The sequence below is a fragment of the Acutalibacter caecimuris genome (genome assembly GCF_034335085.1).
Classification (GTDB): Bacteria; Bacillota; Clostridia; order Oscillospirales; family Acutalibacteraceae; genus Acutalibacter; species Acutalibacter caecimuris.
Map to the genome: position 1 here is coordinate 1 of NZ_JAWXXJ010000002.1, position 57,671 is coordinate 57,671.

Consider the following 57,671-nt stretch of genomic DNA (forward strand, 5'->3'; position numbering starts at 1 on the left):
CCCGCCCTCCCCAACCCACGCCCCACGGTCCCACCGCCCATCCCACCATTTCCCTCCCCCAGCGATTCATCCTCCCCTCTTCCCTTGTGCCAGCACCCGTCCCTTTCCTTTTTCCCCCAACGCACCGTCCATCCCCCAAAAATACCTGCCCATTACCCCCTTGCTATCCCCCTAATACCCGCCCAATACCAGCCCACTATCCCGCCAATACCCCCGCACGATCTACCCCTAAACGCCCCTAAAAACGCACAAATAGCCCCCCGCACACAGCCGGAGGGCTATCATTCTTTTCAAAAAAAGTAGCTTGCCTGCCTACAGGGCACACCCATAAAGCGCTGGGGAAGGTGCCCAAAGTTGGCCAGGGCCACCGCCTGTAAGATCTCCTCCCGGCGGCTTTCCGCATCCGGCAGGTCACAGACCACGTCGTTTAGGTCATAGGGCCCGTTGCGGAAATGCCCCACCACCGCCCCGTGGAACACCCCGTCGATCAGCAGGTACTGTAAGGGCTCGTGGTCGTAGGGCAGCCCCTGGGTCAAAGAGGCGGCCAAGGCCTTCAGGGCAGGTTCTTGGGTTTTATACAATATATCGTTGCGATGCATAGCAAAAACACAAGGTGTGGTGTCTGGCAGAGGGCCGGCCAATAGGGGCTCGTCGCTTTTCAGCACATAGCCCGTGCCGTAGGGGGCCAGTATCCCCTTGCCGGCCAGCGTGCCCAGGGCAAGCTTAATATCCTTGCCGGGCAGCCTGAAGAAGGACTTGGCCATCGCCCCGTCAAACCATACCATACGGTAGGCAAACCGCTGCAAGACCGTTTCCAGGGCCTGCTCCCGACACAACTGCCCCCAATCTATCTGCGGAAACATCTCCTCAAACACATACCAGCCCCGGTCCCACTGGCCGTCATACTGGTCCTCGTAGACCAAAAAGGCCTCCTGTAGCCGGTGCAGGGCCGGGGTAATCTCCTTGACCAGTAGCCCGGTTTCCTCTTTTATGCGCTGAATCGTCACCGGCCCTTCCCGGCGGATAAAGGCCAGCAGGGCCTGCTGGATGTCCGTGGGCACGGTTAGGGGCTTGCGGTAAAGGGCCGCAAATAGGCCCAATTCCTCCTGCATAACCCAGCCCAGATTGCCCCCCGCAAACCGGCCTTTCACCAGTTGCCGGGCCATTTGCCGGTCACGGTTAAACGCCAGGTCGTCGAAATTTGCCCGGAAACTTAGGGTGGGCGGGCAGCCAAAACCATTCCAGTAGACGTTTTGGCCGGGCTGGGTGTCCCGGTAGAGGAGGAGGTACTCCTCCGGGGTGGCGGGACAGGTGAGATGCTGGCGCTGCATACGTAGCGTGATAATGGCTTTGTCCATACAAATACCTCCTGTTGTCTATATAATGATAGGGGAAGCGGGGGAAAGGACGCTTGGGATGGGGCGCGGCGGCATTTAAAATTCGATGCCTTTCCGGGCGGGAACGCCTTGCCGGTAGGGGTGGCGCAAGGCGGTGATCTCGCTGATGTAATCGGCGGCCTGAAGGAACACCTGGTCCGGGGCCCGGCCGGTGAGGGCCAGTTCCAGGGCGGGGGGGCGTTGCAGAATCAGTTGCCGGGCCAGAGGGCGGTCCAGCAGGCCGTGGGCGTAGGCGGGGTTTAACTCGTCCAGAACCAGTAAGCCCAGTTGGCCGGTTTCTGCCAGGGCGAGGGCATCGGCCAGCAGGCGGTTGTGGCACGCGGTGATGGCTTGCCGTTCGGCCGGGCCCATGGCCCGCACAAAGCCGTAGTCCCGGTCGCAGCGGGCCAGCGTTACGCCGGGAATCTGCCTGAGGACGGCCAATTCCCCGGTGTCCCGGCCCTTCATCAGTTGCACCAGATGCACCCGCATCCCCCGGCCGGCCGCCCGCATTAAAAGCCCTAGCGCCGCGCTGGTCTTGCCCTTCCCATCCCCGCAGTAAATATGCAGTAGCCCCTTGCGCTCCATTTTGATCTCCTCCCAGTAAGTTTGCGTTTTCGCCCAGCTTGAGCACCAAAAAAAGAAAAAGAAAAAAGGAAAGAAAAGGAAAAAAGGAATGCCCCCGCCCACTGAAGGATAGACCGGCACCCCACTCAAAAAGCACAAAAGGGGCTACATGGGGGTCAAGGGGGCCCGTGGCCCCCTTGGGTCAACCAAGTAAATACTCTACAACCCCCTGCCCAGTGAGGGATAGACCGGCCCGCCACTCAAAAAGCATAAAAAGGGGCCACATGGGGGTCAAGGGGGCCTGTGGCCCCCTTGGTCCAACCAAGCAAACACTCTACAGCCCCCCGCCCAGTGAGGGATAGACCGACACCCCCTCTCAGAAAAGCATAAAAGGGGCTACATGGGGGTCAAGGGGGCCCGTGGCCCCCTTGGTCTAACCAAACGGATATAACCAACGCTAGCAGGCAAAAAGCCAGAAGAGGGCGCGGGCGGCGAGGGCGAGGACGAGCATGAGCAAGGAGGCGGTGTACATCAGGCGGTTGGCCCGGCGGATATCCTGGGGCTGTATGGGGCGGGTGTTGTCGCCAATAGTGGGCTTTTGGTGGAGTTGGCCGAAGTACCAGGCGTCGCCGGCCAGCATAAGGCCCAGGGCCCCGGCACAGGCGGCCTCGGTTTGGGCGGAATTGGGGCTGGCATGGTTGCGCCGGTCCCGCCGCCAGATGCGAAAGGCCCCCTTGGCATCCAGCCCCAGCAGGAAAGCGGCGGGAACCATCAGCAGGGCGGTGAGCCGGGAGGGCAGGTAGTTCAGCAGGTCATCCAGCCGGGCGGCGAACCGGCCAAAGTGCCGGTATTTCTCGTTTTTGTACCCCAGCATGGAGTCCATGGTGTTGGCAGCCTTGTAGAAAAAGCCGCCTATGGCTCCGCCCAGGGCCATGTAGAACAGGGGGGCCGTGACCCCGTCGCTGGTGTTTTCCGCCACAGTTTCCACCGCGGCCCGGATGATGCCGGGGCCGTCCAGGGGCTGGGTGTCCCGGCCGACGATCATGGACACGGCCTGGCGGGCGGCTTCTACGTCCCCCTGCTCCATGGCGCGGCAGACTTTCATGCTCTCTTTTTGCAGGCAGCGGGCGGCCAACATATAGTAGCACAAGATGGACTCGACCACAATACCAAGCCATAGATGGAGGCGGTAGGCCACCAGTAGCAGGGCGGCGGGAAGGGCCGTGGAGAGCAGCAGCACACACAGGGCCAGTAGGGTGCCGGCCAGCCCCTCCCGGCCGGGGAGGCGGGGGCGCAGGAACTTTTCCAGCCGGGCGATGGCAGCGCCCATCAGCCTTACCGGGTGGGGCAGGGTATAGGGGTCGCCTAGGAGGGCGTCCAGCAGGAAACCGCCCAGCAGGGGCAGGAATAGGGGAAGGGGGTTCATGGGAGCACCTCCGGGTGGGTGAGGGTGTGGCCGTCCCATTGGACGGCGTAGCCGCCGGCGTTTTTTACCTGAAAATCGTAAAAGCCGGCCGGGGGCTGGGAAAGGGTGGACATCACCGCCATAATGGTGCCGCCGTGCACCACGAAAGCGGCGGTATCCCCGGTAAAACCTGCCAGCGCGCCTACAAAGGCGGTTACGCTCCGGCGGATGAAGGCCGTCCGCGACTCGCCGCCGGGGAAGGGGAGGACGCCGTTGCTGTCGATCCAGCGCTGGTAGTCAGGGTCGCCGTTGAGGTCGCGATAGCTTTTGCCCTCAAAGGCGCCGAAATCACACTCTTCCAGCCCGGAAACCGGGGTGGCGGGAAGATGGGGGTAGAGGAGGGCGGCGGTTTCCCGGCAGCGGCGCAGGGGGCTACAGAAAACCCCGTCAGCCGCCGGATAGGCCCGGACGGTCAGTTCTTCGGCGCCCTGGGGGCAGAGGGGCTCGTCGGTTTTGCCGATGTACCGGCCCAGAAGGTTGCCGGCGGTTTTGCCGTGGCGGATCAGCAGGACTGTCATACCCGTTCACCCTTTCAGTTTGATGGGTAGGCCGCAGGCTACCCGTTCTACCGACTGGGCCTGCCGGGCCAGAACGCACCCGGCCCGGCCCACGTCCTCCCGCCACAGGCGCTCGTCCTGCTGGATGGGCACGACGCCGCAGCCGGTTTCGTCCATGATCACTACCAGCTTTGTGGCGCCCAGGGCTTGGGCGTAAGCGGCGGGGTCCTGCCCGGCCTGGCGCAGCCGCCGCACCAGCAGGTGGAAGTTGTACACACAGCGCAGGGCAGGCACCTTTGCGGGGTCTGCCAGGGCGCCGTCTGCCATCTCTTCGGTGGGGATGTGGTAGGTTTCCGCGGCGTAGGCACGCTTGCCCGCGTGGGTACCGCCGATGATCAAACGCATGGGTCATCTCTCCTTTTGGAATGGATCTGCCCCCGCCCTACAGGCAGACGAGGAAGGCGCCGGCTACAGCACCGGCGGGGACGGCCAACTCGCACAGGCAGAGGAAGTAGCCGGCCAAATCACCGGTGATACCGCCGAACCGCCTGTAGGCCAGGCGCCGGTAGCGGAGGAAGGCCAGCCCCCCGCACAGCCCCCCGCACAGCCCCGGCAGGGGGCAAAGGGCCACCATAGCCCCCAGGCTGGCTGCCAGGAACAGGGCCGTAACGGCTACGGTGGCCTGCCGGTGGGCCGGGTGGGCAAAACTTTGCAGGGTACCGCCGGTTTTGGCGGCTTTCAGGGTGACGGCCCCCAGGCCGCTCAGGGACCGGGACTGGACAAAGCCCAAAGCGCACACGGCCATGAGCCGGGGGCTGGAGAACCGGGCAGCCTCGGCGTACAGGCCCGCCAGTAGCAGCAGGTAGGCCCCCAGCCGGATAGCCGCAAAGGAGCCGATGTGGGGGTCTGCCAGAATGGACAGCAGCTTTTCCCGGCTGCCCCAACTGGCTTGGGCGTCATGAACATCGCAAAAGCCGTCCAGATGGATGCCGCCGGTGACCAGCAGGGGGAGGGCCACTGCCAGTACGGCAAACAACAGCTCCCCCATGCCCAGCCGCTGGCCCAGCCAGAACAGGGCCATGAGCAGCGTGCCGGTTACCAGGCCGATCAGCGGGAAAAAGCACAGGGCATACCGGCGGTTTTCCTCCTTCCACTCCACCTGGGGCATGGGGATGCGGGAGTACATGAGGAAGGCCGAGCAGAAGGATTTGGCCAACTGGGCCAGTAGGGAGGTCAACGTTGGGCGAGGCATGGCGGCAACACTCCTTTCAGCATAAGGGGGAGGCCGCAAACAGCCTCGATGACCCGGTCTGCCTGCCGGGCCAACTGGCAGGCCAGTGTGCCCATATGGCGGACGTAGGCCTGGGTTTCCGGCGGGTAGGCGATACCGTCGCCGTCTACCTGATTGCCCACCAGCACTAGCAGGCCGGTTTGCGCCCGCAGGGCGGCTATGCCGGCGCAAATCTTCCCCACAGGGTCCTGCGCCCGGGCGGAAAAGGTTTCGTTGGCCAGCAGGTTGCCCAGATCCTCTACCAGGGCGGCACAGCCGGGGGGTAGGCGGAGGTCTTGCAGGTCTGTGGGCTGCTGGCAGGTGGTAAAGCCCTTGCCCGCCCGCTGGGCCCGGTGCCGGGCGATGGCCGCGTGGGCCTCGGCCCCGAAAGGCTGCATGGTGGCAATATAGTAGAGGGGCGGGCCAAAGTCCACGGCCAGGGCCTCGGCCAGGGCAGACTTGCCGCTTTTGCTGCCGCCGGTGAGCAGGATCAGTTCTCCCATTCCTGATACCTCTCCATGCCAAGGCCCTCAAAACGGTGGGCGTTGTGGTAGACCGCCAGAGCGGCATCCAGCAGGGGCAGCAGCAACAGGCCCCCGGAGCCCTCCCCCAGACAGAGGCGGGCGTCGATGAGCGGGGTAAGGCCCAGGCGCGCCAGAAGGGCCGGGCCGGCGGGCTCTTTGGACACATGGGAACAGAGCATATACCCCCGGCACAGAGGGGCCAGCTTTACGGCCAGCAGGGCCGCGGCAGCGGAGATCACCCCGTCGATGACCACGGGCACCCGGTACACGGCCCCGCCTAAAAACAGGCCCACCATGCCGGCGATCTCGTAGCAGCCCAGCTTGGACAGCAGTTCCAGAGGCCGGGAGGGGTCGGGACGGTTTACCTGAATGGCCCGGCGGACGGCCTCTACCTTGCGGGCCAGGCCGGCCCGGCTGAGCCCCGCCCCCCGGCCGGTGGCCTGATGGGGGGGGATGCCCAGCAGCACCGAGGCCAGGGCCGCGGTGGGGGTGGTGTTGCCGATGCCCATCTCCCCGGTGAAAAGGATCTGGCAGCCCTGCTCCCGGCTCTCCCGCACCAGGTCCATGCCCGCGCAGACGGCGGCGGTGGCCTGGGAGAGGCGCATGGCGGGGCCTCTGGCAATGTTGCCGGTGCCGGGGGCGATCCGCCGGGAGAGCACCTTGCCCCCTAGCGGGGGGCCGGAGATGCCCAAATCAACCGCCACTACAACGGCCCCCAGCGCATCGGCCATTACATTGATGTTAGAGGTGCCCCCGGCCACCGCGGCGGCCACTTTGGCGGTAACGGAGCTGTCCGTTTGGGTGACGCCTTCGGCGACCACGCCGTTGTCGCCACAGAGGACAATGACCTGCCGGTGATCCAGGCGCACGTCCTCGTTGCCGGTAATGCCGGCGATCTGGATGACGGCCTCTTCCAGCAGGCCCAGACTGTGCAGGGGCTTGGCGACTTGCTCCCAACAGGCCTGGGCCCGCTCCATTGCCTGGGCATCCAGGGGGCTGATCTGTTTGATCCTGTCCATTTGGTAACACTCCTTCTATACGTTGCGGGCGCTGTGCCCGGCTGGGGCGAAAAAGGGGGCCCCTTGCAGGGGTATCAGAAAAAAGAAAAACGTGGAGAATGCCCCAAGGGGGGTGCGGGCTTTGCCTATTATAGGCAACGTGGTGGGGGAGAGGAGGCCCGCCTGGCATCAAAAAACAAAAACGCAATAAATAGCCCCAAGAGGGTGGGTGCAGAACTTGTCCTTCTCAGACGGCATAGCGGGGAGCCCGGTGGGCCGGGTCCAGGGACGGCCTTAGTCCCTGGCAGGGTGTGGGGCAGCGCCCCACGACCTTAGCCAGCCTGCCGCCCAAAAGAAAACAGGGACGGCCTTATCCCAGCCTTGCGGCGCAGGCGGAAACGAAACGGGCGGCTGCGGCGGGGGAGGCGCAGAGGTTGAGGTGGGGGAAACCGGCGTAGAGGGTGGGGGAGGCCCAGGCACAGGGGGCGCACTGGCCGGAACTGACCTTTTGGGCGGTGAAACCCTGACCGGGGGCGGTGCTGTCCCAATAGTGGAACTCGTGGGCCTTGAGGGTTTCGCCGGCGTTGCAGAGCAGGTTGTTTTGGCGGGCGGTGAGCAGGGTGTAGCCAAAGCGTTGCAGGCGGCCGGTACGGAACCCGGCGCCGGGAATGACGCCTACCATATCGTGGGGAATGCCGGTGTCATCCTCTAATGTGTTGTGGAGGTAGAGAAAACCGCCGCACTCGGCAAGGGTGGGCAGGCCACCGGTTACCGCCTGCCGGATGGCCTGCCGCATTGGGCGGTTGGCGGCCAGGGCAGCGGCGTGAAGTTCCGGGTAGCCGCCCCCCAGCAGCAGGCCCACGCAGCCGCCGGGCAGCGCCTGATCTTTGAGAGGAGAGAAGGGCACCAGCCGGCAGCCTAGGTGCCGCAACAGGGCTAGATCGTCCGCATAATAGAAACAGAAAGCCTGGTCATAGGCCCACGCCACGGGCACAGGCGGGCTTTGGACGGGCGGGGGGAAAGGCACGTCCCCGGCGGGCAGGGCCGGGGCGGAGACTGCCAAGGCCAGCAGGGCGTCCAGATCCAGATGCCGACGGGCCAACTCTGCAAGGCGGCGGGCGCGTTCCTTTAAATCTTCCACCTCCGCCGCGGTGACAAGGCCCAGGTGGCGGCTTGGGAAACCGCATTCCGGACAGGGGGGGAAATACCCAAGATAGGCCACGCCCAGAGCCTGGCACATCTGCCGGGCGGTGGGGACCAGCCGGGGGGACAGGCGGTTGAAGATGAACCCGGCGATCTGGCTGGGGTGGCGGAAACGGAGGAAACCTTCCATCACCGCGCCTACGGATTGGCCCATGCCCTTGCAGTCCAGCACCAGAACGGCGGGGGTGCCGGTGGCACAGGCGGCCTGCCAGGAGGAGCCCAGATCGCCGGCGCCGTCGTAGTAGCCCATAGCGCCCTCCAGGAGGGAAACCTCCCCGGCGTTTTCCCGTAGCAGGTACCGCATGACCGCCGGGTTGTGAAAGAAGGGGTCAAGATTCCTGCATTTTGCCCCGGTGATCCGGCTGTGGAACATGGGGTCGATGTAGTCGGGGCCGCATTTGAAGGCGGCAACATCCAGCCCCCGGTCTACCAGGGCTTGCAAGAGGGCACAGGTAAGGGTGGTTTTCCCGCAGCCGCTGGAGGTCCCGGCGACCATCACGCGGTTCGCGGGCCTCATGGGCGCTGCCCCCGCAGGAGAAAGATGGGGTTTTCCGCTGTTAGCATGGTGTGGGAGCCTGCCTTTTTGGTGCGGGTGACGGCCAGTTGGGTGATCTCCGGCTCTACCCCCAGCGCGCCCAGGACGGACTGGGCCTGCTGGAGGGTTTCCAGAGAAACGGCGGTCAGGGCCAGGCGCAGGCGGGGATTTTTGGCAAAGGCCCCTTGCAGGATGGGCGCCAGCGCCCCGCCGGAGCCCCCCAGAAACAGGCAGTCCGGCGGGGGGAGTGCGGAAAGGGTTTCCTGGGCCCGGCCGGGCACGGGGAGGATGTTATCGCAGCAGAACCGGCGGCGGTTGGCATCCAGCAGGGCGAGGGCCAAGGGGTCCCGCTCCAGTGCATAGACCCGGCCCCGTGGGCAGCGCATGGCCAGCTCAACGGAAACGGAGCCGGTGCCGGCCCCCACGTCCCAGCAGATATCCCCCGCCCCAACGGACAGGGAGGCCACGCTGACGCAGCGTACCTCGGCTTTGGTCATGGGAACCTTGCCCCGGATGAAACGGCTATCGGGAATGCAACTGGGGATGTGGGGCTGGTAATGGGGGTTTTCTACCAGCAGGACGCTGAGGGGGGAAAAGGTGTGGGCGGCTACCTCCTTGGCTGGGGCACGGGTGATGGTTTCGTCCGGGCAGCCGAGGTTTTCGCCTACGGCTACGGAGAGATCGCCCAGGCCAAACTCGGCCAGCCGGGCACAGACTGTGGCCGGGGTGGAACCGCCGCCTAAAAGGAAGAAAGTCCTTTCGTGGGTACAAACAGGACGGAGGATACTGCCTCCGGTACCGTGGAGGCTGACAAAGTGCAGGTCCTGCCAGGGGATCAGCAGCTTGGAGCAGAGATAGGCGGGGGAGGAGATACCACAGAAAACCTGTACCTTGCAGCCTTGCAGCAGGGGGATAAGCCCCCGGGCGCCGCTGTAAAAGCCGCAGTCGCCGGATAGGAGCACGGCCATGTTCCGGTAGGGGCTTTGGGCGATCTGCGCGGCCAGTGCCTGGCTGTCATAGGAAAGGAATACCGGCTTGCCGCCGGTGGCAAAGGGCTCTACCACCCGCCGGGCCCCCAGCAGAAACTGGGCCTGCTCTACCGCCTGCCGGCCCTCCTGGGTCATGCCTGTCCCGTTCATCCCGGTGCCTACGATGCTGATCTGCTTTTGCATGAACGTGATCCCTCCTTGATTAGGATGTGGGGGTTGGTTGGCCATCGCCCGCCAAGTTGCTCTAAAAAAGAAAAATGCAAGGGCTTTCCAGTCCCCCTTTAGGCCTGCGTTTCTGGAGACGGTTGCCGTAGGGCCCTTAAAAAAAGTAAAGAAAACCTCCCCCACACACGAGGTAAGGGATAGAACGGGCGGCCACCCTAAAAAACCAATAGGGGGCCATAAAGGGGGTCCAGGGGGCCTGTGGCCCCCTGGGTCTAACCAAGAGGCCGGCGCGAAAGGGGCGGGGAGGGCGGAGAAGGGCAGGCGAGGAGCCCGGCGGCAGCCCAGAAGAAGGGGGCTGTGATGGGCATACTGTAGCCGAAGAGGCCTTGGAGGGCATAGCCCAGCAGGCCGGCGCCCAGGAGGGCAATGGCGCCGTTATGGGGGGCGGCGGAGATCCAGCGCCGGGCCAGAGAGGCGAGAAAGATTATGTACGTCACCAGGCCCAGCAGGCCCTGGTGGTAGAGCACGTTGAGGGGCTCGCTGTGGGCCATATCGATACTGGAAACAGCCTGACGGCCCAGCAGGGCGTTGTAGTGGCGGAACTGCATACCCGCCCGCAGCATGGTGTCAGGGCCGTAGCCCAGCCACAGGCGCTGGGGGACGCGGGCCAGCACCTCTTGCCAAATATAGAGGCGGCCGGTGCCGAAACCGGCGTCAAAGTTGCCGTGGAGGATCTGGTGGACTTCGTGGAACAGGCCGGCGCCGGCATCTACCAGATACACCAGCCCCAGCGCGGCCAGCAGGGCGCATCCCATAGCCAGAGCCGCCGATGCCCGCTGCCTACCTTTACGAAACCCTGCTACGGGCAGGGCCAAGAGGGTGCCCATCCCGACGCCGACAAAGCCTGCCAGCACGTGCATACGCACCAGCGCGTACAGGCACAGGGCCAGCGGGAGGAGCAGCCAGAACCGTCCCCGGGCCGACAGCCGGATAAGGGCATACACCAGCATGGGCAGGGACAGGCTGAAAAACCCCGCCACCAGCCCCACATTGCCAATGGTGCCCAGGTAGGCACCGGGGTAGGCCACGTAGGCATCGGCATAGGTGAGGCCCTGGGGGTACAGGCCAAAAGGGTTTCTGCCGGCCAGTTGTAGGGCACAGAGCCCACCGAACACTACCATGGCCCCGGCCAGGGTCCCCAGCAGCAGGCGGGTGGGCTTGCCGTAGGCGGAGATCAGTAGGAAACTGAGCACATAGAGGGTGATGCTGGCCGCGCCCTCGTAACGGCTGACGCCCAGAAAGGTGTGGGGCCAGTAAGGGGAGGCCAGCGCCGAAACCCAGGTGGCCAGCAGATAGGCTGCCGCCGCCCACTGGGGCCAGGTAACGCGCCGGAGGGCCGCCTTTATGCCGGGCCCCCTGCGGCGGGCCAGACCGGGCAGGGAAAGGGCAGCCATTGCCAGCACATAGCCGCCGGAGAGGCAGGCGAACAGCATAAACTTAAACCGGGTAATGCGGGTATACCCGGCCGGCCCGCATAGGAGCAGGAAAACCGTGGCCAGGGAGAGCAGGTAGGCCTGGGTCACCCATACCCGCGGCCCCTCCCCTAAAAAGGGAAACCGGTTTGTCAGCCACCGCACCAATGACATACGCCCCTTTCTGCAAGGCGGTAATACAAGCATTATAGTGGAAATGGGCGGGGATGTCAACCGGGGGGAGGGGGCAGGGCGTGCCCAAAAGAAGAGTTTATGGCGAAACCTTGGCCCCGGCGGTTGAAGGGGTGGCATAGCCAACTCTTGGTTATGCTCCCCAGAAATCCCCAATACCTTTGAAAAGTGAAAAGGTGGACGGATTTTTTGCGTTTTAATGTGCGTTTGGGGGGCGACTGGGGGATCGCCACAAAAGCGGGTGGGATGGCCAGGTTTGTGGCAAGGAGGGGGGATTTTTGCCGGTTTGGCCCGGAACAGGTAGAGGGCAGGGGGTTCGCGTTGACCGGCGGATTTTTTTGTGATATAATAGGGGCAAATCCAATGTCCCGCTTGGGAGGTCACTATTATGGTAACAAGAGTTTTTGTAGAGAAAAACCCTGGCTTTGACGTGGAGGCGCAGGCCCTGCTGGCAGACTTAAAGGGCAACCTGGGGCTTGCGGGCCTGGAGGAGGTGCGCATCCTGAACCGCTACGACGTGGAGGGCCTGACAGAGGAGCAGTTTGGGCTGGCGGCGGAAACGGTGCTGTCGGAACCCAACATGGACAGCGTGTACCCCGCGGGCTTTGCCCTGCCGGAGGAGTACCAGGCCTTTGCCACCGAGTACCTGCCCGGCCAGTACGACCAGCGGGCGGACTCGGCCGCCCAGTGCATACAGTTGCTGACCCAGGGCGAGCGGCCCGCTGTGGGCTATGCGAAGGTTATCGGCCTGAAGGGGGCGGTTACAGAGGCAGAGTTTGCCAAGGCCAAAGCCTACCTGATCAATCCGGTGGAGGCCAGAGAGGCGGCCATGGGCCCCGCGCCCGGAAGTTTGCGCATGGACGCCCCTGTGCCCACCGACGTGGCCCGTATCGAAGGCTTTACCGGCTGGGGGAGGGAGCAACTGGAAGGTTTCTATAACCAGATGGGCTTTGCCATGACCCTGGCCGACCTGGCCTTCTGCCAGGACTATTTCAGGGACCAGGAGGGGCGGGACCCCAGCGTGGCGGAACTGCGGGTGATCGATACCTACTGGAGCGACCATTGCAGGCATACTACCTTCCTGACCAGGCTGGGCCGTGTGGAGGTGGAGGACGGCCCCCTGAAGGCCGCCGTGGAGCAGGCCCTGGCCGGCTATCTGCGCTTACGGGACGAGCTGTACGGCAAGGACACAAAGCGGCCGGTTTCTCTGATGGACATGGCGACCATTGGGGGCAAGTACCTGCGCAAAAAGGGCCTGGCCCCGGATCTGGACGTGAGTGAGGAGATCAACGCCTGCTCCATAGAGGCCCCTGTGACCATCGACGGGAAAACGGAAACCTGGCTCATCCAGTTTAAAAACGAAACGCACAACCACCCCACCGAGATAGAGCCCTTTGGCGGCGCGGCCACCTGTCTGGGCGGGGCCATCCGGGACCCGCTTTCCGGCAGGGCCTATGTGTACCAGGCCATGCGGGTAACAGGCAGCGGCGACCCCACCCTCCCCTTTGAAAAGACCCTGCCCGGCAAGCTGCCCAGCCGGAAGATCACCACCGGGGCGGCGGCGGGGTATTCCAGCTACGGCAACCAGGTGGGCCTTGCCACAGGCCAGGTGACGGAACTGTATGACCCCGGCTATGTGGCCAAGCGCATGGAGATCGGCGCGGTGATTGGGGCCTCGCCCAAAGCCAATGTGCGCCGGGAAGTCCCCGCCCCCGGAGATGTAGTGGTGCTGCTGGGCGGGGCTACCGGCCGGGACGGCATCGGTGGGGCCACGGGCTCCAGCGTGGCCCACACAAAGAAGTCGGTGGAGGTGTGCGGGGCACAGGTGCAAAAGGGCAACCCGCCTACCGAACGGAAGATCCAGCGGCTGTTCCGTAACGGGGAGGCGGCCAGGCTTATTAAGCGCTGCAACGACTTTGGCGCGGGGGGCGTATGCGTGGCCATTGGCGAGCTGGCCCCGGGGCTGTCCATTGACCTGGATCAGGTGCCCAAAAAGTATGAGGGGCTGGACGGGACGGAACTGGCGATCTCTGAAAGCCAGGAGCGCATGGCCGTGGTGCTGGCCCCGGAGGACGTAGACGCCTTTAAGGCTTTGGCCGCCGCCGAGAATCTGGACGCCCAGAGCGTGGCCCAGGTGACGGAGGAGCCCCGGCTGGTGATGCACTGGCGGGGGGACGCGGTGGTGGACTTGGCAAGGGCGTTTTTGGACACCAATGGTGTGACCCAGGACGCGGACGCGGAGATCCGGGCGCCCAGGGGGGACTGCTACCGCACCACGGTGCCTGCCCAACTGCGGGACCAGCCCCTGGCCCAGGCACTGGTGGACAACATGGCCCGGCTGGAGGTATGCGGACAGAAGGGCCTTTGCGAGCGGTTTGACTCCAGCATTGGCGCGGCCACGGTGCTGATGCCCTTTGGGGGCACCTATCAACTGACCCCGGAAGAGGCTATGGCGGCGAAAGTGCCGGTACTGACCGGCGAAACCGACGACGCTACGGCAATGGCCTACGGCTACATCCCCGGCGTGGCCCGGTGGTCCCCCTTTATGGGGGCGGCCTACGCGGTGGTGGAGAGCCTCTCCAAGCTGGCGGCCATTGGGGCCGATCCCTTGAAGGCCCGGCTGACCTTTCAGGAGTACTTCTGCCGTTTGCAGGCCGACCCCGCCCGTTGGGGGCAGCCCGCCGCGGCCCTGCTGGGGGCCCTGAGCGCCCAAATGGGCATGGGCCTGCCGGCCATTGGCGGCAAGGATAGTATGTCCGGCTCTTTTGAGGAGTTGGACGTGCCTCCTACGTTGGTCAGCTTTGCGGTGGCGATGACTAAGGCCAGCCGTACCCTTTCCGCCTGCGTAAAGCATCCGGGCAGCCAACTGGTACTGCTGCCTGTGCCCACCGACGGGGATGATATGCCCCACTGGGAGAAACTGAAGGAGATGTACCGGCAGGTGTTGCGGCATATCCACTGTGGGGACATTACCGCCGCCGGTGTGGTGCGGGAGGGCGGTGCTGCCGCCTGCGTGATGCGTATGTGCTTTGGCGAGCGGCTGGGCTTTAAGTTTGAGAAGGGCCTTAGCCCGGAAACCCTGTTTGCGCCCTTGCAGGGCTCGTTGGTAGTGGCCCTTTCGGAGGAGGCGCAGGTGGGCTGCGGAACCTTGCTGGGCCACACTACCGGCCGGGACTGTGTAGAAATTGATGGCGAAAAGGTTCCCGTGGACCGGCTGATAGAGGCCTGGGGTGGGGTTTTGGAGAAGGTATTCCCCAACCAGGCGGCCCCTGCGCCCATGCCTGCGGACGTGCCCCTGTTCACCCAGCGCAACACCGGCGGTCCGGCTATCAAAACGGCCCGGCCCCATGTGGTGATTCCGGCTTTCCCCGGCACCAACTGCGAGGTGGACTCTGCCAGGGCCTTTGAGAAGGTGGGCGCTGAGGCGGAGGTGCTTATTGTGCGCAACCTGACCCCTGGGGATATTGAGGACACCATCCGCCGGCTAGAGCAGGCCATCCGCCGCAGCCAGATCATTATGCTGCCCGGCGGGTTCTCCGGTGGCGACGAGCCGGAAGGCTCTGGCAAGTTCATCGCCACCACCTTCCGCAACCCGCTGATCGCCGAGGCCGTTACCCATCTGCTGGAGCAGCGGGACGGGCTGGTTTTGGGTATCTGCAACGGGTTCCAGGCGCTGATTAAGCTGGGGTTGGTGCTTACCGGAAAGATCACCCCCCCGGATCCCAAAGCGCCGACTTTGACCTTTAACTCCCTGGGCCGGCACGTGTCCCGTATGGTGTATACCAGGGTGACCAGTGTCAAGTCCCCCTGGCTGCGGGGTGTGCGCGCGGGGGACGTGCATACCATCCCGGTTTCCCATGGCGAGGGCCGCTTTGTGGCCGATGAGGCCGCCTTGAAAGCCCTTATCGCCAACGGGCAGGTGGCCACCCAGTATGTCAGCCCCAACGGTGACGTCAGCGGGGATATCCAGTGGAACCCCAACGGCTCTGTCTGCGGCATTGAGGGCATTACCAGCCCAGACGGCCGGGTGCTGGGCAAAATGGGCCACTCTGAGCGCCGGGGCCGCGAACTCTACCGCAATGTCCCCGGCCATAAGGATCAACTCCTCTTCCGCTCCGGCGTAGAGTATTTCCGCTAAACGGAATTGCTACAATCGGCGGCTTTTTGCCTCCGGCGGCTTAAACCCCTTTCTCGAAGAAAGGGGTTTAAGAATCCCCAAAGACTTTTGAGCCGTTTTCTGTCGGCCTAATGGCGTCAAGCCGTTCACTCGACCACTGGTTGGGCGATGAACGGCTTTTTTGCTTTTCTCCTACCAACCGGCCTATATGGGCGGGGCTGTTCACACAACCGCCGGTTGGGAAGTGAACCATAATTCATTTGTTTTCGGCGATGTACCTGGGAAGTTAAGTCCTTTTCTAAAAGGAGAGAGCCGCTTTACAAAAAAAGAAAAAATCGTAGCCCGTGCCCTTGCACAAAAGCGCAAAAAAGGAGGGCCGCGCCCCATGCAACGGGCGCAGCCCCCTTAAAAGTTTTTGGGAGTTCTTAGAACCCTTTTTTCAAAAAGGGTTCTAAGCGGGGTGTGGGGCAGCGCCCCACAGAGGAAAGGTTCTAGGCAGGGAGTGAGGCGGAGCCCCACAGGGAAAGGGTTCTAGGCAGGATAGGGAGCAAGCCTACCGGGCGAAAGCGGCCTCGGTGGTTTCAGATTCGAACTGTTTATTATAGAGGTCGGCGTAGTAGCCGCCCTGGTCCATCAACTGCTGGTGGGTACCCCGCTGGATGATCTTGCCGTCCCGGACCACCAGGATCATATCGGCCTTACGGATGGTAGAGAGCCGGTGGGCAATGAGGAAGGAGGTACGGCCGGTCAGCAGGGTGGAGATGGCCTCCTGGATCAGGGACTCGGTTTTGGTGTCAATAGAGGAGGTGGCCTCGTCCAGCACAAAGATACGGGGGTTGGCCAGCACGGCCCGGGCAAAGGATACCAACTGTTTCTCCCCGGTAGAGAGCTGGCCGCCGCCCTCGCCCACGTCGCTGTCGTAGCCTTTTTCCATGCGCATAATAAAGTCATGGGCGTTGACCAGCTTAGCCGCGGCGATGATCTCCTCATCGGTGGCATCCAGACGGCCGTAGCGGATGTTCTCCTTTACCGAGCCGGAGAACAGGTGGGGCGTTTGCAGCACATAGCCGATATTGCTGTGGAGCCAGAGCATACTGCGCTCCCGGTAGTCCCGGCCGTCGATCAGCACCCGGCCGCCGGTGGGCTCAAAGAACCGGCAGGCCAGATTGACCAGCGTGGACTTGCCTGCGCCGGTTTCCCCCACAATGGCCACGGTGGAGCCTGCGGGCACGTCCAGGTCGAAGTGTTCCAGCACGTTCTCGTGGCCGTCCGGGTACTGGAAGGTCGCGTCGTCAAAGGTAACGCGGCCGGTGAGGGGCTCCCAGTTCTCCGGTTTCGGGTCCATAGAGGTACCGTATTTCTCGATGACCTCCGGGGTGTCGGTGATCTCCGGCTCCAGTTCCAGCAGTTCCATCACCCGCTCGATATTGGCCTGCATGGACACGAAACGCGTGACCTGGAAGGCGAAGATCTGGACCGGCTCGGCGATTTGCAGGGCAAAGTTCACGAAGATAGTTAGCTGGCCGATGGTTATGCCCCCTACAAGGGCCATGCCGCCGCCGCCGGTAATGACAAAGGACACGGCCAGGGCGGTTAAAAAGCTGATAACCGGGATGTAGATGGCATCCAGCATAACGGCCCTGATGCTGGTGCGGCGCATATTTTCGCTGACCTGATGGAAGGCCGCCAGGTTCTTGTCCTCAATGCAGAGGGTTTTGGAGGTTTTGGCGCCGGAGATGCCCTCGTTATAGTGGCGGGTAACTTCGGCGTTGATTTTGCGGGCCTGGCGGTTGACTTGCAGGATGCGCTGCTCAAAGAAAACCGTGAAGGCCGCGATAAATGGCACCACGGCCAGAATCAACAACCCCAGCCGCCAGTTGACCACCAGCATGACCGCAAGGCAACTGAACACGTACACCGTGCAGTATACAGCATCCACCAGGATCCAGGGGATGCCCTCTGCGATGCGGCCGGGGTCTTGTAGGGCCCGGGCCACGATGGTGCCTACGGGAGTCTGGTTGTAGTAGGAAAAGCTGAGGGACTGTAGATGGGTAAATACCTCTTTTTTCAAATCGCGGGCTATGTACATCTCCAGACGAAGGGCTACGCTACCCAGAGTGATTTGGGCCAGGGTCTTTACCAGTACCAGCCCGGCGTACAGCAGGGCAAACAGGGTGATGCCCTGATAGGCCCGGGGGGTGACAAAGCGGTCCACCACATAGCCGGCCAGCAGGGTGTAGGCCACCGCAATGGCCGCGTCTGCCAGCATGGCCGCGAAAATCGCGGCGATAAGCTTGCGGTAGGGCTTGACATAGGGCAACATTTTCCGCCACACCTTTAGGGTGTGGAAACGTTCTTGGGGTTTTTGCGCTTGTATCTCTTTTTTCATTTGGTTCTCCTTACGGTTTCCGCGGGCTGGGGTGCGCCTGAAAGGGAGGCGTACCTTGTGATGGGGCAAACGCCGGTTATGGCCGGGCGCTTGCTGTGGTTGGGCCTTGGGGGTTATGACTTCTGCATCTCGTAGATGCGCTTGTAGATACCGTCTTCCCCGGCCAACTGCTGATGGGTGCCCATTTGGGCTACCCGCCCCCGGTCCAGCACCAGAATCTGGTCGGCGTTCATCAGGGTGGTGATGCGGTGGGCGATGAGGATGGTGGTGCCGTGGACGTTCTCTTTAATGGACTGGCGGATCTTCTGGTCCGTTTCCATGTCTACGGCGGAGAGGGAATCGTCAAACACCTTGATGGGGGTGTCCTGCATCAGCATACGGGCAATGGCCACCCGCTGCTTTTGCCCGCCGGAGATGGTGACGCCCCGCTCGCCGATGGGGGTGTCATACCCCTGGGAGAAGTTCTCGATGGCGTCATCAATGACCGCCATGCGGGCGTAGCGGCGTACGGTGTCCAGATCCTGACGGCTGGAGCCGTCGGCAATGCTCTCCCGGAAGGTCTTGGAGAACAGGAAGGGTTCTTGCAGCACCATGCCGATGCCCCGGCGCAGGTGCTCCCGTTTCATTTTGCGTATATCCACCCCGCCAATGGTAATGGAACCCTGGCCCTCCGGCAACTCGTACAGCCGGTCCAGCAGGTACATCAGGGTGGATTTGCCGCTGCCGGTGGCCCCCAGAATGCCAAAGGTGCTGCCGGCCTTAATGGTAAAGCTGACGTCCTCTACCACGCCGGCACCCTCGCTGTAGCCGAAACTTACATGGTCGAACACAATGTCCCCGTCCAGAGGCGGGGTGCGAGGGTCGGGGCATTCCTGCTCCTCTTCCGCGTCCAGAATGCTGAAGATACGGGTGGCGCTGATGGATGTTTTGCTCAATTCGCTTAAGATGCGGCCCAACTGGGCCACAGGCCAAGCCAGCATGGAGTTATAGGCGGTAAAGGCCAAGAACTCCCCTTCGGTGAGGGAGCCGTTCTCTACAAAGAACACGCCTACAACCATGATTACCAGAGCCTGCAGGCCAGCGAACAGCTCGCCCAGACCCCAGTTAATACCCAGAATGGTGCCCAGATGGCTCCACAGGTCCGCAAACTCTTGGTTCTTTTTGCTAAAGCGGCCGATCTCGAAACGCTCGCGGCCAAAGGCCCGTACCACCCGCACGCCGGTCAGGTTCTCCTGCACCAGAGCGGTCAGTTCGCCTTCGGTGTGGTCGGCCTGGTCAAACTTTTTCCCTACCAGCACAAAGAATACCATGGAGTAGCCCAGCACCATGGGGATAAAGGCCAGCACGATCAGGGAAAGCTGTACGTTCATCAGGAACATCAGCGTAAGGGAGATGCCAATGGCCAGCACCGTGCGCACCACGGACATCAGTTGGTCGTTGACGAAATTGCGGATGAGCTCCACATCCTGGGTACAGCGCTGGATAATGTCCCCGGTCTGGTGGGCGTTGTGCCAGGCGTAGGGCAGCCGCTGGATGTGGGAGAAGAGTTTGTCCCGCAAGCGGCGGATGGTGCCCTCGCTGGCCTTGGCCAGGTTCATGCGGGAAAGGTAGTTGGTCACGCCGGCAATTACGGCGAACAGCAAGGCTGCCCCTGCGCATACCACAATGTGGCTGCGCAGGAACGCCCGGCCACCCAGGGCCTCTACCCAGTTCAGCAGGAAACGGGGCAGGGCAAAGGGATTGTCGTTGATAACAGAGTCTACCGTGACCCGGATGACCTGGGGGGTCATGTAGTTTGCCAGGGCGGAGAGCACCACCGTGACCATGGCCCCCAGAAAGCACCTCCGCAGGCCCTTGGTCAGGGGGTAAAAGCGGAGGATGCTGGATTTTTTTGCTTTTGTCGATTGGTCTTTTTTTGCCTTTTCCATTTGTTACCTCATTTTGAAAAAGCGCAGTACGCCAAAACAAAACCCCCGCCCGGACACGGTAAGGGAGGGCTTGCCTGCTCGCACTGCGCTATGTGATCCGTGCAACGTACACGGCCTGGCGCTATCCTGTTGTGGTGGTTCCTGTAAATAAGAGAGGTTGCCCTATTTTACCACCAGACCCAGCCTTTGTCAAGAGGGGGCGTATAAAAAAGTGGATGCGGTTAAAAGGGCAAAGAGGGCAAGCGTACGAAAGGCGGGAACGGCGTTTCTGGCACTTGATTTTTTTGGTGGTTTGGGGTATGCTTTATATAGAAACATTCCGGCGAGGCGCCTGGGCACAGGGGCTGGGCGTTTCCCTTTCCAGAAAGGAATTGATTGGATGGATAAAGTGAAACTTGGTATCATCGGCATAGGCAATATGGGCAGCGCCCATGCCCAGAACATAGGGGCAGGGCTGGCGCCTGACATTACCCTTGTAGCGGTGGCTGACCGCCGCGCCGCCCGGCGGGAATGGGCCCGGGAGAACTTGCCGGCAGACGTGCAGGTGTTTGAGGAGGGCAGCGGGCTGATACAGAGCGGCCTGTGCGACGGGGTGCTCATTGCGGTGCCCCACTACCAGCACCCGGTGCTGGCCGAGGAGGCCTTTGCCTGGGGCCTGCACGTGCTGTGTGAAAAGCCCGCCGGGGTATACACCCAGGCGGTGCGCCAAATGAACGCTGCCGCGGATAAAAGCGGTAAGGTGTTCGCCATGATGTTTAACCAGCGCACCAACTGCCTGTACCGGGCCATGCACCGGCTGGTGCAGGAGGGCCAACTGGGTGAACTGAAACGGGTGAACTGGATCATCACCGACTGGTACCGCACCCAGATCTACTATGACTCCGGCGACTGGCGGGCTACCTGGGACGGCGAGGGCGGCGGCGTGCTGCTGAACCAGTGCCCCCATCAACTGGACCTTCTGCAATGGATCTGTGGCCTGCCTTGCGCCGTGCAGGCCTTTTGCCATGAGGGAAAATGGCATGACATTGAGGTGGAGGACGACGTGACCGCCTACCTGGAGTTTGAGAACGGGGCTACCGGCGTGTTCGTCACCACCACCGGCGATGCGCCGGGTACCAACCGGTTTGAGATTACCGGCACCAAGGGCAAGCTGGTGTGTGAGGACGGGACCCTGCGGTTCTGGCGGCTGAAAACCGACGAGCGGACGTTCTGCCGCACGGCCCAGGAGGGCTTTGCCAAGCCCGAAATGGAGGAGGTCCCTGTGGAAATGGACGGGGAGAACCCCCAGCATATTGGGGTGCTGAAGGCATTCGCTGCCAATATCCTGCGGGGCGAGCCGTTGGTGGCCGACGGCCGGGAGGGCCTTAACGGCTTGACCCTTTCCAACGCCATGCACCTTTCCGGCTGGCTGGGCCGCCGGGTCGAACTCCCCTTGGACGAGGCGCTTTTCCTTTCTGAACTTAACAAGCGCCGGGCGGCCTCTACCAAAAAAGTGGGCCGCGACGTGACATTCTCAACCGAAGGCACCTATTGAGACCGGCCACGGTTACCCCAAAAGATTATATACGCCTTGCTCGCTCATGTGGGGACATCTCTGCCGGTGCGCGGTAAAGGGGATCCCAAAGAGGCGTAGGGATTCTTAGCTACCGCGGGCAGCCGTGCACCAGGGCGGTATACGCAAACAAATGGAAGGACAGGGCTTTACTATGAAATTATTGGTTCTGGACGGCAACAGCATATTAAACCGGGCGTTTTATGGGATCAAGCTGCTTTCCACCAAGTCCGGGGAATTTACCAACGGCATTTACGGCTTTCTCACTATGCTGAAAAAGATTCAGGAGGAAACGGAGCCGGAGGCTGTGGCGATTGCTTTTGACCGGCGGGCCCCTACCTTCCGGCACAAGCAATACGCCGGGTACAAGGCCAACCGCAAGGGGATGCCTGAGGAACTGGCCCAGCAGCTACCGGTTTTGCAAGGGCTTTTGGGCGACCTGGGCTACCGCACCGTTACCTGCGAGGGCTGGGAGGCTGATGACATTTTGGGCACCTTGGCTGCGGCTTGTGAGGGGAAGGGCGGTACTTGCGTCATCGCCACCGGCGACCGAGACAGCCTGCAGTTGGTTTCCCCCTCTACCACGGTGCGGCTGGCCACCACCAAGTTCGGCCAGCCCCAGGTGACGGTGTATGACGAGGCCAAGATCCTGGAGGAATACGGTGTGAGCCCCCGGCAGATGATCGACCTAAAGGCTATCCAGGGGGACGCCTCGGATTGCATACCTGGGGTGGCGGGCATTGGCCCCAAGGGGGCTGGGGAATTGGTGAAACAGTACGGCTCGCTGGAGGAAGTGTATGCCCATCTGGATGACCCGGCTATGAAACCCGCTTTGCGCAAAAAGCTGGAGGCCTCCCGGGACAACGCCTTTTTAAGCTATGATCTGGGCACCATCCGCCGGGACGCGCCCATTGACACGGACCTTGACAGCTATGCCCTGGCCCAGGGCGACCCCCAAAGGGCCGGGGCCACCATGGTGCGGCTGGAACTGTTCTCCTTGATTGAGAAATTCGGCCTGACTGCCGCGCCTCTGGCAGAGGAGGGCGTCCCTGCCGCCGGCCGCCCGGAGCTGATGGAACTGGCGGACGGGGCCCCCATGCTACCCCGGCTGGAGGACGCGGGGGAGGCTTACTTTTACTGCCAATGGGGTAAAGACGGCGGGCTGGAGGAGATGGTGTTCGCCCACAAGGACATTTTGTGGAAGGTGCGCCCAGACGAGGCCTTCTTGCGGGCTTTACTGCCCAACCCGCTGATACGCAAGTACACCCATGACACCAAGCGCCTGCACCGGCTGGCCCTTTCCCTGGGCTGCCGGATGGAGCAGGTGGCCATGGACACTGCTTTGGCCGGGTATCTGCTGAACCCCTCTGCCACCGGGTATGACGTGGACCGGCTGGCGGCGGAGTACCGGGTGTCTTTGCCGGATTTTGAGGAGCCGGCTTTGAACGCGGCCGCCGCCCTGCCGGAACTGTGCGGGGCCCTGGGCAAGGCCATTGACGGCAACAACCAGCGGGAACTGCTGGACACCATTGAGATACCCCTCAGCTTTGTGCTGGCCCAGATGGAGCACCTGGGCTTTTACGTGGACCGGGAGAGCATTGAGGAATATGGCCGGCAGATGGAAAAGGAGGTGGAGCGGCTCCACGATTCCATCATCGCCCAGGTAGGGCGGGAGTTTAATATCAATTCCCCCAAGCAACTGGGGGAGGTGCTGTTTGACAAGGAGAAGGGCCTGGGCCTGCCCCACGGCAAAAAGACCAAGACCGGCTGGTCGACCAACGTGGACGTACTGGAGGACTTGCGGACCGAGGCCCCGGTGGTGGACGATATTTTGCAGTACCGCACCGTGGCCAAGCTGAAGTCCACCTACTGCGATGGGCTTTTGAAGGTGATTGGCCAGGACGGGCGCATCCATTCCAACTTCAACCAGACCGAAACCCGTACCGGGCGCATTTCCAGCACAGAGCCCAATTTGCAGAACATCCCTGTACGTACCCCCATTGGCCGGGAACTGCGGAAGTTCTTTGCCGCCGAGAACCGGGATGGGCAGGAATATGTGCTGGTGGACGCGGACTACAGCCAGATTGAGTTGCGGGTACTGGCCCATGTGGCGGGGGATACGGCTATGCGGGAGGATTTTCTCGCCGGGCATGACATCCATGCCTCTACCGCGGCCAGGGTGTTCGGCCTGCCCCAGGATATGGTAACGCCCCAAATGCGCAGCCGGGCCAAGGCTGTGAATTTTGGTATTGTATACGGCATCGGGGCCTTCTCCCTGTCGAAAGACATCGGCGTGACCCGTAAGGAGGCGGACGCTTATATCAAAGAGTACCTGCGCAACTATGCCGGGGTGGACAGCTATATGCAAAATGTGGCCGCCCAGGCCAAAGAGCAGGGTTATGTGGAAACTATTTTCGGCCGGCGGCGGTATTTGCCGGAGTTAAAGAGCAGCAATTTCAATATGCGGTCCTTTGGCGAACGGGTGGCCAGGAATATGCCCATCCAGGGGGCGGCGGCGGACATTATTAAGATCGCCATGATACGGGTGAGCCGCCGGCTAGAACAGGAGGGCCTGCAGGCCCGGATGATTTTGCAGGTGCATGACGAACTGATCGTGGAGTGCCCTGTGGAGGAGCAGGAACAGGTAAAAGCCCTGCTGGCCGAGGAGATGGAGCAGGCAGTGGAGCTTTCGGTGCCTATGGTGGCCGAGGCCGCCGCGGGCAAAACCTGGTATGACGCCAAAGGCTGAGGTGAGGGTATGGAGAGCAGGGAGATCCTGAAGATAGGGCCGGGGTACATCCGGCAGGTGGGCAAGACCCTGGCGGAAAGCCATATGGGGGGCAAGCTGCTGTATGTATCCGACCCGGTGGTGGACAAGCTGTACAGCCACTTGGTACGGCCCCAACTGGGGGAGATCGGGACCATTAAGGAGGAGTATATTGACAGCAACACCATTGGCTACGCCATGTCGGTGGCAGAGCGGGTGATTGCCACGGATATTGACTGTATTGTGGCTATGGGCGGCGGCAAAGTGCTGGATGTGGCCAAATACGCCGCGTATATCTCCAAGCGGCCGCTGCTGTCTATTGCCACCACCATGGCCAATGACGGTATCGCCTCCCCCATTGCCGTGCTGCTGAAACGGGACAAAAAGCCTAAAAGCCTGGGCGCTGCCATGCCATCCATGCTGATTGTGGACACGGAGGTTATCTTGCAGGGGCCCATCCAGTTGATCAAGGCGGGGATCGGGGACACCATCTCCAACCACATGGCCTTGCTGGACTGGGAGTTGGCCGTGGCCCGGGAGAAGGAGGAGATGAACGGCTACGCCTACCTTATGTCCAAGACGTCCCTGGACGCCCTGATGAAGACCCAGTACGCCGGGATTGAGCCGGGATTTATTGAGGTGCTGGCCAATTCTCTGGTGCTTTCGGGCATTGCTATGCAGTTTGCGGGCACCAGCCGGCCGGTCAGCGGGTCTGAGCACCTGTTCAGCCATGCCCTGGACTATTTTGGCGAAACGAAAAACCTCCACGGCATCCAGGTGGCATTGGGCACGGTGGCGGTGCTGATGCTTACCGACCACAGCTATGCCCCCCAGTTGGAATACCTGCGCCGGTTTGGGGTGGATATCAACCCCCGGCGGCTGGGGCTGGGGGAGGAGGGCTTTGTATACTGCATACAGCACGCCACCGAGATGCGCCAGAACCGGTACACCTACCTGCACGAAACGGATCTGGGCACAGAGCGGGTGCGGGCCGTTTATCGGGCCCTGGTGGAAGAAACCGCCTGAGTACCCGCCCCGGCTGAAGGGGATGAAAGGATGGGAGATTTAGGATGAAACGTGTGATAACCTACGGCACCTTTGACCTGATCCACTACGGGCACATCAACCTGCTCAAGCGTGCCCGGGAGTTGGGGGATTACCTGATCGTGGCCCTCTCTACGGATGAATTCAACTGGAATGCCAAGCAGAAAAAGTGCTACTTTACCTATGAAGAACGCTTGCGGCTGCTGGAAGCCATCCGTTACGTGGACCTGGTCATCCCCGAAGAGTGCTGGGAGCAGAAGGCCAATGACGTGCAGCTTTATAAGGTGGATACCTTTGTGATGGGCGATGACTGGAGGGGGAAGTTCGACTTTTTGCAGGACTACTGCCAGGTGGTCTACCTCCCCCGCACCCCGGAGATATCCACCACCCAGATCAAGCAGGATCTGGCTACCTGAACGGCGGGGGAGTATTGCCCGCGCCGCCTTACGTGCCGGCCCACGCCCCATAGAGGCATAGGGCTTTACATAGATAGCATAGGCACCAAAATCAACACCATCAAACTTATAATAAAGGAAGGTATCAGGACATGGAAGTATCAGGCAAAAGGGCTATGGGCCTGCTGGAAAAAATTGGCTTTACCCGGGTGGCCGGGTCGGCGGAAGAGTTGCAGGCCGCAGAAATTTTGCAGGCAGAGTGTGAGGAAATAGGCGTGCCTGCCCAGATCGAGGCGTTCCAGATTGAGGATGCGGAGGTGGAAACCGCTACGCTGGAGATTTTGGAGCCTTTCCAGCAGGAATACCCGGTTACCGGTTATAAGTGCGCCAAAAACACCTACCAGGGCGGGTTGACCGCGGAATTCCTCTATGTAGAGGGCGGCAACGAGGTGGATCTGGCCGGGGCCGAGGGCAAGATCGTGCTGGTAAACGGCTTTATGCGGGTGCCCCTGTTCCGCAAGCTGATGAAAGCCGGTGTGGCGGGCATCGTCACCATGGAAGGCGACCTGCGGGATGACCGGGAGGGTACGGACCTTTCCACCCGGATGCTGCGCCGTACCCTGCGGGCCTTTGGCAATGTGCCCATGGTACACACCCGGGTGCTGGACGCTTTTGATATGGTGAAACGGGGGGCCTGCAAGGCCCGGTTGGTGCTGAAAAACGAAACGGTAGAGCGCACCTCTCACAATGTGGTGGCCACCATTACGGGCACAGAAAAGCCGGAGGAGATCGTTTCCTTTGGGGCCCACTATGACTCGGTGGATTTTTCTAAGGGCGTGTACGACAACGGGGCAGGCTCTGTTATTAATATGGAGGTGCTGCGCTGGTTTAAGGAGAACCCGCCCAAGCGTACCGTGAAGTTTATGTGGTACGGCAGTGAGGAAATTGGCCTGGAAGGTAGCTGGGCCTATGTGAAAGCCCATAAGGACGAACTGAAAGACCATGTGCTGATGATCAACACCGACGTGGGCGGCCCGGTGTTGGGCCGTGACGGTGTGGCGGTAACAGGCGAAGAGAGCCTGGTGAACTATATCCGTTATTCTACCCAGGTGCGGGGCTACTCGGCTGACGTGAAACAGGGCATCTATTCCAGCGACTCCATCCCCTTTGCCGATAGCGGTGTGCCCGCCGTGAACTTTACCCGGTTCGGTGCGCCAGGGGCCGCGTACATCCATAACCGGTTTGATACCCTTAGTTTCCTCTCCTCCGAGGGCCTGGAGAAAACCGCCCGCTATGTGCTGGCTTTCTCGCGGGATATGGTGAACGCTACCGCTTTCCCCGTGAAAAAGGAGATCCCCAAAAACATGGTGGAGGAAGTGGAAAAGTACCTCTACAAAAAGGAACTCGCCGAGGCTGAGGAACAAAAATAGGCCGGGTTTACGACCTTGGGGACGCTGTCCCCAAACCCCTGCCAGCTTTTGAAAAAGCTGGACCAAAACAAAAGTGGCATGGCTGGGAAGTGTTTGCTCCCTCAGCCGGCCTCCACACAGAAAAGCGCGGCAAGGCTTTACATCCGATTTTTATTATGTCGGTTTTACGGTTTGGGTTTTATCCGAAACCTTACCATAATGACATAATAAAAAACGTAACGCCTTGCCGCGCTTGATTGCGTGGTTCACACTGAAACAAAAGGAACGCTCGGACTGTGCTCCTTCAAAGTTTTTGGAGGTTCTTAGGGCCCTTTTTTCAAAAAGGGCCCTAAGCGGGGTATGGGGCGGCGCCCCATGGCCTCACCCTAACAGCACAACAAAAAACGTAAAGCCTTGCCGCGCTTGATTGCGTGGTTCACGCTGAAACAAAAAGAACGCCCGGATTGTGCCCCTCCAAAGTTTTTGGAGGTTCTTAGGGCCCTTTTTTCAAAAAGGGCCCTAAGCGGGGTATGGGGCAGCGCCCCATTAAAGCCCCTGGCGGCTAAGCCACGTAAGCAGGGACACTTCCTGGCCGTCCCAGGTGACGGGGGAGCCGTCATAGTCCAAGCGGCAGTCATCGTTGAGCATGGGGATCCAGGCGAAGTGGCCCATATACTCAAAGGGTTGGCCGTTTTCGCCGGTGAACCCTTCGTGGATATCCTCTATTTTATCCCAGAAGGTAAAGTGCACATTTTGGGCCCCAGCCTTGATCAGCCGATGATAGGTAGGCTCCACAGTTTCCTGGGGGATCACCACCGGGTCGTTTTTCGCGTGGGTAAACCAGATGCCCTTATCCTTAATAGCGGCGATATTTTCGTCGGTGATAACGTCGTCATACAGGGCCTCGCAGATGGGGAAGGCAGCGGCAAAAAGATCCGGGAAGTCAATGAGCATCCGCATGGTCATAAATCCCCCGTTGCTGTCCCCGCCGATAAACACCCGGTTGCGGTCGATGTGGGGGTTCTGGGCAATAAACTGGTCGATACACGCCTTTAGAGCCTGGCTGTATATGCTTTTGCCTGTGTGGCCGTACTCACCGCTGCCATCGTTCATCCAGAAAGTAGGGGCCTGGGGGGCCAGCACATAGGCCCCGCCAAACAGGGCCTGCACCTTGGGCGCGGTAAGGGCTACCACCTTGTTGGCCGTGTAGGCGATGGTGGGATCCTGGCCGCCTTCCCCGGCGCCATGGAGCCAGACGATCAGCGGGCGGGGACTGCTCTCGGCGGTTTGGGGGATGAAATAGCCGTAGCCCAAGGGCTCTTCCCCGGCAGAACAACTGTTGTGCCATCCGCTGGCCGCAGGCATACAGTCGCCCAGGGGGAAGCCATAGTGCAGCCCGGAGAGGGTGCCGTCTTTGCTTTCCAGTGCCTTTATCTGGGTGATCTCATACTGCATATGTACATACACATTGTGATCCTGGGGGCAGGATACCCTGGCGGACAGGGGGAACAGGGGCCCATAGGCCATCTCCAGCGCCAGGAAATTACCCTCCGGGAGGGGCTGGCCCTGTTGATTGGCCGGGTAGGCTTTGGTAACAGGGATGTACCCCTGGCTGGCTACCCGGTTGGTGGCGTCAAACCAGGTTTTGGCCAGCAGCATCACGTCCCCCCGCTCGTCCAGCCGGCGCACATGGACAGAGAAACAGCCGGTATCCACCGCGCTGGCCACAACCGGGGCGGGTAGGGGTAAAAGGATGCGGGTGACATAGGGCCCAAAGTCTGTGATGCGGGTAAATGTGTAGTAACCATTGCTCATTGTAAAACCTCCCTAAAATACAGTTGTATCGCTATGTGCTTTTGGTATAATTATACTGCAAAAGCCGGAGGTTGTCAAGGTGTTCCCCACTGGGTGGGGTGCCTGGCTGGAAGGCAGTGGGGCGCTGCCCCACACCTTTCCCCTTTGAAAAGGTGGACGAAACTTTTCCATCCCCTGCCGGGAACCCCGTTGAAGGGGCCCGGCTTACGGTTGGGGAAGAGGGTTTATCCGGGGCTGGGGCGCGTCCGTTATACCAACGGGCTGCTAAGCTGCCGCAAGCGGCGCTCCTCGTCCCATAGGGCCTGCAAGGCCGCGAAGTTCTTGTCCGGGTCGGCCATAAGCTGGGCCAGATGATCCAGCAGCCCCAGATCTTCTTCCCCCAAAGGCGCCCCGCCCAGGAGGAAACCCTCCATAAACCGGGGTTGGAACACATAGGAGATTTCATGGTTCATCAGGGCGTGGAAGTCATACACCAGGTACCGCCCCACAGCCCGCAGGCTGTTGGTGCCCTGCCTGTCGGCGTACAGGAATTGGGTACCGTCCGTGTCCCCACGGCGGATGGCCAGCCAGGCATCCGCCGCCCAATCAAACTCGCCGGGCTGCATATCATACTGGGTGATGGGCATGGGTAGGCCCTGGTAAAAGCCGTCGGCGTCAAAGGTCAGCCAGCGGCCCTGATCCTCCAGCCACAGTTGGTTGATCCAGTGGTCCATGCTGGTGCCGGGCCGGATATAGGGGGCGAACCCTGCCCGGCTGCGGCAGGGCAGCCCTTTTGCTTTGTAAATCGAACTGACCAGTACCGACACAAACCGGCAGGTAAGCACCAGCTTGTGTTCCACCAGCCGGTCCGGTACAAATCCACGCTCGTCCAGGCGGAATAGCCCGGCGGCTATGGAAGGGGCGGTCAGGTAGATGTCATCCTCGCAAGGGGCGCGGTACCAGGGCCAGCGGGTCATATCGCCATAGCGCAGGTCGGCGTTGGCATACTGATTGCCCTGTGCCAGGGTGACCCGGTGGATGATCTGGTGGGAGATCAGATCCCCCAGGGCATGGGGGTTGTCCGGGAGGGAGCGGAAGTAGCCGGCATAGAGGCCGGGGTAGGTAAACGGGCCGGTAGAACGGAAGTGGGAAAGCATTTCGGGGGTCATAAAGAGGCTCCTTTCATGGTAAGGGTTTGGAGAGTACAGTGCTTTAGCTCTAAAAGAGATAAATCCCAGTACACGGCCGTATAGCTTATGGGTGCTATACCGGTTGGTGCCGTGTGCATAGAGGTGGAAAACACTGGGGGATTTAGCCCTGAAAGAGATAAATCCCGGTACACGGCCGTATAGCCTATCGGTGCTATACCGGTTGGCGCCGTGTGCATAGAGATGGAAAACACTGGGGGGATTTAGCTCTGAAAGAGATAAATCCCGGTACACGGCCGTATAGCCTATCGGTGCTATGCCGGTTGGTGCCGTGTGCATGAGGTGAAAAACACTGGGGGATTTAGCTCTGAAAGAGATAAATCCCGGTACACGGCCACATAGCTTATCGGTGCTATGCCGGTTGGTGCCGTGTACATTGTAGCATAGGCCACCCTTTCCTGCCTGTCATTTTGCCTACGCTTTTGTCTGGCGTGAATTTACATTTTACATTCCGCACAAAGTTTGCGGAGATTAGTTTTACATGGTAAAATGGGGTTGGCACCGGCGGCGAAACTGTGGTATAATAAGGCGGATAGAAGCCAAAGGAGTGCCCGTTGTACGCTATTGGCGCTGCCATAGCGCTGTATGAGGAATGGAGGAACAACAGTAATGGAAGAGAAAAGGCAATCGTCATTTTTCAGTCTGGAGGATCGGGTGGCGCCCCTGGGGATCATTACCCTGGAAGGCGCGGAGGAACTGGCGGAAAAGATCGATGCCCATCTGGTGCGTTGGGCCAGAAGGGCCGGCATGGAGGTAGACACGTTCCGGCTGAAGAGCAGCTGCCCCCGGTTCAACTCCGGCGATGCCAAAGCCATTATCGACCAGACCGTACGGGGCTACGACCTGTTTATTGTGGTGGACGTGGGCAATTACAGCCCCACCTACCCCTATTTTGGCGTAGAGAACCATATGTCCCCCGATGACCATTTTCAAAATCTCAAGCGCATTATCCAGGCCGCCAGCGGCAAGCCCCACCGTGTTACTGTCATTATGCCCACCTTGTTCGGCGGCCGCCAGCACCGGCGCAAGTACCGGGAATCTCTGGACGGGGCTTTTGCCCTGCAAGAGTTGGCCCATATGGGCGTGCAGAACGTGCTGACCTTTGATGCCCACGACCCCCGGGTGCAAAATGCCGTGCCCCTAATGGGTTTTGACAACCTGATGCCCTCCTATCAGGTGCTGAAAAAACTGTTCCGCAGTTTCCCTGACCTGGTGGTGGACCGGGACGATTTCATGATTATCAGCCCGGACGAAGGGGCCCTGGACCGCAATATGTTCTACGCCTCGGTGCTGGGGGTGGAGATGGGGATGTTCTACAAGCGCCGGGATTATTCCCGGGTGGTGGATGGCCGTAACCCCATTGTGGCCCACGAATACCTGGGTACGGACGTAAAGGGTAAGGACATTTTTGTGGCGGACGATATCATTTCCTCCGGCGAATCCATGCTGGATATTGCCTACAACGTGAAACAGCGGGGGGCCAAGCGGTTCTTTGCCTTTGCCACTTTTGCCATTTTTGCCAAAGGCCTGGACGCTTTTGATAAGGCATACCGGGAAGGCGTGCTGGATGGGGTATTCGGCACCAACCTGACCTACCGCACTGAAGAGCTGAAAAACCGCCCCTGGTTCTATGAGGTGGATGTGTCCAAGTACATTTCCTGTTATATTTCGGCACTAAACCATGACATGGCGATCAGCCAGCTCATAGACCCCCACGCCAAAATTACCGCCCTGCTGGAAAAGCGCCGGGCAGAGCAGGCCCTGCACATGGACAAGCAGTTAACATTCTAAGGGGCCGGGGCGTACGGAGAGCGGGAGTCGGGGGCCGGCGTCCCCCCACAACTGCCAAAGGTGGCACAGGGAGGACAAAGGGCGCATAGGATGGTGGCAGGATATGGCAGGCACGATGATCATGGTTTCTGGGATGCCGGGAGCGGGGAAGTCCACGCTTGCCTGGTGGCTGTCGGAGCAGTTGGGTGTGCCGGTGGTCAATTATGACCGGCTTTTGCGGAAAGTGCAGGCGGTAAGCCCGGAAACAGGGAAGGGGCTGCCGTATCCCAGTAAACAAGCTATGAGGTGAGCGCACTGTGTTTGACAGATTGCGAGAAGATATCGACGCTGTTATGCAGCGGGACCCGGCGGCCCGTTCCCGGCTGGAGGTCTATTTCCTGTATGCGGGCTTTAAGGCCGTGCGGGCCTACCGGCGGGCCAACTGGTTCCACCGCCACGGGATGAAGTTCATAGCGCGGGCCATCTCCCAGCACGCCAGAAGAAAGACAGGTGTTGAGATACACCCCGGCGCTACCATTGGCCGGGGGCTGTTCATTGACCACGGCATGGGGGTAGTGATCGGCGAAACCACGGAGATTGGCGACAACTGCACCCTCTACCAAAACGTGACTCTGGGCGGCACCGGCAAAGACCAGGGCAAGCGCCACCCCACCCTGGGCAACAATGTGCTGGTAGGCGCAGGCGCTAAGGTGCTGGGCCCCTTTACGGTAGGCGACAATGCCCGGGTGGCCGCCGGGGCCGTGGTGCTGGACGCCGTACCGCCCAACGCCACGGCGGTTGGCGTGCCGGCGCGGGTGGTGCGCATCGGCGGTCAGAAGATCGACCTGCCTGCCAGCCATAAACTGGACCAAATCCATGTGGCGGATCCGGTCAGCATGGAGCTGTGCCGCCTGCGGGGCCAGTTGGAGCGGCTGGAGAAACGGGTCGTTCAGATCACCGGCGAAGGCCAGGCGGGCCAATGAGGGCAGAGGACCGGAGGATCAGCATAACAAAAGATGTGGGCAAGAGAAAATCCAGCCTACGGGCCGGGAAAGCGGGGTAAAATCCCTCCTGCTGCGCGGCAGAGGGCTTTCAAGGGCCCATGGATCGGGCAGCCGTTTAAAAAAGCCCACCGAAAAAAGGAAGGTGATCCATATGCAGCTAATCAACAGCTTGAGCATGAAAAAAGAGGAAATTATCCCCCATGAGGCGGGGAAGATCAGGATGTACACCTGTGGGCCAACGGTATACGGCTTTGCGCACATCGGCAACCTGCGGTCGTACATTATGGAAGATGTCCTGGAAAAAGCCCTGTGCTACGAGGGTTATGCGGTAGACCGGGTGATGAACATTACCGACGTCGGCCACTTGACCTCGGATGCGGACACCGGGGAGGACAAAATGCTCAAAGGGGCCCGGCGGGAGCATAAGTCTGTGCTGGAACTGGCGGCATTTTATACGGACGCTTTCTTTGCTGACTGCCAAAAGCTGAATATCCGCCGCCCCGGCACCGTAGTGCCCGCTACCGGCTGCATTGATGATTTTATCCAGATGGTAGCCGCGCTGCTGGACAAGGGCTATGCTTATCTGGCCGGGGGCAATGTGTATTTTGACACGGCCAAACTGGAGAATTACTATGTTTTTGGCAACCAGAACGCCGATGACCTGGCCGTGGGCGTACGGGATAGCGTGGAAGCAGACAGCAATAAGCGCAGTAAAACCGACTTTGTGCTGTGGTTTACCAAGTCTAAATTTGATGACCAGGAACTCAAATGGGAAAGCCCCTGGGGGCTGGGCTATCCCGGCTGGCATATTGAATGCTCAGCCATCAGCATTAAAAACCTGGGGGGATATCTGGATATCCACTGCGGGGGTATTGACAACGCCTTTCCCCACCACACCAATGAGATCGCCCAGAGTGAGGCGTACCTGGGCCACCCCTGGTGCAAGTACTGGTTCCATGTCCTGCATTTGAACGACGCCGGCGGGAAGATCAGCAAGTCTAGAGGCGCGAAACTAACGGTTTCCCTGCTAGAAGAAAAGGGTTATAACCCTCTGGTTTACCGGTTGTTTAACCTGCAATCCCATTACCGTAAGCCCCTGACGTTCTCTTTTGAGAGCCTGGATAACGCCGCCAATGCTTACCAGAAACTGGTTTCGAGAGTCGCCTCTCTTGCAAAGGACGGCCAACCGGATACCCAGGCTGCCCAGGTATGGCAGGCCAGGTTCCGGGAGGCCCTGTGCAATGACCTGAACACCTCCCAAGCGCTGACCGTGCTGTACAATATGTTGAAGTCCGACCTGGACGACGCAACGAAACGGTTTTTAGTGGGGGATTTTGATCAGGTGCTTTCCCTGGATCTGCTTGCGGCCGGGGAAAAGGCAGGCTCCCAAAACAGCGGGGTTCCCGCGGCGCTGGCAGAGGAGATTGAAAGCCTGTTGGAAAAGCGTGCCGCTGCCCGGAAAGCAAAAGACTGGAGCCTGGCAGATGCCATCCGTGACGAACTGGCGGCCAGGCGTGTGGTGCTAAAGGACACCCCCCAGGGCGTGGAGTGGCATATCAAGGCGTAAAAGCAGGCGTGGGCGGCAAAACTGCATCGTCCACGCCAACAACTTTATGCGGTGTTTTCAATTCTGAGGGGGATCGGGATGGAAAAAAAGCTGTATGCCGCGTATGGCAGCAACTTGAATATAGAACAGATGAAGGTGCGTTGCCCTGGGGCCCGGCGGGTGGGCGCAGGGCAGTTGGCAGATTACCGGCTGCTGTTCCGTGCCGGTGGGCAGGGGGTATACCTGACGGTGGAGCCCTGCCCCGGTAGCTGTGCGCCAGTGGGGCTGTGGGAGATTGAACCATGCCATGAAACGGCTCTGGACGAGTATGAGGATTGGCCCACCCTGTACCGCAAGGAAACGCTGCCTGTGGCATTTACCGAGTTTGAAACGGGCAGGCCGCGCCGGGAAACAGCGCTTGTCTATATCATGCAGGCAGGGCATCCCCTTGCCCAGCCGGACGGCGCGTACCTGCGTGCCTGTATGGAAGGCTTTGCGGCCTTTGGCCTGGACACCGCTGTGCTGGAACGTGCGGCGGAGGACTGGGCCTGTGTGGGGTAGCCAAGGGTAAGTCATGTTTTATTTATAGCTGGTTTCGTTGCGTGCCTCTAGCCATAGGGTGGGGGCACGCAATAATTTTAGGCATAGCCGTTCCCGCGCCTACTTGACCTGGCAGCGGCAATGGTGTAAAATGGCAGTAAACACGAAGGAGGGATCGCTATGAAGGTGGACGTCAATTTGGAAATCAGCCGGCTGCTGCAATACGGCGTACAGCAGGGGCTGATTGCAGAGGAGGATCGGGCATGGGCCGCCAACCGGCTGTTGGTGGTGCTGGGCGCAGGCAGCTTTGCCCCGGTGCCTGTGGATGAAACGCTCCGTTACCCGGCCGGGCCATTGGAGCAGCTTTGCGATTGGGTCGCCGGCCAGGGACGGTTGGACCCGGATAACCGGGACACCCGGGACCAGTTGGACACCGAGCTGATGGCCTGCCTGACGCCCCGGCCCTCAGAGGTGACGGCACGGTTTAAAAGCCTGTATGCAGAGAGCCCCCAGGCGGCTACAAGCTATTATTACGGCCTGAGCCGGGCCAGCAACTACATACGGGTTGACCGAATTGAGAAAGACCGGCTTTGGACCGCCCCCACACCCTATGGAGAACTGGTCATTACCATCAACCTTTCTAAGCCTGAAAAGGACCCAAAAGCCATTGCCGCGGCCAAAAACGCCCCCCAAACCGGGTACCCGGCCTGCGCCCTCTGCCGGGAAAATGAGGGGTACCTGGGCAGCGCCAACCAGGCAGCCCGGGGCAACCACCGGTTGATCCCCCTGGAACTTTGCGGTGAGAAGTGGTTTTTGCAGTATTCCCCCTATGTATACTATAACGAGCACTGCATTGTGCTCAGCGAGGCCCACCGGCCCATGAAGGTCAGCCGGGAAAGTTTTGCCCGCCTGCTGGACTTTGTAGCGTTCCTGCCCCACTATTTCTTGGGTTCCAACGCCGATTTGCCCATTGTGGGAGGGTCTATCCTCACCCACGACCACTTCCAGGGAGGGAACTTCGAATTCCCAATGGCAAAAGCCGGGCTGCGGGAGGAACTTGCTTTCCCCGGGTTCGAGGACGTGAAGGCGGGGATCGTCAACTGGCCCATGTCGGTGATCCGCCTGCGCTCAGGGGACAGGGCCCGGCTGGTGGAACTGGCGGATAAGATCCTGACAGCCTGGCGGGGGTACAGTGACCCGGCCGCGGACATTTTGGCCTTTACGGGGGATACGCCCCACAATACCATTACCCCCATTGCCCGGCGGCGGGGAGAGGATTTTGAACTGGACTTGGTGTTGCGCAACAACCGCACCACAGAAGAGCATCCTTTAGGGCTGTTCCATCCCCATGCCCAGTACCATCATATCAAGAAGGAAAATATTGGGCTGATCGAGGTCATGGGCCTGGCGATTTTGCCCCCCCGCCTGTTGACGGAAACCGGCCTGTTAGCCCAGGCCTTGCGGGAGCCGGAGAAGGCCGGGGAGATCATGGCCCGGCCGGAGATGGAGAAACATCAGGCGTGGTATCGGGAACTGAAAGCCAAAAACCTGCCGGCTGAAACCATCGATCGGGCCATACAGGTGTGTATAGGGGAAATCTTCGGTGAGATATTGGGCAATGCCGGGGTATATAAAGACAACGGGGCCGGCAGGGAGGCTTTCCGGCGGTTCTGCGCGTCGGTACAGTGAGGATAGATTACCCTGTTTCGCTGGTGGAATGGGTGCTGGGGCTGTTCTTTCCAGGCCGGTGCCTGTTGTGTGGACAGGTGGTTCCGATAGGAAGGCTATTCTGTGAGGAATGCGTGGACGAACTGCCGGAGGAGCCCCTGTGCAGGGAAATTACCCTGGCCGGGAACAGAAGCCTGGGGGTGTGCTCTGCATTGCCCTATACAGGCGGGTTCCGGGAAACGCTACACGGCTTTAAGTTCCAGGGGCAGCAGGCGCTGGCCCGGCCCATTGCCTGGCTGATGGCGGAGGCCGCGGGGGACATAGCCAGTTTTGACGGCGTGGCCTATGCGCCTATGTACGGGGCCGACCGGCAGAAACGTGGCTATGACCAGAGCAGGTTACTGGCCAAGTACCTGGCAAAAGCATTGGGCCTGCCCTTGACAGACGCTTTGGAGAAAGCCCGGCGTACACAGGCCCAGCACGGCCTGGGCCGGGCAGCAAGGCTGGAAAACCCCCGGAATGCCTACCAGGCCAGGTTTGCCCTTACCGGCCGCCGCCTGCTGCTGGTAGATGATATCGTCACCACAGGCAGTACCCTGCGGGAGTGTGCCCAGACCCTTTATCTGGCAGGCGCCCGTGAAGTGCGCTGTGTTTGTGCGGCTGATACGCCGCCTGGGGATCTGCCCTAGGCAGCCCATCTTCAAGTTTGCCTTTGGGTATAACAGGATTGCCAGCTCCCCCCCCCACCGGCTTTGGGGATCTGTTTTCCTGTACACCTAAAAGGGCGGGTGTAGCCCTAGTGCCGGTGATGTATGAAGAGGGCATAGCCGGCCAAAACTAACGTTGTGTATGCGGAGCCACGGCCCGAAAGCAAAAAAGCGGGCTTGTATTCCTGCGGGCTTTCCGCTATAATAAGGGCATGATATGGACGGAAAGGGGAGCGGAACATGAGGTCATATGTTATCCATCTGTTGCGGGCCATGCCCAGCCAGGGCACGCAGGAGGGCCGCTATGTGGGGCGTACCCAGTCGCCCCTGGCCATGCGGGCCGTGGCGGAGCTGGCAGGTTACAAGCGGGAATACCGCTACCCGCAGGCGGAGTTTTTCTGCGCCAGCCCAGCCATTGCCAGTGTGGATACCCTGAAAACCCTTTATCCCCAGGCCCAGCCGGAGGTGATACTGGAACTGGCAGAGTGCGATTTTGGCGACTGGGAAGGCAAGACTGCCGCTGACCTGGGGGATGACCCCCGATTTGCCCAGTGGCTGGCCGGGCAGGGGGCGCCCCCCAACGGGGAGAGCGGGCAGGTGTTTTTCCGGCGGGTGTGCAAGGGGTTCCAGATGCTGGTAGAAAACCTGCTGGGCAGGGGGATAGGCGAGTCGGTATTGGTAGCCCCGGCAGGGGTGCTTACCCTGATACTGGCAGGTTTTGGCTTACCCCGTGCGCAGCCCCAGGACTGGCTGTGCGACCCCGGTTTTGGGTACTCGGCCCGGATTACCCCCACGCTGTGGGCAAGGGAGCCGGTGATGGAGGTATTTGACAGGGTGCCCTGGCCAATAGAAAAATCCGACAAAGGATGAGAAAATCTGTGAAATCCTCTTGACAAACCTTCTGGCGGATGCTATACTAAACGTGTATTCTGATAGCACGTGAAATGTACTCACAGTTTCTGTAAGTCGTTGGGTGTCTGATGATTTACACAAGCTGTGAGTTCTTTTAGGGTACGGTGCGGCCGGGCGGAAGTCTGCGGTGCCAAGCCCTTCAGTCAGGGAACGCCGGACCTCCGGAGTGCCCGCGGCCGGGAAACCGGCTGGCTAGTCGGGATGCGAAACATTCTCATGGAGGTGCCGAACATGAACGGTACAGTCAAGTGGTTCAACGCAGAAAAGGGTTATGGATTCATTTCCAACGACGAGGGCGGCGAGGACGTTTTTGTGCATTTCTCTGCCATTCAGGCCGACGGTTTCAAGACCCTGGACGAGGGCCAGAAGGTTACGTTTGAAACCGAGCCCGATCCCAAGAACAGCGAGAAGCTGCGCGCGGTGAACGTCGTTAAGCTGTAAGCAAAACGATGAAACATGGCCAGGCCCTGCCAACCGGCAGGGCCTGGTTTTTTGCGCCGGTTTACGCGCCTGTACCGTCCTGTTTTGGTGGAAATTTTGGGGATTCCGCCGGACGGCTTGCCTTTTCGACAGTTTTCATGTATAATACTGGGTAGGCAGCAGGGCGGCCGGCCCTGCCAAATACATAACAGAAAGGATGACTGCCATGAAAATGGGCAAAAGCTTGTTCCTAGCTGTTACGGTGCTGTTGGTGGCAGTAATTGTGGCCATATCCGCCATTACGCTGGCCCAGGGGCCCCGTACCTCGCTGGTAGAGTTTATCAGCCATGCCGGTGGTACCGCGCAGGTCAATGACCTTTACGACGGGAATACCACCATCCCCTATTTTGAGGGGGTGCCCGCCAATTCCTATCAGCCGGACAATTTTGTGGAGGATAACGGCGTTGTCCGATATATGGGGGGCGACTCCTTTGTGGGTATCAACGTGGGCTCCAAAGCAGGGGATATAGACTGGCAACAGGTGAAGGCCAGCGATGTAGACTTTGCCATGATCCGGGTGGCCTACCGGGAAACCGTAAAGGGCCGCCTTATCCCTGATGCCAACTTCGATAAAAATATGCAGGGCGCTATTGACGCCGGCCTGCCGGTGGGGGTCTATTTTTACTCGAAGGCCGTAACCGACGCGGAGGCGGAAGCCGAGGCCAAGTATGTGTTGGAGAGTATCCGGGGGAAGTATTCCGTCAAATACCCCATTGCCTTTTACTGGGAGTACGACCTTAAGGATGACGGTACCCAGGACGAGAGCTCCCGGACCATCCGGTGCAACGGCGACCAGGTAACGGGGTTCATTGACACCTTCTGTGGCATTATCAAAACGGCTGGCTTTACCCCCTGCTATTATGCTGATAAATCTATGGTGTACAACCGGCTGGACCTTACCCGGCTGAGCGGTTATGATATGTGGTATGCCGAATTCCGTTCGCCCCCCAGCCTCTATTACGACTTTAAAATGTGGCAGTACACCAAGCAGGGGGATGTGCCGGGCATTTCCGTGCAGGTGCCGGTCAGCATTTCCATGAAGAATTACGCCAACTGATGTGGCCGCTGAAAAAGGAGGCATCCATGAACGGTTTGACCAAAGAGCAGATCAAAAAGCTGTCCCTTATCTGCGCCGCGGTAGCGCTGGTGGTGGTGTTGATCACCCTGTTGATCGTGTTCCTCACCCGTGACAGCGGTGATGGCCCGGAACCCAACAGCGGGCCGGTGATCCCGGAGGGGATGCGGTTGGTGCAGGACATCTACAACGGTGAAATGATCGTGCCGGACTATGACATACCGGACAACCTTTATGACCACGGGAAGTTTACGGCCGGCGAGGACGGGTCCCTCCGTTACCCGGAGGCGGCTGTGGGCATTGACGTATCGGAGTTCCAAGGGGAAATCGACTGGTACGCGGTAAAGGCCGCCGGGGTGGATTTTGCCATTATCCGGCTGGGCTACCGGGGCATGACCCAGGGCTTTTTAGAGGAGGACGGGAAATTCCAGCAAAACCTACAGGGTGCGGACAATGCGGGCATCCAGCGGGGGGTATACTTTTTCTCGCAGGCGGTAACAGAGGACGAAGCTGTGGCTGAAGCGGAATTTGTGCTGGAAAAACTGGGGGATACACAACTGACCTATCCGGTGGTTTATGACTGGGAGGACCCTGTGCCCAGCGACACCTTGCCGGCAGACACCCTGCGGGCTTATAACTGTCCGGGCGGAACGGTGACGAAATGCGCGGTGGCCTTTTGCAAGCGGATCAGGGAGGGGGGCTACCAGCCCTGTGTGTACTTTAATAAAAACCAGGCCTATAACTTCTTTGACCTGGAGCAGTTAAAAGCCTTTGACTTCTGGTATGCGGAGTACAACCCGTTGCCGTCTGTGTGCTATGGGTTCCGTATGTGGCAGTACAGCGAAAGCGGGACAGTGCCGGGGATAGAAACCACGGTGGATCTGGATTTGTGCTTTGAACCATACCACTAGCCGGGAAACATAAAAAAAGAGAGGCCAGATACCGGGCTGCCTCTCTTTTTTTGTTACTGCTTTTCGTTTTTCAACTGGCGGTTAATAGCGCAAATGATGCCCTTGATGGACGCTATGCTGATGTTGCTGTCAACGCCCACGCCAAATATAACCTCGCCGTCGTGCTTGAGCTGGATATACGACACTGCTTTGGAGTCGGCGCCGGCCGAAATGGCGTGCTCACTGTAGGATACAAACGCATAGTGGTTTAGCCCGATTGCCCCAATGGCGTTAAAGAAAGCGTCGATAGGCCCGTTGCCTTTACCGGAAATGGCCTTGGTTTCGCCGTGGTGGCGGATGGAGCCCTCAAAGTCCACAATCACCCGGCCGTCGCCGCCATCTTCCTCAAAAATCTTATAGGTCAGCAGATTGTAGGGTTTTGTTACCTCCAGGTACTCGCCTTTGAAGATATCAAAGACCTCTTCGGGGCTGATCTCCCGGCCCCGCTGGTCGCAGGCTTTTTTCACCAGCCGGCCAAATTCAGGGTGCATGGCTTTGGGCAGGATATAGCCGAAACTCTGGTGCATAACAAAAGCCGCGCCGCCCTTGCCGGACTGGCTGTTGATACGGATAATGGGCTCATACTGCCGGCCCAGGTCGGCCGGGTCAATAGGCAGATAGGGCACCTCCCAGTAGAGGGACTGCTCCTTTTGCATAAAGTTGACGCCCTTGTTGATGGCGTCCTGGTGGGAGCCGGAGAAGGCCGTAAACACCAGCGCTCCTGCATAGGGGTGCCGGGGGTGGACATCCAACTCTGTGCAGCGCTCATAGACCTCCCGGATATGGCTAATATGGCTGAAATCCAGTGCCGGGTCTACACCCTGGGAGTACATATTCATCGCCAGGTTCATGATATCGCTATTGCCGGTACGCTCCCCGTTGCCGAACAAGGTGCCCTCTACCCGCTCGGCGCCGGCCAGTATGCCCAACTCTGTTGCCGCGGTGGCAGTGCCCCGGTCATTGTGGGGGTGCAGGCTGATAATGGCGCTGTCCCGGTGTTTCATGTGGCGGCAGCAGTATTCGATCTGGTCGGCATAGGTGTTGGCCGTGCACATCTCTACGGTATTGGGCAGGTTGATGATGACCTTGTTCTCCGGAGTCGCGCCCAATTCCTCCAGTACCCGGTCGCAGATCAGCACCGCGTTGTCCATTTCGGTGCCGGAAAAACTTTCGGGGGAATACTCGTAGCGTATATTGATGCCGCTGTTTTGGGTGACCTCCTCGGTCAGTTGGCGGATAAGCCTTGCCCCCTCCACCGCGATGTCAATAACGCCCTGCATATCGGTGTTGAATACCACCTTGCGCTGTAGGGTAGAGGTGGAGTTATAGAAGTGGACAATAACATTTTTGGCACCGTCAATGGCCGCAAAGGTTTTGCGGATCAGATGCTCACGGGCCTGCACCAGCACCTGAATGGTCACGTCGTCCGGGATCAGGTTTTGGTCGATGAGGGCCCGGAGTATCTCGTATTCCGTTTCCGAGGCTGAGGGGAAACCCACCTCAATCTCTTTAAAGCCGATGTCGCATAGCATCTGGAAAAATTCCAATTTCTGTTCCAGGTTCATGGGGTTCACAAGGGCCTGGTTGCCGTCCCGCAGGTCTACGCTGCACCATACCGGCGCCTGGGTGATGGCCTTGTCTGGCCAGGTGCGGTCAGGCAGGGCAATAGGCTGGAAGGGCTTGTACTTTTTGTAACCGGGGTTCATAGGGGTCATTCCTTTCTTGGGTTTGCATATATGATGGGAATCGTTTTTGGGATTGGCAGGAGGTATCGGGCGGCCGTTCCTTTATGAATAACTCCGCGCAATGAAGAACAGCCGTGGGAACCGGAAGATCACTTCGCCGTTTGCCTGGATGGGGTACGCCTCCTTTACCTGCCGGTAAATTTCATGGTAAAACCCGTCCCTGGCCTCTTCGTCCACCGCTGCGTCCAGGTAGGGTTTTAACCCTGTGGAGCTGTACCACTCCATAATGGCCGCATGGCCAGGCAGACGGTGCATATACACGGTTTGCCACATGGTGAAGTCCTCGGCGGTTTCGGCCAGCAGGTCAAAATACTCTTCTGCCCGCAGCGTGTAAAAATGCCGGTGATAGGGCACCCGCTCCCGCCACTGGGGCAACTCCACAGTGCGTGCAATGATTTGATGGATGGGCTCGTCAAAATTTACCGGCACCTGGACCGCCAGCGCCCCGCCGGGGCACAGGTGATCCATCAGCCGTGGCAGCAGGGTTTGGTGGTCCGGCACCCACTGTAAGCAGGCATTGGAAAAGATCAGGCCGTAGTCTGTTGGCAGGCTGTCAAGGCCGGTGCTGATGTCACACTGTTGGAAGTGCAGCGCCGGGTGTTCCTGCCGGGCTGTTTCAATCATGGCAGCGGAAGAATCCACCCCAGTAACCTCCATATAGGGGAAGAAGTTGCACAGCACTTGGGTGCTGTTCCCTGGGCCACAGCCCACGTCCAGGGCACGGCTGGCCGCTATTTCAATGCGTGCAGCCAAGTCCCAGGCCGGTTGCGTGCGTTCCTTTTTGAATTTCAGATATTGCTGCGGGTTCCAGTCAGACATAACAAGCATCCTTTCCTGTTGGTTTCAGCCCCAGCCTGGCAGCCCCTCCGGGCGGCCCGCCGCGCAAAACAAAAACCCCAGATACTTCCCAAAAGAAAGCATCCGGGGCGAAAATCCAAAGATTTACGCGGTACCACCCGTGTTTCGCCCTGGCTTGCACCAAAGCGCTCATAGCCTCCGACAAGGCCGGGTGTATAACGCCACCACACGTCCTGGGCCTACTGGGCCAACCCAAACCGGGCTGCTTTTCCGCCAGGCAACTCAGGGATCAGTATACGCGCCACACCGCCTGCCTGCTCACACCACCCGCAGGCTCTCTGTAAAGCCACCATGCCGCCTTCTTCCCGTCACAGTTTTTCCTGTTATTCGTCTATTATAGCCGATGTCCTTTCCTTTGTCAAGGGCGATTTTGCGCGGGAGTTTATGGAAACCTGATGGCCCCTTGGCAGCCGGGCTCGCCACGCAAATTGCCCATGCCCCCAATAGCCGGCCACTCCCTGTAGCAGCCATATGTTGACAGCCATACCGGCGTATGCTATAATAGACGAAATATTTTGAAGGAGGGGCTGCTATGACGCTGAAACTTTACGGTACACCTGGCGATTTTTTAGAAGAAAACAGAGGTTATCTGGAGGCTAACGAGGCTGTTACACAACTGAACCGGGGTAATGCGCAGGCCAACGCCACGGCGGACTGCCACCCCGGTTTGCTGTTTGGCAGATATGAGCAGGCGGGCCAGGTGTTGCTGCTGTTCGGCCATACAGCTCCCTGGAACCTGTGCCTAAATGCGCCGCCGGCGGCCGGGGAGGCGGCCGGCATGGCTGCGGCCGCGCTGGCGGGCTACCTGCGGGAGCGGGGGGAGGAAATTGCCGGGGTAACAGGGGGAGAGCATCTCTGCGCCCCCTTTATCAAGGCGTATGGCGGCAGTTTCCGGCTACAGAGCGCGATGGACATTATGATCCTGGAAAGACTGGTGGAACCGCCCCCGGTGGCAGGACGGGTGCGCAAGGCGGTGCCAGCGGACACGGAAACCATTGCCCGTTGGATGTGCTGCTTTATGGCAGAGGCGCTACAGGAGGAATGCGAACTCGCCCAGCGGCTGGAAACCGACGGGGCCCGCATTGCCGAAGGGAAGGTGTGGGTAATGGAGGACAGCAGCGGGCAGTTGGTTTCCACGGCCCGCACCTCCAGGGAAACCCCCAGCGGGGTATGTGTCAGCGCCGTATATACCCCGCCCGAATACCGGGGGCAGGGCTACTGCCAGAACACCGTAGCCGCCCTGTGCCGGGCGGTGCTGGCAGGCGGGCGGCGGTTCTGCAGCCTGTTTGTGAACAGGCAGAACCCTATCTCCAACCGGGTATACAGGAAGATCGGTTTTACGGTATGGGAGGATTGCAGCCAGTATAAGCTGGAGGACGGATGCCACTGACCGGGGAACATACAAAAAGCCCTACCCTCTCCTGTGCCGGGAGGGTAGGGCTTTTAATAAAAGAGGGTTCTGGGCAAGGGCTGTCAAGCGGCCGGGGCAGCCTCTGTGCCCAGGGTTACTTCCGTTACCTGGGCGGTGCCGTCTAAAATCAGGCTGGCCCGGTGGCGGGGGAGGCCGCCATATTCTACCATCAGTTCTACTACCTGGCGCTGTCTTTGCCGGGCAAGGTCAGGGTTTTCGTTTAAGTCGTACACCGAGGGGGCGTTGGGGATACCCGCCAACAGGGTGCATTCGTTGTCATCCATTTCGCCAGGGGTCTTGTGGAAGTAGGCCTGGCTGGCGTCGCCCACGGTATAGCAGCCGCTGCCAAAATAGATGCTGTTTACATACAGTTCCAAAATTTCCTCTTTGGTGAAATCATGCTCCAGTTTCCAGGCCATAAATACCTCGGCAGCTTTGCGGGTAAATTCCTTCTCCTGAGTGAAATAGAGGTTTTTGGCCAACTGCTGGGTAATGGTGCTGCCACCCTCGGCAAAGGACAGGGTACATATGTCATGGTAGATGGCCCGGCCAATGGCGATAAGGTCCAGGCCGTTGTGCTCATAAAAACGGTGGTCCTCTACGGAAACCACTGCGGTCAGGTAAGTTTCCGGCAACTGGCCAATGGGGGTAAAGCCGGGCTGTTGCCGTATCTGCCTGGCGGCGGTTTGGGTGGGCAGATTTTCCAGCGCGGCGGTATACAGGAAGTACCCGCGCATTGCCACCGCGCCTGCCGCCAGTACGCAGGCCACAAACAGGGCAAGGAATGTGTTTCGGATGTACAATGCAACGGTCCGTCTCTTTTTGGTTTTCATATCAATCGCTCCCTTGCTGTGTTGTTGCTATTAGTATAACGGGGCTTTCTTGCAAATTCCTTACGGAAAATCTTTCAGTTCCCTGTCAGGGGCTTACATCTTTGTAAGGTTGGGCTTTGCCCCTTTCACCCCATCAGCTTTGAAAAGGGGAGAAACCCTTTCGGTAGGCAGCCGGGGGGCCAGCTTGACAGGGTGGATGGGGCATGGTATCATGTTACAAAAAAAGAGCAGGGGGAACTTGTATGGGGAACTGGGGACAAGAGGCTGAAGGGATCATGCGCGAACGGTTCGGCAAAGATACGGTAATCGCCTTGGCAACGGTGGAGGACGGTGTGCCCTATGTGCGAAACGTAAACGCCTACTATGCGGACGGGGCATTTTATGTGATCACCCACGCAATGTCCAACAAGATGCGGCAGATCGGGGAGTCCCCGGCTGTGGCAATCGCCGGGGATTGGTTTACGGGCCATGGGACAGGCACGGACCTGGGCTTTTTTGGCCGGGAGGAAAACCAGGCCATTGCCCAAACGCTGCGGAAGGCTTTTGCCGGGTGGATCGGCAACGGGCACACAGACTTGGGGGATGAGAACACGGTCATCCTGCGCATCGCGCTGACAGACGGGCTGCTGCTCTCTCACGGTACCCGGTATACATTGGAATAAGAGGGAAAGCCCGCAGGCATTTTGCCGGTGGGCTTTTCTTTTTTCGTGGGCAGAGGGCGGAAAGATTGGAGATTTATGAATAAATTGTAACAAAATGGTTGATTTTCTTTGAATATGCGGTTATACTTATAAAGAACCCCTGTATTAAAAAAATCTTTCAGGGGGAATCTCCTTAGGAGGGATACTATTGGAAAAGTTACTCGCGCACTTTAAGCTGAAGGAGCATGGCACTGACATAAAAACTGAGGTCATTGCCGGTATTACAACCTTCCTTTCCATGGCCTACATACTGGCGGTTAACCCCAGTATGCTGGCTGATGCCGGTATGGACCAGGGGGCGGTGTTCACAGCCACTGCCGTATCCGCAGCCATTGCCACGGTGATTATGGGTGTGTTTGCCAACTACCCGGTGGCCCTGGCCTCCGGCATGGGGCTGAACGCCTATTTCGCCTATACGGTATGCCCCACGCTCATAAACATGGGCATTACCGAGCCCTGGAAGGTGGCTTTGACCGCTATTTTGGTGGAAGGCGTCATTTTTATCATCCTTTCCATTTTCAAGTTCCGGGAAACACTGGTAAACTCTGTGCCCGCCAACCTGAAGTACGGCATCTCCGCGGGCATTGGCCTGTTTATCTCCATTGTGGGCCTCAAAGGTGCGGGCATTGTGACCACCGACGCCTTTGCCATTGTGGGTGAAGATGGCACCGCCACAGTCAGTTCCTCCACTTTGGTGGCCCTGGGCAACCTGGGCAGCGCCGAGGTGGTGCTGGCCTTTGTGGGGCTCATCCTTATTGGCATTATGTGGCATTTCCAGATCAAGGGCTCCATCCTGTGGGGCATTCTGGGTACCTGGGTGCTGGGGATCATCGCCCAGCTTTGCGGCTGGTACCAGGGGCTGTCACTGATCCCGGACTTCAGCGGCGGCATTCTGCCTCCCTCCCTGGCCCCGTCTTTCTTCAAATTTGACTTCGGCTTTGCGGCCGGGCATATTGTCAACTTCGCGGCCATTGTGTTTGCGTTCCTGTTTGTGGACCTGTTCGACACCGTAGGCACGCTCATCGGCGTGGCGGATCAGGGCGGCCTGCTCAACGAAAAGGGCGAGCTCCCCAACGCCGGCCCGGCCCTGATGAGTGACGCCATCGGCACGGTGGCAGGCTCTGTGCTGGGTACCTCCACGGTTACTAGCTATGTAGAGTCCACCGCGGGTGTGGCCGAGGGTGGCCGCACCGGCCTAACGGCAGTTTCCACGGCCATTATGTTTGTGCTGGCCCTGTTCCTGTCCCCCATCTTCCTGGCAATCCCCAGCTTTGCCACCACCCCGGCCCTGCTGTTTGTTGGCCTCTTGATGATGAAATCTGTGCTGAAGATGAAGTTCGACGGTGATATTGCCGATGTGGTAGGCGGTTTCCTGGCCCTTGTTATGATGCCCTTCACCTACTCCATTGCCAACGGCATCATGTTCGGCATTCTGGCCTGGGTTATCCTGAAAGTCTGCACCGGCAAGGTAAAGGATATACACCCGGTGATGTGGGTGTCCTTTGGACTGTTCGCGCTGCGTATTATCACGCTGATTGTGCCCATGTAAGGCTGGCCCTAAAAGGGTAAAAAAAGGGAGGCTTCCGTAAAGGGGCCTCCTTTTTGTTTTTTTGAACGGCAATGGTGTGGCCAAAACCGGGCTTGCGCCCTTCTATTTGCCAAAAGCGGCCTGCGCCTGATTGGGACTGCTGCGTTTCTCCAGATCGGGGAACCGGTGCTCAATGGCTGCCAAAGAGATCTCGATGTCCTCCTCCGCCTCGTCAGGGGAGAACGCGCCTACCGTGACCATATCCTGGGGGCGGATGGCATTCCAGGAGAAGGTGAGCCCCACATAAGGGGAGCAGCGCCCCGCGGCCATAGGCTTAATGGTCATCACCGGCTTTTGGGCGTTATGGATGATGGAGGCCACGGTTTCGATCTCTACCTGCATTAAGAAGCCCATGCAGTTGAAGATTTGGATATAGGTGCCCACATCGTAACCGTTTTGGTCGGAATAGACCACCAACTCCGGCATATGGGCAGAGAGGCCGGGCACCATGCCCGCGTCCCGTATCATGCGGGTGTAGTCGTCCAGCCGGAGGATCTGCCCCAGGTTTTTGTTAACCAGTTGCTCGGCAGCAGAGTGATGGATCAGGCAAAGCTTTGCCCCGCGCTTGGCGGAATCGCGCACCATCCGTTCCGAGGCCCGCCGGGCCTGGGCGGAATCTGTCACGTCCAGGGTGGGGGTGTCGATCATGATGATCTCCCGCCCCATATGCTGTTCGGTTTTTTTTCACGGCCCTGGTCAGTTCCAGGGAAAGGCCAAAGGGAGCCATAATGCTGTCTACCCCGTGGCGCAGATAGGTTTCCAAAATGGGCTTAAAGGCCTCCGCGCTGTCATACCGCCGTTTGATCATCTCGTCGGCCGAAACACTGGTATGGCTCCAGCCCAAAAGCCAGTTTGTCCCGATGAGCATACGGGACAGGGAAACCGTTTCGACTTGGGTGCGGGGGAATTGCTTTTCCATAATAAATTGCTCCCTTCCGATTTTTGTCTATTATAGCAGAGGACAGGGGGAAAAGGCAAGGGTTGTTTTCCCCTTTTATTCCGCCACATACTCTTCCAGGCAGAGCCCCTGTTCAAACATCGCCGTAGCGGCCTCCACACCCACGTAGCGGTAGTGCCATACCTCCTCCACTGTGCCGGTGAGGTCTGTCTTGCTGCCGGGATAGCGGAAGATGAACCCATACTTGTAGCTGTTCTCCTGTAGCCAGAGGAACACGTCGTAAGTGGCCCCCTCCACGTCTACCGCCAGGCCAAGCTGGTGCTCGCTGGTGCCCGGAAGAGCTACCCACTTGCCGGCCTCCGCCTTGGCCTCTTCCTCCGGGTACCCCTCTGCCATATATTTGCTGATTTCTTCCTCATAAAGCCTTTGCTGGGTTTCCTGGCTGCGGTAGCCGGAGATGATCCGGGGTGTTTCATCCCAGTTGCCCTCTTTGGCAGCCTCCAGCATTTCCATCAGCGGGCCGTAGATGCGCTCGTCCACCTCCTCCCCGCCGGGCAGTTCCTTGAGGTTTACCGTGTATCCCTCCGGGATGGGGTTCCAGCGGTTGACCAGACGCAGGTTCCAGTCCGTGCCGTCCTCGTAAACGGTTTGGGCGGGCGTTTGCTGTTGATCAGTTGGCGCCTCTCCGCTCGTCTGTCCAAGCGTTAAGCGGGGTAGGCCCTCCTGGGAGTTCCCTTGAGGCGCCAGTTTCCGTGCGTAGCCCATGTAGCCCAAAGCCAAAAGGGAAAACAGTACAGCCATGCAGGCTAGCCCCACAATCCAAGGTGCCAGGATGTTCCTTCTATGCCGCTGCTGGTACCTCCGCCTGCGTCCCATTATTTTCTCTGTCATAAGTCAAACCTCCTAAGCAAAATAATCAGCGTTCCCATTGGTATTATCATACCAGATGGGAACGCCCGGTTTTTTAATAGAAGATTGCTTCTTTCCTAAGAAAATCCTAATATTCGGCTAGGGCTTGTTTGAAAATAGAGGAAATGACGAATTTTTGGCCAGAAGGGGACAATTTCAAGGAGAAAACCGCAAGGCAATCTCGCGATTGACGAGGACTTTCGACGTAGAAAGTGGCCTCTTATGGCAAAAAAGACGGCGTTTCCGATTTTTCAAACAAGCCCTAACCTTCTTAGGAATGGGTAGGCAGGGTGATGGTAAAGGTCACGGTACTGTCCTGGCTGGTGGCGGAGATCGTGCCCCCATGTAGGGTGACGATCTCTTTGGCAATGGCCAGCCCCAGCCCGGCCCCGCCTGTGCCGGAGGTGCGGGCCTCGTCTAGGCGGGTAAATTTCTCAAAGATAGCCGCCAGTTTTTCCTGGGGGATGGCCCGGCCCTGGTTGGTAAAGGTAACGGTGGCAACCCCTGCCTGTTCCCATGCGGCAATCAGGATCTCTGTGTCCGGGTAACTGTAAGCAGCCGCATTCTTCAGCACGTTCTGGAATACCCTGGCCAGCTTGTCCGGGTCGCCGGGAATCACCAGGCTTTCATCCGCGGATAATACGGTGGTGTTGCCGTGTTTCTCCAGGATTGGCAGCATTTCATCCGCCAGTTGTACCAGCATATAATATAGGTCAATGGGTTCTTTCTGTACCACCATCTGTTGCAGGTTGTACCGGGTGATGTCAAAAAACTCGTTGATCATCTTTTCCAAGCGGTACGCCTTGTCCAGAGTGATGCGGGTATACTTGGCCCGCTGTTCCGTCGGCATATCCGGGGCCTCGTCCAATAGGCTCAGGTAGCCCACAACAGAGGTCAGGGGGGTTTTAAGGTCATGGGCCAGGTAGGCAATCAGGTCGTTTTTCCGGGTGGTTTCCTCCTGGAGCCTGCGCTCGTTTTGCAGCAGGGCGGATTTGATATCCGACATTTGGGCGGAGATCTCAGCCTGCTCTTTTGTGAACACCTCCATAGCGTCGGCGTTGCCGTTCATATAGGCCCGCAGGCGCTGGCTGATATCCGTGATGCTGCGCTTTTCCCGGCGCTTGGCGGCAAGCTGTGAGGCAATAAAGACAACCCCCAGCCAGAAGAGGGTGACAATAATAAATCCTCCCAGCGCGGCGGGCTTTAGGCGTACCCAGTCTATTTCTGTAAAATACTCCACCCAGTTCTCGTTCGGGTAATAATGAGACCCTACGATAAGGAAAGTTTCTTCAAACCAACGGACAAACACTCCGTCCAGCCCATTGTCCACCAGAAAATAGAGGGCCGAACAGGCGGCGAACCCGGCGGTCAGCAGCATAAGGAACTGGACGGTCTTGGCAACTCTATTTTTCAATTTTATACCCCACTCCCCAAACGGTTTTGATGTACCCGGCCCTGTCCCCCAGCTTTTCCCGCAGGTGCCGGATGTGCACCGTAATGGTGTTGTTGGATTTTGTATAGTATTCGTCTTGCCAAATTTGGTGGAACATCATTTCGGCACTGACCACCTGCCCCTTGTTTTCCAGCAAAATGCGCAGGATGGAAAACTCCGTGGGGGTAAGGGGCAGGGGTTTTTCGTCTAGCAGGCATTCATGGGTCTTACTGTTCATAAAAAGGCTGGCATACTCCAACGTACCCTGCTCCCCGGCGTCTGCCAGGGCGGGGTTGTAGCGCTTGTACCGGCGTAGCTGGGCCTTGACCCGCGCCACCATTTCCAGCGGCCGGAAGGGCTTGGTGATGTAGTCGTCCGCCCCCAAAGCCAGGCCGGTGATCTTGTCGGTTTCCTCCACTTTGGCTGTCAGCATAATGACCGGGTAGTGGTGCTGTTCCCGTATCTTTTGGCAAATGGCAAAGCCGCTGGTGCCTGGCAGCATCACGTCCAGTATGGCTAAGTCCAGTTCTGTGGATCCGATGCAGGAGAGGGCGTCTGCCGCTGTGTAGAACTTGTACACCTCGTAGTTTTCGTTGGTAAGGTATAGCTCCACCAGGTCGGCAATTTCAATTTCGTCGTCTACAACCAGGATTTTCTCCGGCAAAATACTCAGCTCCTTCCCCATAACTACCTTCATTTTAGCAGAATAGGCTGCCGGAAACCATGCCTTTTCTTTGAGAAAATGTTAAGGCTTTCTTAATTTTCTGCCCCGCCGGTTGCTGTTATGACACAGGCTACCTATCCCAATGCTCCATAAAAAACCGCGTTGACATGGACTGCTTGTCACTTATAGGGCAAGTATAGCATATAATGGATGTGTTGACAAGAACTAAATGTCAAAAAAGGTGATGGGATGTTTATCAACAAAGCTTCTGACGGGAAAAATAACCTCTGCGGCCGGAACGTAGCGGCAGCACGTAAGCAGATGCATATCTCCCAAAGGGAACTGGCCGGCCGACTTCAACTGTATGGGCTTTCCCTGGACAAAAACGCGGTCCAGCGGATCGAGTCCGGCCAGCGGTTTGTAACGGATATTGAACTGGTAGCCCTGGCAGGCGTGCTGGAGCTGGGGTATGGGGAACTGCTTTCCCCCCCATCCTAACCCCCCTATTTCACCGTAAAGTATTTAGCAGAATAGAGCAGGAGGTGCAAAGATGAACCCGGTTTTGCAAAACAAGCTGGAGGCATTGGAAAGGGCAAGGGATTATGAGTGCTGGTATTTGGTCAAACAGCCCACGGCCTTTGACAATATCTGTTACCTGGTTTCTTTCCTAAAGGAGTTCCAAGAAGAAAGGCGGGGGGAAAACTTACAGGGCTTTATAGGGAAGAAGGTGGGGGAGATCAACCGCAGCAAGCCGGATGTGGAGATCTCAAACAACTACAGGGCGTTGCGGGTGGCAGCGTTTTTCGGGCTGATCACCATGACCAGCGCTACCTATGAAGAGGCGGTTATTACAGAAACCTTTGAGGAGGCCTATGGCCGCTGCGGCGGCGAATTTGAGAAAAAGGGCCTGTACGAGGATATTATCCAAAGGCAGATCGAAAAGATGTATATCAGTTCCGCGGTTGACGAGGGCCATGCCGGGGTAAGGCAAAAGTACCGGTTGTACCCGGTTATGCTGCTGTACAAGATTTTGCTGGAATTAGGGCGGGCAACCGGGCATTACGCCATCAGTATGGCAGAGTACCGGTACCTGGTCGCCACCACAGAGGTGTTTGCAGACTTTTTGGAAACGCTGCTGCTGATCAGGTTGTTAAGGGAAGAGCCCGACGCAAACGCGGCCTTTGAGCAGTACCGCACAAAATTCGATAACCGGCTGATCCAGGCGCTGAAACAGTTGCCCACGCTGATAATCGACAGGGATTCCATCAAGCTGCACCCGGACGCCATCCCGGAAGTGGCGCGGAAGGTTTTTGCGTTTGAGAGCAACCCGGATATCTTTGTTACAGGGGATTACCTTGGTTTCCTGGCGTCGAAAAAGTCCCTGTTTGAACTGGAGGAATTTGAAAGGGGAGAGGCAGGGGGAACGGGAACCGGGCAGGATGAAAGCCCGGCAGAAGTAGGCTTGGACCAAGCCCCACGGAAGGGTAATGGGACGAACGTACTGCTTTACGGCGTGCCGGGGGCCGGTAAAAGCTGGACGATCGAGCATGAATACTGCCGCAAAGGGGCCCATGTAGAGCGGCTGGTATTCCACCCGGATTACACCTACTCTGACTTTATCGGCCAGATTTTGCCAAAAGTATCCCCCAACGGCCAGGTGAGCTATGCGTTCACCGCCGGGCCCTTTACCAATATCCTGAAAGAGGCCTACACGCACCCGCAAGAGGAATACATCCTTGTGATAGAGGAAATTAACCGCGGCAATGCCCCCGCTATTTTCGGCGAGGTGTTCCAACTGCTGGACAGGAAAACCGAGGACGGGGGTACGGACGATGACGGGTACCCTGCCGGCACCAGCGAGTATGGCATCACCCATGCCGGTATGGCGTGGGAGGTTTACAGAGATGAAACGCATAAGGTGCGCATCCCCTCCAACCTGTCTATAATCGGCACCATGAACACCTCGGACCAGAACGTTTTTACCCTGGATACCGCTTTCCAGCGCAGATGGGATATGCATTTGATAGAAAACAGCTTTGCGCACGTAGATAGAAAGCTGGCACAGGCAGCCATCCTTGACACCGGCATTACATGGCAGGTGTTCTGTACCGAGATGAACAAGATCATCCTGGGCAACCATGTCAGAATGGCCTCTGCGGAGGATAAGCGGCTGGGTGTGCACTTTGTCCAGTTAAGGGACTTGCAGTTTGATCCGGGCATGGGCAACCTGTCCCATGGGGCGTATGAGGCCCTATGCGAAAACGAGCGGGCGGGGGCCCTCAACCCTGTGGAAGAGGGTATGATAGCCGGTATCAGGAAGGCGATGAAACAGAACCGCCGGTTCCCGGAAAAGGTGATCAAGTACCTGTGGGACGACGCCTTTAAGTTCGACCGGGAGGCGGTTTTTGAAACAGACGCCTACCAGAGCCTGGAGCAGGTGATCCGCGCCTTTATGTACGCGGAGGGGATAGAACGGTTTGCTGTCTTTAAGGAGGACATCAGGGACGCATTGATAAACCCTAAGGGGTAAGGCGGTGGTTTTATATGGAGTTGGGCACGGCATCCCGTAGTGCTACGGCAGACGATTCGATCCGGCAGTATTGCCATGTAAATACCAACGAGGAGGGCGACCGGTTTGTGGGCATCCGGGCGGACGAAGGCCACGCAATGGCCTATTTCCCCATTGGCTACCGGCTGCCGGATACGGAGGGGGAGATCAGGGGCGATATCAGGCACCTGATACAGCTGCTGACAGAGTTTACGGCCAAAGAAGAACGGCTGCTGGCAGCCCGTGGGCGTGCCACGCCCCAGGCCGTAGAGTTCCCCATCCATGCCTACATAGCTGTGATAGAATACTACCTTTCCATGGGCGGCCGGTATTATGTGGAAACCGAACCCACCTATAAGGCCGGCGCTACAGGGAAAATAGACTGGCCCAAGACAGTGCGGGGCCAGGTGCCCCTGGTACAGCAAAAGGATGGGGTCAGTTCCTTCCTCTATACCCGGTTTACCGTAAGGGCTGCCAGGCCAAATGACGCCAAACAGATCACGCGGATCAACCGGTTTTGCGTGTATGAGGCCTTTAAGAAACTGGGCTGGCTCTACGCGGCCTTTATGCCGGAACGGCCAGGGCCGCACCCGGATACAAAGACCTCCATTGCCATCCTACAAGCCAAGCTGGGCAGTACGAATGATGACAGGAAGCGGGCCCTGTTCCAGGCTATGAAGGATATGCTGCAATTCATGGATGAGGGTGCACCGGACAGGCACCTTTACTTCGGTACGGACGCGTTTGATTATGTATGGGAAAAGCTGGTGGACAGGGCTTTCGGCGAGAAGGGTAAAGAGCAGTATTTCCCCCGCTCCCGCTGGCTGCTTGGCCAGGGTAAATACAAGGAAAAACGCCCGCTGATGCCAGATACGGTCATGATCTGCAACGGGAAGTATTACATCCTGGACGCAAAATGCTACAAATATGGCTGGACCGGCATACCGGACCATTTGCCAAACGGCTCTTCCATCAGTAAGCAGATCACCTATGGGGAGTATCTGGAAAAATATAAGGGCATAGACGCGGGCGCCCTGTTTAACGCGTTCATCATGCCGTACAATATGGCCCAAAACCCCTTTGGGTTTACGTCTGTTATGGGGAATATTGGGGAGGCAGTGGGGGATTGGCGCACCAATACAAAATACTATGAACGCATCCAGGGCATTGTGGTCGATACCAGATATTTGATGTACCATTACACCGGCAACCCGGTAAAGGGGAAACTGGCTTTGGCAGACTGCATTGAAACGGTTCTAAGCAAGGGCGCTGTCCCACCCCCGTGCGTATAGCGGCAGTTTATTATAGCCCCAAACAGGTGCCCCGCCTCCTGACAGGAAGGCGGGGCGCATTATATAGGAATAGGAGGCCGGTTGTGGTCAGATCACTTCCAGGTAGTCCCTGTCCGGCAGGGTGGGGAAGGGCGCGGTGGGTAGGGTCTGGTACCAGTAGGAAACAGAGGCCAGGTCTTCCTGTAGGGGGAGGTACCGGCCGCCGCTGCGCCAGCCCAGCGCCTGGATGGTCACCCGCAAGTTGTCCTCAAAGCGGATGGGGTCGGTGATATGCCAGCGGTACATCCCGAAACGGAACTGGCTGCGGTACAGGGTGTCGGGGGTAATTACGTGGTGCAGGCCCGCATAAGGCGTGGTGAAGGGCACATATTTGTCATGGGTAAAGGGGTCCTCAAAATCGTAAGAACCACAGAAGTAGTCCTCGGTACCGGTGCCGCAAATAGTGGGGTATTCCGTGTCCTTGTCCATATAGAACTTGATCTCGCCCTCGCCCCACCAGCCATTGTTGTTGGTGCCCCAGGCCATGTAGGTACCCACATAGTGCCCACGGCCCTTTACGCCGTCCAGCAGGGTGTATACCTCCTTGTAGGGCAGGGGGTTGGTGCGGCGGAACTGGGCGTGGAAATAGGCGCAATCCGCCGGTATGTCTGTCAGGGCATAGTCTACCTGGTAGTAATAAGTCACCGGGTCGGTACCGATATTCTCCAGCGTAATGCGGCAGTGCTTGCAAAAGGGCATCTGCCAGTAGCAGTTAAAGGCGCTGCCGGGGTTGACGCACACAGCCAGGGAGGAGAGCTGGGCATAGTGGTTCCAGGTAGAGGCGAAAAAGTCGCCCACCGGGCACTCTACCGAGGGGTTCTCCTGGCCGTCCCAGTAAAAGCGGAGGATCACATCCCGCCACAGGCCGGTAGGTGTCATCCAGATATGCTGGATGACACCAGGGCCGTCGATACTGGCCATCTCAAAGGTTTCGCCGGGTTGGATATGGACGTAGGGGTTTACCTTCCAACCTTTGCCCAAATCCCTGGCAGCCGCCCGGGCGTTGCCGTCCTCCAGCTCACACATACCGCCTGCGCCGGGGGCGCCGGTAAGGTTTTCGGGGCTAATGGAGCGGGTTTTTGCGTGGGAGAGCCGCGTCAGGTCGCTCATGCCGTTTACAATGCCGTTAAATTCCATATGCAATACTACACCTTCCTGAAGTTTTAGTTTCACAAATATGACATCGGTGCCATATATTCTATACTGGCATAGTACCATACCTGAACTTCCCTGTCAATACCCAAATTAAAAATTATGAAATATCCCAGCAAAGCATCCTTCACATTATGCATAATATCCAAATGCGGTGCGGCCCCTTGCCTTTTGGTCTGTAATGGGTTAGAATGAAAAGCGATTATCACAGACCAGTGTGAAACCTGAAGAAATGGGAAGTGTCACAGTGAGTACAATTTATGACATCGCGCAGGAAACCGGCTTTTCACCCTCTACCGTGGCCAGGGCCCTGAGCGGGAAAGGCTATTGCAGCGAAAAGGCCAGGGAGATCATCCAGCAGGCCGCCCAGCGGCTGGACTATGCCCCGGTACAGGCGGCCAAAGCCCTTAAGAACAAGCGTACCAAAAAGGTGATGTTCTGCATACCGGATATGTATAACCCCTACTATTTCTCCATGATTGAAGGGGCCAACCGGGTGCTGGAAAGGCACGGCTACTACATGGTGCTGGTGCACAGCGAGCACAGCAAGACCAGGGAGATGGGCTTTGTGGAGGTGCTGCGGGAGCGGATAGTGGACGGCATTATTTTGGGGTCTTTTGACTTTTACCCTGGGCTGGTGCAGGCGGTGCGGCACGCGCCGGTGCCGGCAGTGTTGACCGCCCTGTATGAGGGCGGCGCCGAGGGACTAGATTGTGTGTATGTGGACCAGATTAAGGCCGTATATATTGCGGCGGCAGAGTTGATACGGCTGGGGCACAGGGAGATTGTGTTTTTGGGGGGGACGCCCCAGGAACTGGCAGGCAGGGAACGGCTGGCCGGTTTCCGGCAGGCGCTGGAGGACAACGGGCTGGAGTTTGACCCGGAAATGGCCGTGGTGGGGGACTTTACCCGGGCCGGGGGCGAGGAGGCTTTCCGGGGGTTTTTGAAGAAAGAACGGGCTTTTACGGCGGTGGTGGCCTGCAACGACCTGATGGCCTTTGGCTGTATGAACGTCTGCCGGGAGAGGGGGCTGCGGATACCCAGGGATGTATCGGTGGTTTCCCTAGACAATACGGACTTTTGCTGCTGCTCG

General features: G+C 59.1%; 47 protein-coding genes (1 of these 47 running past the window's edge). 24 read left to right on the forward strand and 23 right to left on the reverse strand.

Annotation, left to right across the window (positions count from 1 at the left end):
- Positions 1-290: 290 nt before the first annotated feature.
- From U8U01_RS01365 to U8U01_RS01415, 11 genes are all read right to left on the reverse strand, one after another.
- The gene (locus U8U01_RS01365; RefSeq protein WP_322169246.1) at positions 291-1,358 is read right to left on the reverse strand and encodes a hypothetical protein; all 1,068 of its coding nucleotides are present in this window, start codon (positions 1,356-1,358) and stop codon (positions 291-293) included.
- Positions 1,359-1,433: 75 nt separating this feature from the next.
- Positions 1,434-1,964, reverse strand: a complete 531-nt coding sequence (locus U8U01_RS01370; RefSeq protein ID WP_322169249.1) for a cob(I)yrinic acid a,c-diamide adenosyltransferase — start codon at positions 1,962-1,964, stop codon at positions 1,434-1,436.
- 436 nt (positions 1,965-2,400) lie between these two features.
- Entirely contained in the window at positions 2,401-3,369 is a 969-nt protein-coding gene (gene cbiB, locus U8U01_RS01375) for an adenosylcobinamide-phosphate synthase CbiB (protein WP_322169251.1), read from the reverse strand.
- Positions 3,366-3,926 carry a histidine phosphatase family protein gene (locus U8U01_RS01380; protein ID WP_322169254.1) on the reverse strand — a complete coding sequence of 187 codons (561 nt, stop codon included), beginning with the start codon at positions 3,924-3,926 and terminating at the stop codon, positions 3,366-3,368. The genes cbiB and U8U01_RS01380 overlap by 4 nt, the downstream gene beginning before the upstream one ends.
- A 6-nt stretch (positions 3,927-3,932) precedes the next feature.
- The gene (locus tag U8U01_RS01385; RefSeq protein WP_322169256.1) at positions 3,933-4,310 is read right to left on the reverse strand and encodes a bifunctional adenosylcobinamide kinase/adenosylcobinamide-phosphate guanylyltransferase; all 378 of its coding nucleotides are present in this window, start codon (positions 4,308-4,310) and stop codon (positions 3,933-3,935) included.
- A 37-nt stretch (positions 4,311-4,347) separates the two neighbouring features.
- On the reverse strand, positions 4,348-5,157 hold the full coding sequence (locus tag U8U01_RS01390) for an adenosylcobinamide-GDP ribazoletransferase (protein WP_322169259.1): 810 nt from the start codon (positions 5,155-5,157) through the stop codon (positions 4,348-4,350).
- Positions 5,139-5,678 (reverse strand): bifunctional adenosylcobinamide kinase/adenosylcobinamide-phosphate guanylyltransferase, encoded by a 540-nt coding sequence (locus tag U8U01_RS01395; RefSeq protein WP_322169262.1) that lies wholly within the window; start codon positions 5,676-5,678, stop codon positions 5,139-5,141. Before U8U01_RS01395 ends, U8U01_RS01390 begins: the two co-directional genes overlap by 19 nt.
- Positions 5,666-6,718, reverse strand: a complete 1,053-nt coding sequence (cobT, locus tag U8U01_RS01400) for a nicotinate-nucleotide--dimethylbenzimidazole phosphoribosyltransferase (RefSeq protein ID WP_322169266.1) — start codon at positions 6,716-6,718, stop codon at positions 5,666-5,668. Before cobT ends, U8U01_RS01395 begins: the two co-directional genes overlap by 13 nt.
- 349 nt (positions 6,719-7,067) lie before the next feature.
- On the reverse strand, positions 7,068-8,417 hold the full coding sequence (locus U8U01_RS01405) for a cobyrinic acid a,c-diamide synthase CobB (RefSeq protein WP_322169269.1): 1,350 nt from the start codon (positions 8,415-8,417) through the stop codon (positions 7,068-7,070).
- Complete coding sequence (gene cbiE / locus U8U01_RS01410; RefSeq protein ID WP_322169272.1) at positions 8,414-9,607, reverse strand: precorrin-6y C5,15-methyltransferase (decarboxylating) subunit CbiE; 1,194 nt, start codon at positions 9,605-9,607, stop codon at positions 8,414-8,416. Before cbiE ends, U8U01_RS01405 begins: the two co-directional genes overlap by 4 nt.
- A gap of 254 nt (positions 9,608-9,861) precedes the next feature.
- Positions 9,862-11,235: an O-antigen ligase family protein gene (locus U8U01_RS01415; protein WP_322169275.1), complete on the reverse strand. Its 1,374-nt coding sequence runs from the start codon at positions 11,233-11,235 to the stop codon at positions 9,862-9,864.
- A 406-nt stretch (positions 11,236-11,641) separates the two neighbouring features.
- Here U8U01_RS01415 and U8U01_RS01420 point away from each other — a divergent pair, with 406 nt between their 5' ends.
- Positions 11,642-15,391 (forward strand): phosphoribosylformylglycinamidine synthase, encoded by a 3,750-nt coding sequence (locus tag U8U01_RS01420; protein WP_322169278.1) that lies wholly within the window; start codon positions 11,642-11,644, stop codon positions 15,389-15,391.
- Between the two features lie 532 nt (positions 15,392-15,923).
- On the opposite strand, the gene U8U01_RS01425 is transcribed toward U8U01_RS01420, so the two are convergent.
- Both U8U01_RS01425 and U8U01_RS01430 read right to left on the reverse strand, forming a co-directional pair.
- A complete protein-coding gene (locus tag U8U01_RS01425; RefSeq protein WP_322169281.1) occupies positions 15,924-17,759 on the reverse strand; it encodes an ABC transporter ATP-binding protein in 1,836 nt (611 codons plus the stop codon).
- Between the two features lie 113 nt (positions 17,760-17,872).
- On the reverse strand, positions 17,873-19,687 hold the full coding sequence (locus tag U8U01_RS01430) for an ABC transporter ATP-binding protein (RefSeq protein ID WP_322169283.1): 1,815 nt from the start codon (positions 19,685-19,687) through the stop codon (positions 17,873-17,875).
- A gap of 379 nt (positions 19,688-20,066) precedes the next feature.
- On the opposite strand from U8U01_RS01430, the gene U8U01_RS01435 reads away from it, so the two are divergent.
- From U8U01_RS01435 to U8U01_RS01455, 5 genes are all read left to right on the forward strand, one after another.
- Positions 20,067-21,221 carry a Gfo/Idh/MocA family protein gene (locus U8U01_RS01435; RefSeq protein ID WP_322169287.1) on the forward strand — a complete coding sequence of 385 codons (1,155 nt, stop codon included), beginning with the start codon at positions 20,067-20,069 and terminating at the stop codon, positions 21,219-21,221.
- A 172-nt stretch (positions 21,222-21,393) separates the two neighbouring features.
- Positions 21,394-23,988 (forward strand): DNA polymerase I, encoded by a 2,595-nt coding sequence (gene polA, locus U8U01_RS01440; protein WP_322169290.1) that lies wholly within the window; start codon positions 21,394-21,396, stop codon positions 23,986-23,988.
- A gap of 9 nt (positions 23,989-23,997) precedes the next feature.
- A complete protein-coding gene (locus U8U01_RS01445) occupies positions 23,998-25,032 on the forward strand; it encodes an iron-containing alcohol dehydrogenase family protein (protein ID WP_322169293.1) in 1,035 nt (344 codons plus the stop codon).
- 44 nt (positions 25,033-25,076) lie between these two features.
- The gene (gene tagD / locus U8U01_RS01450; RefSeq protein ID WP_322169297.1) at positions 25,077-25,466 is read left to right on the forward strand and encodes a glycerol-3-phosphate cytidylyltransferase; all 390 of its coding nucleotides are present in this window, start codon (positions 25,077-25,079) and stop codon (positions 25,464-25,466) included.
- Positions 25,467-25,597: 131 nt separating this feature from the next.
- Complete coding sequence (locus U8U01_RS01455) at positions 25,598-26,875, forward strand: M28 family metallopeptidase (RefSeq protein WP_322169300.1); 1,278 nt, start codon at positions 25,598-25,600, stop codon at positions 26,873-26,875.
- A 525-nt stretch (positions 26,876-27,400) separates the two neighbouring features.
- Here U8U01_RS01455 and U8U01_RS01460 read toward each other — a convergent pair.
- Complete coding sequence (locus U8U01_RS01460; protein WP_322169303.1) at positions 27,401-28,669, reverse strand: prolyl oligopeptidase family serine peptidase; 1,269 nt, start codon at positions 28,667-28,669, stop codon at positions 27,401-27,403.
- Positions 28,670-28,917: 248 nt separating this feature from the next.
- Positions 28,918-29,817, reverse strand: coding sequence for a hypothetical protein (locus tag U8U01_RS01465; protein WP_322169306.1), 900 nt, complete (start codon positions 29,815-29,817; stop codon positions 28,918-28,920).
- Between the two features lie 648 nt (positions 29,818-30,465).
- On the opposite strand from U8U01_RS01465, the gene U8U01_RS01470 reads away from it, so the two are divergent.
- The 11 genes from U8U01_RS01470 (at position 30,466) to U8U01_RS01520 (ending at position 40,469) form a co-directional block, all read left to right on the forward strand.
- Positions 30,466-31,647 (forward strand): ribose-phosphate pyrophosphokinase, encoded by a 1,182-nt coding sequence (locus U8U01_RS01470; protein WP_322169309.1) that lies wholly within the window; start codon positions 30,466-30,468, stop codon positions 31,645-31,647.
- Between the two features lie 103 nt (positions 31,648-31,750).
- Positions 31,751-31,936: an AAA family ATPase gene (locus U8U01_RS01475; protein ID WP_322169312.1), complete on the forward strand. Its 186-nt coding sequence runs from the start codon at positions 31,751-31,753 to the stop codon at positions 31,934-31,936.
- Positions 31,937-31,943: 7 nt separating this feature from the next.
- The gene (gene epsC / locus U8U01_RS01480; RefSeq protein WP_322169314.1) at positions 31,944-32,609 is read left to right on the forward strand and encodes a serine O-acetyltransferase EpsC; all 666 of its coding nucleotides are present in this window, start codon (positions 31,944-31,946) and stop codon (positions 32,607-32,609) included.
- Between the two features lie 172 nt (positions 32,610-32,781).
- Positions 32,782-34,197 (forward strand): cysteine--tRNA ligase, encoded by a 1,416-nt coding sequence (gene cysS / locus U8U01_RS01485; RefSeq protein ID WP_322169316.1) that lies wholly within the window; start codon positions 32,782-32,784, stop codon positions 34,195-34,197.
- A 78-nt stretch (positions 34,198-34,275) separates the two neighbouring features.
- Complete coding sequence (locus U8U01_RS01490) at positions 34,276-34,737, forward strand: gamma-glutamylcyclotransferase family protein (RefSeq protein WP_322169319.1); 462 nt, start codon at positions 34,276-34,278, stop codon at positions 34,735-34,737.
- A gap of 159 nt (positions 34,738-34,896) precedes the next feature.
- Positions 34,897-36,405, forward strand: a complete 1,509-nt coding sequence (locus U8U01_RS01495) for a UDP-glucose--hexose-1-phosphate uridylyltransferase (RefSeq protein ID WP_322169322.1) — start codon at positions 34,897-34,899, stop codon at positions 36,403-36,405.
- Positions 36,402-37,073, forward strand: coding sequence for a ComF family protein (locus tag U8U01_RS01500; protein WP_322169325.1), 672 nt, complete (start codon positions 36,402-36,404; stop codon positions 37,071-37,073). The genes U8U01_RS01495 and U8U01_RS01500 overlap by 4 nt, the downstream gene beginning before the upstream one ends.
- Before the next feature lie 258 nt (positions 37,074-37,331).
- Positions 37,332-37,961: a histidine phosphatase family protein gene (locus tag U8U01_RS01505; protein WP_322169328.1), complete on the forward strand. Its 630-nt coding sequence runs from the start codon at positions 37,332-37,334 to the stop codon at positions 37,959-37,961.
- 273 nt (positions 37,962-38,234) lie between these two features.
- Positions 38,235-38,444: a cold-shock protein gene (locus tag U8U01_RS01510; protein ID WP_322169330.1), complete on the forward strand. Its 210-nt coding sequence runs from the start codon at positions 38,235-38,237 to the stop codon at positions 38,442-38,444.
- 205 nt (positions 38,445-38,649) lie between these two features.
- Positions 38,650-39,540, forward strand: coding sequence for a GH25 family lysozyme (locus U8U01_RS01515; protein ID WP_322169333.1), 891 nt, complete (start codon positions 38,650-38,652; stop codon positions 39,538-39,540).
- Positions 39,541-39,566: 26 nt separating this feature from the next.
- Positions 39,567-40,469 (forward strand): glycoside hydrolase family 25 protein, encoded by a 903-nt coding sequence (locus tag U8U01_RS01520; protein ID WP_322169335.1) that lies wholly within the window; start codon positions 39,567-39,569, stop codon positions 40,467-40,469.
- A gap of 53 nt (positions 40,470-40,522) precedes the next feature.
- On the opposite strand, the gene leuA is transcribed toward U8U01_RS01520, so the two are convergent.
- Positions 40,523-42,214 (reverse strand): 2-isopropylmalate synthase, encoded by a 1,692-nt coding sequence (leuA, locus tag U8U01_RS01525; protein WP_322169846.1) that lies wholly within the window; start codon positions 42,212-42,214, stop codon positions 40,523-40,525.
- 81 nt (positions 42,215-42,295) lie between these two features.
- Entirely contained in the window at positions 42,296-43,072 is a 777-nt protein-coding gene (locus U8U01_RS01530) for a methyltransferase domain-containing protein (RefSeq protein ID WP_322169338.1), read from the reverse strand.
- A gap of 571 nt (positions 43,073-43,643) precedes the next feature.
- Between U8U01_RS01530 and U8U01_RS01535 the strand changes: the two genes are divergently transcribed.
- On the forward strand, positions 43,644-44,501 hold the full coding sequence (locus U8U01_RS01535) for a GNAT family N-acetyltransferase (protein WP_322169341.1): 858 nt from the start codon (positions 43,644-43,646) through the stop codon (positions 44,499-44,501).
- Between the two features lie 83 nt (positions 44,502-44,584).
- Here U8U01_RS01535 and U8U01_RS01540 read toward each other — a convergent pair whose 3' ends face one another.
- Positions 44,585-45,355 carry a transglycosylase domain-containing protein gene (locus U8U01_RS01540; protein WP_322169344.1) on the reverse strand — a complete coding sequence of 257 codons (771 nt, stop codon included), beginning with the start codon at positions 45,353-45,355 and terminating at the stop codon, positions 44,585-44,587.
- Between the two features lie 242 nt (positions 45,356-45,597).
- On the opposite strand from U8U01_RS01540, the gene U8U01_RS01545 reads away from it, so the two are divergent.
- Together U8U01_RS01545 and U8U01_RS01550 are read left to right on the forward strand one after the other, a co-directional pair.
- Positions 45,598-46,017 carry a pyridoxamine 5'-phosphate oxidase family protein gene (locus U8U01_RS01545; protein ID WP_322169347.1) on the forward strand — a complete coding sequence of 140 codons (420 nt, stop codon included), beginning with the start codon at positions 45,598-45,600 and terminating at the stop codon, positions 46,015-46,017.
- A gap of 181 nt (positions 46,018-46,198) precedes the next feature.
- A complete protein-coding gene (locus U8U01_RS01550) occupies positions 46,199-47,605 on the forward strand; it encodes an NCS2 family permease (protein ID WP_367575590.1) in 1,407 nt (468 codons plus the stop codon).
- Positions 47,606-47,707: 102 nt separating this feature from the next.
- Here the strand turns inward: U8U01_RS01550 and U8U01_RS01555 are convergent, their stop codons facing one another.
- From U8U01_RS01555 to vanR, 4 genes are all read right to left on the reverse strand, one after another.
- Positions 47,708-48,310 carry a hypothetical protein gene (locus tag U8U01_RS01555; protein ID WP_322169353.1) on the reverse strand — a complete coding sequence of 201 codons (603 nt, stop codon included), beginning with the start codon at positions 48,308-48,310 and terminating at the stop codon, positions 47,708-47,710.
- A gap of 328 nt (positions 48,311-48,638) precedes the next feature.
- On the reverse strand, positions 48,639-49,433 hold the full coding sequence (locus tag U8U01_RS01560; RefSeq protein ID WP_437124377.1) for a M15 family metallopeptidase: 795 nt from the start codon (positions 49,431-49,433) through the stop codon (positions 48,639-48,641).
- Positions 49,434-49,722: 289 nt separating this feature from the next.
- The gene (locus U8U01_RS01565; protein WP_322169356.1) at positions 49,723-50,865 is read right to left on the reverse strand and encodes a sensor histidine kinase; all 1,143 of its coding nucleotides are present in this window, start codon (positions 50,863-50,865) and stop codon (positions 49,723-49,725) included.
- Positions 50,855-51,547, reverse strand: a complete 693-nt coding sequence (gene vanR / locus U8U01_RS01570) for a VanR-ABDEGLN family response regulator transcription factor (protein ID WP_322169849.1) — start codon at positions 51,545-51,547, stop codon at positions 50,855-50,857. The genes U8U01_RS01565 and vanR overlap by 11 nt, the downstream gene beginning before the upstream one ends.
- A 249-nt stretch (positions 51,548-51,796) precedes the next feature.
- On the opposite strand from vanR, the gene U8U01_RS01575 reads away from it, so the two are divergent.
- The 3 genes from U8U01_RS01575 to U8U01_RS01585 are packed head-to-tail and all read left to right on the forward strand — an operon-like array spanning position 51,797 to position 55,387.
- Positions 51,797-52,045: a helix-turn-helix domain-containing protein gene (locus U8U01_RS01575; protein WP_322169359.1), complete on the forward strand. Its 249-nt coding sequence runs from the start codon at positions 51,797-51,799 to the stop codon at positions 52,043-52,045.
- Between the two features lie 52 nt (positions 52,046-52,097).
- Complete coding sequence (locus U8U01_RS01580; protein WP_322169362.1) at positions 52,098-54,077, forward strand: AAA family ATPase; 1,980 nt, start codon at positions 52,098-52,100, stop codon at positions 54,075-54,077.
- Positions 54,078-54,091: 14 nt separating this feature from the next.
- Positions 54,092-55,387 carry an LlaJI family restriction endonuclease gene (locus U8U01_RS01585; protein ID WP_322169365.1) on the forward strand — a complete coding sequence of 432 codons (1,296 nt, stop codon included), beginning with the start codon at positions 54,092-54,094 and terminating at the stop codon, positions 55,385-55,387.
- A gap of 87 nt (positions 55,388-55,474) precedes the next feature.
- Here the strand turns inward: U8U01_RS01585 and U8U01_RS01590 are convergent, their stop codons facing one another.
- Positions 55,475-56,599 carry a glycoside hydrolase family 172 protein gene (locus U8U01_RS01590; protein WP_322169367.1) on the reverse strand — a complete coding sequence of 375 codons (1,125 nt, stop codon included), beginning with the start codon at positions 56,597-56,599 and terminating at the stop codon, positions 55,475-55,477.
- Positions 56,600-56,795: 196 nt separating this feature from the next.
- Between U8U01_RS01590 and U8U01_RS01595 the strand changes: the two genes are divergently transcribed.
- On the forward strand, positions 56,796-57,671 hold the 5' portion of the coding sequence (locus U8U01_RS01595) for a LacI family DNA-binding transcriptional regulator (RefSeq protein WP_322169370.1). Its footprint extends 162 nt past the window's final position; the window shows 876 of its 1,038 coding nt (coding positions 1-876); it begins with the start codon at positions 56,796-56,798; its stop codon lies beyond the right edge, outside the window.

Coding starts and splice junctions, on each gene's coding strand:
- U8U01_RS01365 (WP_322169246.1), bottom strand. CDS start 1,358: ATGGACAAAGCCATTATCACGCTACGTATGCAGCGCCAGCATCTCACC.
- U8U01_RS01370 (WP_322169249.1), bottom strand. CDS start 1,964: ATGGAGCGCAAGGGGCTACTGCATATTTACTGCGGGGATGGGAAGGGC.
- cbiB (WP_322169251.1), bottom strand. CDS start 3,369: ATGAACCCCCTTCCCCTATTCCTGCCCCTGCTGGGCGGTTTCCTGCTG.
- U8U01_RS01380 (WP_322169254.1), bottom strand. CDS start 3,926: ATGACAGTCCTGCTGATCCGCCACGGCAAAACCGCCGGCAACCTTCTG.
- U8U01_RS01385 (WP_322169256.1), bottom strand. CDS start 4,310: ATGCGTTTGATCATCGGCGGTACCCACGCGGGCAAGCGTGCCTACGCC.
- U8U01_RS01390 (WP_322169259.1), bottom strand. CDS start 5,157: ATGCCTCGCCCAACGTTGACCTCCCTACTGGCCCAGTTGGCCAAATCC.
- U8U01_RS01395 (WP_322169262.1), bottom strand. CDS start 5,678: ATGGGAGAACTGATCCTGCTCACCGGCGGCAGCAAAAGCGGCAAGTCT.
- cobT (WP_322169266.1), bottom strand. CDS start 6,718: ATGGACAGGATCAAACAGATCAGCCCCCTGGATGCCCAGGCAATGGAG.
- U8U01_RS01405 (WP_322169269.1), bottom strand. CDS start 8,417: ATGAGGCCCGCGAACCGCGTGATGGTCGCCGGGACCTCCAGCGGCTGC.
- cbiE (WP_322169272.1), bottom strand. CDS start 9,607: ATGCAAAAGCAGATCAGCATCGTAGGCACCGGGATGAACGGGACAGGC.
- U8U01_RS01415 (WP_322169275.1), bottom strand. CDS start 11,235: ATGTCATTGGTGCGGTGGCTGACAAACCGGTTTCCCTTTTTAGGGGAG.
- U8U01_RS01420 (WP_322169278.1), top strand. CDS start 11,642: ATGGTAACAAGAGTTTTTGTAGAGAAAAACCCTGGCTTTGACGTGGAG.
- U8U01_RS01425 (WP_322169281.1), bottom strand. CDS start 17,759: ATGAAAAAAGAGATACAAGCGCAAAAACCCCAAGAACGTTTCCACACC.
- U8U01_RS01430 (WP_322169283.1), bottom strand. CDS start 19,687: ATGGAAAAGGCAAAAAAAGACCAATCGACAAAAGCAAAAAAATCCAGC.
- U8U01_RS01435 (WP_322169287.1), top strand. CDS start 20,067: ATGGATAAAGTGAAACTTGGTATCATCGGCATAGGCAATATGGGCAGC.
- polA (WP_322169290.1), top strand. CDS start 21,394: ATGAAATTATTGGTTCTGGACGGCAACAGCATATTAAACCGGGCGTTT.
- U8U01_RS01445 (WP_322169293.1), top strand. CDS start 23,998: ATGGAGAGCAGGGAGATCCTGAAGATAGGGCCGGGGTACATCCGGCAG.
- tagD (WP_322169297.1), top strand. CDS start 25,077: ATGAAACGTGTGATAACCTACGGCACCTTTGACCTGATCCACTACGGG.
- U8U01_RS01455 (WP_322169300.1), top strand. CDS start 25,598: ATGGAAGTATCAGGCAAAAGGGCTATGGGCCTGCTGGAAAAAATTGGC.
- U8U01_RS01460 (WP_322169303.1), bottom strand. CDS start 28,669: ATGAGCAATGGTTACTACACATTTACCCGCATCACAGACTTTGGGCCC.
- U8U01_RS01465 (WP_322169306.1), bottom strand. CDS start 29,817: ATGACCCCCGAAATGCTTTCCCACTTCCGTTCTACCGGCCCGTTTACC.
- U8U01_RS01470 (WP_322169309.1), top strand. CDS start 30,466: ATGGAAGAGAAAAGGCAATCGTCATTTTTCAGTCTGGAGGATCGGGTG.
- U8U01_RS01475 (WP_322169312.1), top strand. CDS start 31,751: ATGGCAGGCACGATGATCATGGTTTCTGGGATGCCGGGAGCGGGGAAG.
- cysS (WP_322169316.1), top strand. CDS start 32,782: ATGCAGCTAATCAACAGCTTGAGCATGAAAAAAGAGGAAATTATCCCC.
- U8U01_RS01490 (WP_322169319.1), top strand. CDS start 34,276: ATGGAAAAAAAGCTGTATGCCGCGTATGGCAGCAACTTGAATATAGAA.
- U8U01_RS01495 (WP_322169322.1), top strand. CDS start 34,897: ATGAAGGTGGACGTCAATTTGGAAATCAGCCGGCTGCTGCAATACGGC.
- U8U01_RS01505 (WP_322169328.1), top strand. CDS start 37,332: ATGAGGTCATATGTTATCCATCTGTTGCGGGCCATGCCCAGCCAGGGC.
- U8U01_RS01510 (WP_322169330.1), top strand. CDS start 38,235: ATGAACGGTACAGTCAAGTGGTTCAACGCAGAAAAGGGTTATGGATTC.
- U8U01_RS01515 (WP_322169333.1), top strand. CDS start 38,650: ATGAAAATGGGCAAAAGCTTGTTCCTAGCTGTTACGGTGCTGTTGGTG.
- U8U01_RS01520 (WP_322169335.1), top strand. CDS start 39,567: ATGAACGGTTTGACCAAAGAGCAGATCAAAAAGCTGTCCCTTATCTGC.
- leuA (WP_322169846.1), bottom strand. CDS start 42,214: ATGAACCCCGGTTACAAAAAGTACAAGCCCTTCCAGCCTATTGCCCTG.
- U8U01_RS01530 (WP_322169338.1), bottom strand. CDS start 43,072: ATGTCTGACTGGAACCCGCAGCAATATCTGAAATTCAAAAAGGAACGC.
- U8U01_RS01535 (WP_322169341.1), top strand. CDS start 43,644: ATGACGCTGAAACTTTACGGTACACCTGGCGATTTTTTAGAAGAAAAC.
- U8U01_RS01540 (WP_322169344.1), bottom strand. CDS start 45,355: ATGAAAACCAAAAAGAGACGGACCGTTGCATTGTACATCCGAAACACA.
- U8U01_RS01545 (WP_322169347.1), top strand. CDS start 45,598: ATGGGGAACTGGGGACAAGAGGCTGAAGGGATCATGCGCGAACGGTTC.
- U8U01_RS01555 (WP_322169353.1), bottom strand. CDS start 48,310: ATGGGGCGGGAGATCATCATGATCGACACCCCCACCCTGGACGTGACA.
- U8U01_RS01560 (WP_437124377.1), bottom strand. CDS start 49,433: ATGACAGAGAAAATAATGGGACGCAGGCGGAGGTACCAGCAGCGGCAT.
- U8U01_RS01575 (WP_322169359.1), top strand. CDS start 51,797: ATGTTTATCAACAAAGCTTCTGACGGGAAAAATAACCTCTGCGGCCGG.
- U8U01_RS01580 (WP_322169362.1), top strand. CDS start 52,098: ATGAACCCGGTTTTGCAAAACAAGCTGGAGGCATTGGAAAGGGCAAGG.
- U8U01_RS01585 (WP_322169365.1), top strand. CDS start 54,092: ATGGAGTTGGGCACGGCATCCCGTAGTGCTACGGCAGACGATTCGATC.